Source organism: Streptomyces sp. NPDC008121 (assembly GCF_042957155.1).
GTDB lineage: Bacteria > Actinomycetota > Actinomycetes > Streptomycetales > Streptomycetaceae > Streptomyces.
Genome location: NZ_JBIBHT010000004.1, coordinates 143,335 through 199,661, shown reverse-complemented (window position 1 = coordinate 199,661; position 56,327 = coordinate 143,335). Strand labels below are relative to the sequence as shown.

Genomic DNA, 56,327 nt, shown 5'->3' with positions numbered 1-56,327 from the left:
CGGTGGCGGTGAACGCGGACCATCATCTGGCGCACCTCGCCCGGCACAGCTACGCGGGGCCCGATCTGCGGGAGGCCTACGCACTGGTGCGAAAGAGGGCAGCCTAACCGGAACCCGGGCGTGCCTGCCCGAGAATCGCACTCTCTGTCCGGATCGACGGTCGGCGCTGCCATGCTGCGGCGACACCAGCCGGATGCGTGAGGGCGAGGCACACGATGGACGCTGCGACCACCACCCGCTGCGCTGACGAGGAGATACGGCCCCACATACCGTCGGGGCCCTCTCCCGACGCCCGACTCGTCCGCCGCACGCTGGCCGAGATCGCGCCCGTCGCCGACAAGGTGACCTCGTACTTCTACGCGCTGCTCTTCGTCCGCCACCCCGAGTTGCGCGCGATGTTCCCCGCGGCCATGGACACCCAGCGCGACCGTCTGCTCAAGGCCCTGCTGACGGCGGCCGAGCACCTGGACAACGCCCCCGTGCTCACCGAGTACCTCCGGAATCTCGGGCGCGGCCACCGCAAGTACGGCACACAGGCCGCCCACTACCCGGCCGTCGGTGAGGCCCTCATCGGGGCGCTGGTGCAGTACGCGACCACGACCTGGGACGCCGAGACCGAAGCCGCCTGGATCCGCACCTACACCACGATCTCCCGGATCATGATCGACGCGGCGGCCGAGGACGAACGGCAGGCGCCGCCCTGCTGGCGCGCCGAGGTCGTCGCGCACGATCTGCGGACCCCCGACGTCGCGGTGATCACGCTGCGCCCCGACCAGCCGTACCCCTTCCGCGCGGGGCAGTACACGACTCTGGAGACGGCCTGGTGGCCGCGTGTCTGGCGGCACTACTCCTTCGCCTCGGCGCCTCGCCCCGATGGACTGCTCTCCTTGCACGTCAAGGCGGTCCCGGCCGGCTGGGTCTCCCAGGCGCTCGTGCACCACGCCCGCCCCGGCGATGTGCTGCGGCTCGGGCCGCCCGCCGGGTCGATGACGGTCGAAGGCGCTCGTGGAGGATGTCGCCGAGCACGGGGACCGGCGCCCCGTCGAGGTCTTCTACGGAGCACGCAGCGGCCACGACCTCTACGACATCGACACCATGATGCGACTCCAGCAGACCTTCCCCTGGCTGTCGGTGCGGCCGGTCACCGAGGACCAGGGGCGGCTGCCGGAGGCCATACGGGGCCACGGCCCGTGGAACGGCTACGACGCGTACCTCTCCGGCCCGCTCGGCATGATCCGCAGCGGGGTGCACGCCCTGAGGGGCGTGGGCATCCCCGCCGACCGGATCCGCCACGACTCGCTGGAGGACCTCGTCGCGGTGCCGTAGGCGGCCCTGTCCGACGGTCAAGGTGCCGGGAGGGCACGCCGCCGCCGGCGGTCAGCCCAGGTCAGGCGCGTGCATCGCGCGGACGCCCTCGATATTGCCGTCCAGATAGTGCCGCAGGGACAGCGGGACGAGGTGGACGGCCGCGATCCCGACCCGGGTGAACGGCACGCGGACGATCTCGTACTCGCCGCACGGCTCCTCGACCTCGGGGCCGTGGCGCAGCGCGGGGTTCATCGACTCGAGACGGCAGACGAAGAAGTGCTGGACCTTCACTCCGGAGACCCCGCCGTCGACGATGTGCTCGACGGTGTCGACGAAGCAGGGGACCACATCGGTGATCTTGGCGCCGAGCTCCTCGTCCACCTCGCGGTGGAGGGCCTCGACGACGGTGGTGTCCGACGGCTCGACCCCGCCACCAGGCGTCAGCCAATAGGGATCCACCCCGGGCTTCGTGCGCTTGATGAGAATGAGGTCGTTGCCGTCGAGCAGGATGGCGCGTGCGGTGCGCTTGACCACGGGACGTTCGGTCATGGGAAGAAAATGGCCCGCCAGGGCGGTCCTGAAACTCACCAGCCCCCGGCGGCTCGCAGGAGACACTCGTGGGCGCGCGCGATCGGGGGCAGGGCGAGGGTGCCGGTGCGGACGACCAGGAAGTAGGTCCGTAGCGGAGGCACCGGCGGATCGAGCAGTGCCACCAGCCGTCCGCTCTCCAGGGCGTCCTCGCACAGATAGCGGGGCAGTACCGCCAGTCCGGCACCGGCGGCCGCGGAGTCCAGGACGGCCCGCAGGTCGGGCGCGACGACAGTGGCGGCCTGCGCAGGTTTGCCCTCGAAGACGGCGGCCCAGTAGCGCGAGACGAACGGCAGCGACTCGTGGACCTCCACCACCGGCAGCTGTTCCAGGACCACCGCTCCCGTGCGTAAGAGCGTCTCCGGCGCGAGCCGGGCGGCCCAGCGCGGGGCGGCGACCAGGACGTGTTCCTCGTCGCAGAGCGGGGTCGAGGTGAGGAGCCCGCCCCGCGGGCGGGCGGTGGAGATCGCCAGATCGTGATGGCCGGCGGCGAGCCCGTCGAGCACGTCCTCGGCGCTGTCCAGGAAGGAGGCGCGCACGGCGAGACCCTGGGAGACGAGGGGCGTGAGCGCCGGCAGGGCTCGCGCCGCGGTGAACTCCGGCGGCCCTGCGAGGTGCAGGGTCCGGACCCCCTTCTCCTCGTCCAGGTCGCCCTCGGCGATCTCGACGAGGGCGTCCAGATGCGGCGCCGCCCGGTGGGCGAGCTCGTCCCCGATGGTGGTGGGGGTGACACCGCGGGCCTGACGAAGGAACAGCGGGCGGCCCAGCTGCCGCTCCAGCGTACGGATCTGGCTGGTGACGGCGGGCTGGGAGAGCCCGAGCAGGGCCGCGGCGCGGGTGAAGGAACCGGCCCGGTGCACCGTGACGAACGTGCGCAGCAGCGCCAGATCCATGTCAGCCCCCTCCCGGCCCGGTGGCCGTTCGACTCGCCGTCGTGATCAGGCGTCGGCTGATGGCGCCTCAGGACCGTCCAACTATAAATATGTCGATAGGTCTCTGTCGCTCCCGTGATTGGACACTGACGCAGAGTCAACTAGCCTTGTTCAGGCGGGTTCTCCGCGCGTGGAACAGGGGTGTTCCGAGCCACGAGGGGGGAGGCTCGGAGCACCTCGTTCCGTCCTTTCGGAGGTCAGACCGCGTCCTTGCCCACCAGGTCGAGGGCGCGGAGGACGTCCGCGATCAGATCCTCCGGGTCCTCGGCGCCGACGGAGAAGCGGATGAAGCCCTCCGGGACGGCGTCGCCGCCCCAGCGGCCGCGCCGCTCGGCGGTGGAGCGGACCCCGCCGAAGCTGGTGGCATCGTCCACCAGGCGCAGTTCGTCGAGGAAGCGGTCGGCGCGACTCCGGTCGGGCAGGACGAAGGAGACCACGGAGCCGAAGCGCCGCATCTGCGAGGCCGCCACCGCGTGCGAGGGATCGTCGGGCAGCCCGGGGTAGCGCAGCCCGCTCACGTCGCCGCGCGTGCGCAGCGCCTGCGCGAGAGCGAGGGCGGAGGAGCACTGCCGGTCCAGACGCAGCTGGAGGGTGGCCAGGGAACGGTGGGCGAGCCAGGCCTCCATCGGCCCGGGGATCGCGCCGACGATCTTGCGCCAGCGCCGTACCTCCGCGGCCCGGCGGGGATCGCGGCAGCTGACGTGGCCGAGCAGGATGTCCCCGTGCCCCGTCATGCCCTTGGTGTCGCTGGCGACGGAGAAGTCCGCGCCGAGCTCCAGGGGCCGCTGGCCGAGGGGGGTGGCCAGGGTGTTGTCGACGGCGACCAGCGCGCCGGCCTCGTGCGCGGCGCGCGTCAGCCGGCGGATGTCGCAGACGTCGAGCCCGGGGTTGGACGGCGTCTCGATCCACAGCAGCCGCGCCCCGTCCAGCACGGAAAGCTGGGCGTCGCCGCCGGTCGGGGCGGTGCGGACCTCGATGCCGTACGCCCTCAGCTGCTCGTGCAGGAGGGGCAGTGCCTGGTATCCGTCGTCCGGTACGACGACCGTGTCGCCGGCCTTGAGCTGGGAGAACAGGACGGCGGAGATCGCGGCCATGCCGGAGGCGAAGACGAGCGTCTCGACGTCCGGCTCCCCCGGAGCCTCCAGGTCGCCGAGGGCGCGCTCCAGATGGGTCCAGGTGGGGTTCTCGTCCCGCCCGTAGGTGTAGGGGCCGGTCGGGTCGCCGGGCAGGTGGAAGTGCGCTGCGAACACCGGCCCCGGCAGAGTCGGTTCGTACTTCACGGGCTCGGGAAGCCCGGCCCGGACCGCCCGGGTGCCGTCGCCCATTCCGTCGGCCCGGTCCCCGAAGGCGCCGATCCGGCCCGCCCCGCTCGAATCCTCGGCCCCGCCCACCCCATGGGTCCCGCTGTGCACGCCGCTGTCCGCGCCACCGTCGTTCGTTCCGCTGTGCATGCCGCCCGTTCCTCCGCCTTCTCGCGTACGGCGGAGAGCAGGCACCACGCCCGCCGCCGCCACCACCATGTTCCGGTACCGCTGCCCGCGCTCAGTCTCCGTCGGGCAGCACGACGTTCAGCGCCCACGAGACGACGGAGATGATCAGTCCGCCGAGGACGGCGGTCCAGAACCCTTCGACATGGAAGCTGAGGTCGAGCCGGTCGGCGAGCCAGGAGGTCAGCAGCAGCATGAGGGCGTTGACCACCAGGGTGATCAGGCCGAGCGTGAGGAGGAACAACGGAAGCGTCAGCAGCTTCACGACCGGCTTGACCAAGAAGTTCACCAAGCCGAAAACCAGCGCGACGAGGATGAGCGTCAGGGCCTTCCTGCCGGTGCTGTCTCCGGTCAGGGTGATGTCCTGGAGCAGCCAGATCGCCACCCCCAGGGCGCCCGCGTTGGCGATCGTCTTGACTACGAAATTCTTCATGTGTCTGATCGTGGCAGACACGATCGAGCCAATGGCAGGGGCGGACGCACGATGAAGGCATTCCGGCTGGACGAACTGGAGGCGGAGCGCGCCGCCAACGACGGCGCCTACCTCCAGTTCCTGCGCGAGCGGAACATGTCGGTCGGTCTGTACGCCTTGGACGCGGGCGCGCTCGACCCGCAGCAGCCGCACGCGCAGGACGAGGTGTACTTCGTCGTCAGCGGCCGGGCCGCGATCACCGTCGGGACAGAGACGACGCAGGTGGCCCGGGGCAGCGTGGTCTACGTCCCGGCCGGAGTGGCGCACAAGTTCCACCACATCACCGAGGACCTGCGGGTGATGGTGGTCTTCTCCCCGCCGGAGAGCTGACCCCGTAGCGCCGGGCCTTCGGAAGGCGTTCCCCTAGGGGGTGGATCAGGGGAGAGCGGGGGCTGTGAGGCCCCCGTGCACCCCCTCCCCGCCCCTAGCATCGGAAGCGTCCGGTGCAGAGTGCGCGGAACGGACTCTTTCGGAGATGAGGTAAGGACAATGGCCGTACGGGAGATTCTCGCGGGGATGCCCTGGTGGGTGAAGTGGGTGGCCATACCCGTCATCGCCCTGTTCGTCTTCGGCGGTCTGATCACCAGCATCGCGGCCTTCGTCATCGGCCTGCTCTTCAAGGTGCTGGTCTTCGTCGCCCTCGTCGCCGGACTGGTGTACGTGGTACGGAGGTTCATGTCCTCCTCGACGTCCCGTGAGGACTGGTAGCACCGGCTACCCGCCGGTATGAACGGGCGCCCGGGCGTTAGCCCGGGCGAGGGAACGCCCTGGTAGAAACCGCGTCGGTGCCCGAAGGCTGCCATTAGAGTGGAATTCTCTGCCGCCCCGGGGAATCAGGCGTAGGCCTCCAGTCGTGACCCGCGCGCTCTCTGTCCCGGGCGGGTCCGCCAGCGGGCCCCACCGAATCCCAGGCCGCGGCGGGCGCGCGGGGGCGGCCCCCGCGAGCGGGTGCAGGCCACCCGTCGACACGCCTGGGGGTGACCTTTGGCCACGGCTTCGCAGACCGCTGTTCCTACCCTGATCGGCTCGGTGCAGCGGGCGCTGAGACTCCTGGAGGCCGTGGGCTCCCACGAGGACGGGGCGCCCGCCAAACAACTCGCGCGCGAGGCGGGGCTCCCGCTTCCCACCGCGTACCACCTGCTCCGCACCCTGACGCACGAGGGCTATCTGCGCCGCGAGAAGGGCGTGTTCGTCCTGGGCGACGCCGCCGGCCGACTGGCCGGAGGCGGAGTTCTGCAGAATCGTCGCACCAAGATCGAAGACTCACTGGCGCACTGGCGCGACGAGATCGGCGTCCCCGTCTACTTCGCCGTCTACCGCGAAGGTGAGATCGAGCTGGTCGCCGTGGCCGATACTCCCACCGCCCCTGCCGTCGCCGAGTGGGCCGACTTCCGGGAGACCGGTCACGCCCATGCGATCGGCCAGTGTCTGCTCAGCCAACTCGATCTGAAGAGCCGTCAAGACCACCTTGAGCGCCATCCGGTGGAAACCATCACTCCGTATACGGTGCGTAACGATCGGGCGCTTTTGGAGCGTTTGGGCGGTATGGGTCGAATGGAACCCCTGGTGGAGCGTCAGGAATATGCGCTCGGCACGGTCTGCGCCGCGATCCCCATCACGGCGGGCTCCACGGCTGCCGCCATGGCCATTTCTCTCCCCCTCCACCAGGAAGAACGGTTGCTGCCCGCAGTCGATCGACTACGCAGTGAGATCGGAAGACTCTTCAGCTCCTTCGCGTTCTCTATCAGTATCTGAAAAATTACTCCTTGTGATCTGCTAGCGCTTGCAGCACGATTGCGTCAAGAGGGCCATGGGGATCATTCCTGGCCGTTTTGATCGCACCTTTCAGCAGCTGTCTCTACCCAACTGCTTCATCCACTGCGGGGTACATGATGCGAGAGTCGGTTCAGGCCGAAGTCCTGATGAGCTTCCTCGTCTCCGAGGAGCTCTCCTTCAGAATCCCGGTGGAGCTGCGCTATGAGACCCGGGATCCGTACGCGGTGCGCATGACCTTCCACCTCCCCGGGGACGCCCCCGTGACCTGGGCGTTCGGACGGGAGTTGCTGCTCGACGGCATCAACAGCCCCAGCGGTGACGGCGATGTCCGGATCGCGCCGACCGCCCCGGAGGCCCTGTCGGACGTCTCCATCCGGCTCCAGGTCGGCGGCGACCGCGCCCTGTTCCGCGCCAGCGCTCCCCCGCTGGTCGCCTTCCTCGACCGTACGGACAAGCTCGTCCCGCTCGGTCAGGAGCGGACCCTCGGTGACTTCGAGGACAACCTGGAGGCGGCCCTCGGCCGGATCCTCGCGGAGGAGAACGCCGGCTGAGGCGGGGTCGCCCCCGCTCCCGCCCCCGCCGTCGCGCCGCCCCCCGCTCCCGGTTTGCCGCCTGCGGTGGTCACGTACGGTCACTTCGCGCGGCGGCGGCGGCCGCCCTTGGCCGGCCGCCTCCGCGGGAAGCCCGACGCGCCACCCGCCGAACCGGCCGGGTCCGCCAGGCCGGCCGGGCCCGGCACACCCGGCCCGCTCGGCCGGTCGGCGGAGACCACCAGCGCCGCGAGGGCGGTCGTGACCGGCACCGAGGCGACCAGGCCGATCGACCCCACCAGCGTCCGGACGATCTCCTCCGCGACCAGCTCGCTGTTGGCCACCGCCCCCACGCTGCTCTGCGCGATGGAGAACAGCAGCAGCAGGGGCAAGGCCGCGCCCGCGTACGCGAGGACCAGCGTGTTCACCACCGACGCGATGTGGTCGCGGCCGATCCGGATCCCGGCCCGGTACAGCGCGCGCGGCCCCATGCGCGGATCCGCCTGGTGCAGCTCCCACACCGCCGACGTCTGGGTCACCGTCACATCGTCGAGCACGCCCAGCGAGCCGATGATGATGCCGGCGAGCAGCAGACCCGACATGTCGATGTCCGGGTACAGGCCGTGGATCAGGCCGGTGTTGTCGTCCGTGTTGCCGGACAGCGACGCCCAGCCGATGAAGAGCGAGCCCAACAGCCCGATCAGCAGCAGGGAGATCAGGGTGCCGAGCACCGCGACCGAGGTGCGGGCGGAGAGGCCGTGACACATGTAGAGCGCGATCAGCATGATCGCGCTCGACCCGACCACGGCCACCACCAGCGGATTCGAGCCCTGCAGGATCGCCGGCAGGATGAAGAACGTCAGGATCACGAAGCTCACCGCGAGCGAGATGAGCGCCATCAGACCGCGTAGGCGGCCCACGAGCACCACCGCGACCGCGAAGATCAGGGCGAGCACCGTCAAGGGGACCTTGCGGTTCACATCGGTGACCGAGTACTGCAGATCGCGCGGCGCGTCGGGGGCGTACGCCACGACGACGCCCTGCCCCTCGCGCAGTTGCCGGGGCGCGTCCGGCTGCACGACCTCGACGAACCTACGGCCCTGATCGTCCCCGCTGGTGACCTCGACCGTGGCCTTCGCGCACTGCCCCTGCTGGGCGTTGACCGCCTCGCGCCCCTGCGGCGTGGAGACGTCGCCGGTCGGCGGCACCTGCGCGGCGTTCACGTCCTTGCAGTCGACCCGCTCCACCGAGACGACCCTGCCCTGCTCGGTCTGCCGGTCGAAGCCGACCCCGGTGCGCTCGTGCGCCGGGGCGCCACCGGGCCACAGCACCGCGAGCCCGACGACGACGGCGGTGGCGAAGGGGATCAGGACCGCCGCGATGACCTTCCGCAGATGCCGGGAGACGGGCGCGGCGGGGCCATGGCTGTGCGTGTGCGCGGGGGCGTGTCCGTGGTGTCCGTGCCCGGCAGCGCCGCCGCCGTCTCCGTCGCCGTCGTCGGGGGGGCCGGGGGTCTGCTGCGAGGAAGTCACCGACCGATCATCGCAAGAACGGCGGGGGCCCACTGTTCAGCACGCCCGGGTTGCCGCTAGCGTGGTGGCACCTTTGCACACGCGGGAGCTCGGAGCACCGGGCTGAGAGGGCGCTGATCACCGTACGCACGCAGTGACGTGCGTACGGGAAGAGGCTGCGCCGACCGCCGAACCTGTTACCGGGTAATGCCGGCGTAGGGAGATCGGTCTCATGACCATTCAGGATGCACGCACGCCTGCCACCAGCCAGGACGAGCGCAAGCCGGGCTGGCACAAGGGGTACGTCGAGGGCTCGCGCCCCGACCTCCGCGTGCCGGTCCGCCAGGTGCACCTCACCAACGGCAAGGACGTGACGCTGTACGACACGTCCGGCCCGTACACCGACCCCACCATCGACACCGACGTACGGCGGGGCCTTCCGCCGCTGCGCGAGAACTGGATCATCGGCCGGGGCGACACCGAGGAGTACGCGGGCCGCCCGGTCCGCCCCGAGGACGACGGGATCAAGCACACCTCGCCGCGCGGCGGGCTGAAGAACCTCGACGCGGTCTTCCCGGGCCGTCCGCGCCAGCCCCGCCGGGGCCGTGCCGGCCAGGCGGTGACCCAGCTCGCGTACGCCCGCCGGGGCGAGATCACCCCGGAGATGGAGTACGTCGCCATCCGCGAGAACGTCTCCCCCGAGGTCGTCCGGGAGGAGATCGCGGCGGGGCGCGCCGTCCTGCCGGCCAACGTGAACCACCCGGAGATCGAGCCGATGATCATCGGCAAGAGGTTCCTGGTGAAGGTCAACGCCAACATCGGCAACTCCGCCGTCACCTCCTCGATCGAGGAGGAGGTGGAGAAGATGACGTGGGCGACCAAGTGGGGCGCCGATACGGTGATGGACCTGTCCACCGGCCGGAACATCCACACCACCCGCGAGTGGGTGCTGCGCAACTCCCCCGTGCCGATCGGCACCGTCCCGCTCTACCAGGCCCTGGAGAAGGTCGACGGCCGGGCCGAGGAGCTGACCTGGGAGGTCTACAAGGACACGGTCATCGAGCAGGCCGAGCAGGGCGTCGACTACATGACGGTCCACGCCGGCGTGCTGCTGCCGTACGTGCCGCTGACCGCCCGCCGCAAGACCGGCATCGTCTCGCGCGGCGGCTCGATCATGGCCGCCTGGTGCCTGGCGCACCACAAGGAGAACTTCCTCTACACCCACTTCGAGGAGCTCTGCGAGATCCTGGCGGCGTACGACGTCACCTACTCGCTGGGCGACGGGCTGCGGCCCGGCTCGATCGCGGACGCCAACGACGACGCGCAGTTCGCCGAGCTGCGCACGCTCGGCGAGCTGAACACGATCGCCAAGCGCCACCAGGTGCAGACGATGATCGAGGGCCCGGGGCACGTCCCGATGCACAAGATCAAGGAGAACATCGACCTCCAGCAGGAGATCTGCGAGGAGGCGCCGTTCTACACCCTCGGCCCGCTGACCACGGACGTCGCGCCCGCCTACGACCACATCACCTCCGGCATCGGTGCGGCGATGATCGCCTGGTGGGGGACGGCGATGCTCTGCTACGTCACCCCCAAGGAGCACCTGGGCCTGCCGAACCGCGACGACGTGAAGACCGGTGTCATCACGTACAAGATCGCGGCGCACGCGGCGGACCTCGCGAAGGGGCACCCGGGGGCGCAGGAGTGGGACGACGCGCTGTCGGACGCGCGGTTCGAGTTCCGTTGGGAGGACCAGTTCAACCTGGCGCTCGACCCGGACACGGCCCGGGAGTTCCACGACGAGACGCTGCCGGCCGAGCCGGCGAAGACCGCGCACTTCTGCTCGATGTGCGGTCCGAAGTTCTGCTCGATGAAGATCTCGCAGGACATCCGGCGGCAGCACGGCGGCGATCTGAAGCCGGACGAGATCGAGGCCGGGATGGCGGAGAAGTCCGCCGAATTCGCCGCTGCCGGCAACCGGGTGTACCTCCCGCTGGCGGAGTGACGCCGGGCCCCCGCCGCCCCCGAGCCGGGTAGGGGGCGGGGCGGGGGCGCCGTGGGGGTCAGTCCGGGATGGTCTCGGGCGGGCCGAAGTCGGGGCTGGAGAAGTCCGGGCTGCTGTACGTCGGGCGGGTGGCCGATCCGCCCTCGCCGGGGCTGGAGAAGTCCGGACCGCTGTAGCCGACCTTGGGGATCCTGGAGACCGGGCGCGGCCTGGCGGCCGGGGCCGGGCGGGTGGCACCGGGGTCGGCCAGCGCGGCGCGCAGGAACGGCAGGATGCCCCGTTCCAGCAGCGCGTGCCGCCAGGCCTCCCTGGCCCGGGACAGCTCGGTCCCTTCGGCGGTGCCCGGGTCCGCCGCGCCCACCTCGGTGGCTCTGTTGCGCAGCGCCGTGACGAGCAGTCCGGCGGCCGCGCAGAGCAGCCCGGCCGCGGCGACGGCGCCGAAGAACCAGCCCGCCGTCAGCAGGGTGTCGGCGAACTGCAGGGTGGGGGCGAGGACTTTCAGTACGGCCCCGACCAGTAGGAAGATCACCGCCGCGGTGCCCGCCAGCACGGGCGCGAGGACCGTGACGATCGCGACGACGCCCGCGCCGGGGCCGCCGCTCGCTCCGTCGCCGTCCGCCGCGAGGACGGCGCCCATGACGCTCGTACCGCCGGGTGACCGTCCCTGCTCACGTATCTTCACGAAGTGGTCGTATTCGGGTGCGGCCGCGGCCGTGATGAGCGCGGTCGCGCTCAGCGCCATGGCGCGCAACTGTGCGGTCGTGAGCCGCTTCCCGACCTCGGCGAGATCCGGGCGTTCGTGCGCGTGACGCAGTGCCTCGTCGAGGGTGCGCTCGTACTCGGCGCGGTCCTCGGTCAGCAGGTGCGGAGCCACGTTCATGTGCATCCCCCGATGCTCCGTAGGGCCGGACCGCCCGGGGAAGAACGCCGGGCAGTGGGGCGGAAACGGAGGAGAGCCTGCTACGGATGAGCCGATGGTATTCCGGTTCCGCGCCACCGTGACAGGGGGTTTCCCGAAATCGCCTGGCCCGGATGCGCAGGGTTATACCTCAGCCGTTCAGGGGGAGTTGGACGACCAGAAGCTTTCCGGCCATGGTCACACCGCCGTCCATGGCGATCGCCAGGCCGTCGGCGTAGACGTGGGGTCCGTCGACGGTCGGGTCCGAGCCGCCCTCGCCGTCCTCGGTGCCCACCTGGCCCAGGAGGTACGGGATGGGGCTGTGGCCGTGCACGACGCGGCGGCCGCCGTAGGTGCCGAGCAGCTCCCGCACCGCCTCCGGGCCGCCGTCGTCGCGGAAGGCGAAGCGCTTGGTGAACTTCCGGAACAGGTCCCAGACCTCGTCGGCGTCGTTGCGGTTGATGATCTCGTGGACGGTCTCGTTGACGTCCTCGATGGTGCTGCCGTAGTCGAGGTACGCGGTGGTGTCGGAGTGCAGGAGGAGGTGTCCGTCCTCCTCCACCACGGCGTCGAGCCGGGACATCCACTGGAGGTGGACGTCCTGGAGGCGGTCCATGTCGTACTTCTGGCCGCCGTTGAGCAGCCAGGCGGCCTGGAAGGTGGCGGTGCCGGCGCCGGAGTTGACGGGGGTGTCGGCGAAGCGCTTGGCGCCGATGAGCAGCAGCTCGTGATTGCCCATCAGGGCCTTGCAGTAGCCGCCGGCGGCGGCCGCCTCGGCGGAGAGCCGCATGACGAGGTCGATGACACCGATGCCGTCGGGTCCGCGGTCGGTGAAGTCTCCGAGGAACCAGAGGCGGGCGTTGCCCGCGGCCCAGCCGCCGTTCTCGTCGATGAGGCCCTTCTCGCGCAGCGCGGCGACGAGTTCGTCGAGATAGCCGTGGACGTCGCCGACGACGAAGAGCGGGCCCGGGCCCTCGCCCGCCGCCGGAGCCGGTGCGGGCGCCGGAGCCGGGTCGACCTGCACCTGGACGGTGTCGCCCCGGTTGATGACCGGGAGGTCGCGCTCGGTGGGGGTGTAGCCCTCGGGGAGGTCACCCTCCGGGAAGGCGTTTCCGGGGTGGCCCCCGGGCACGGCGGGCACCGGGGGGGACGCGGGGACGTCGGGAACGGAGGCGGCGGGGCCGTCCGCGCGGGACGCCACGACGGTGCCGAGGTGGAGCGTGCGCTCGAGCGGGACGTCGGACATGCCGGCGCCGCTTCTCGGCGCGCCCGGCGCGGGTGCCACCGCGATCTGCGCCACCGGGGCCTGTGCCACCGCTGTCGGTGCCACCGCGGCCGGCGCCGCGGGGAGCCCCGGAGCGTCGGCCGGAGGTTCCGTGGCATGGCCCTGCACGGGCACCCGGGCGTACGGCGGTACGCGGAAGTCACGCAATGTCGCCGTGCGCACCACGGGTTCCTGCCCGGCCCCCTGAGTCATCGACCCCTCCACCACCGTCGCGATGCCCTGCACATCGCGGACCGGCCTGGTCGGGGTGGTCCGCGGTGTCGTGCGCCCATCATAGGAATGAGGGTCCTCCTGTGTGACGCACCAGGGGTGGTGAATCCGGGTCCACTCCGGGTTCACCGGTTGTTTCGCCCGAATTGAGAAGGTCCAGGCCAGGGTTCGAGCCGGGCCGGTCCTCGGTTTGGGCCGGACATCGGCGCGTACGCGACGTTTCCCGGACCTCCGAGGACCGTCTCGGCGGCTCCCCCGGCTCTCTTCGCGGCCCTCCCGGCCCGCTTCCGGATCGCTTCCGGGCCTTCCCCGTCCCTCTCTCAGTCCTTCTCGTCCTGGGAGGGGGAGCGGGGCGGGCTGACGGTCGTCCGGGGGGAGCGCCGCTGGGAGGAGGTCCGGACGATGAGTTCGGTCGGTATCACCCGCTCGACCGGCCCGTCGGCATCGCTCCCCTCGATGGCGTCGATGAGCAGCTGGACGACCGCCGTACCGATCCGGCGCGGCTTGAGCGAGAGGGTCGTGATGGGCGGTTCGGTGGTGGCGTACACGGTCGATTCGCTGCAACAGACCAGCAGCAGGTCGTCCGGTACGCGCAGTCCGTAGCGGCGTGCGGCCGCCAGGAGGTCGGTTCCATTGGGGTCGAAGAGGCCGTACACGGCGTCGGGGCGGTCGGGGCGGGCGAGCAGCCGGTCGGCCGCGACGGCGCCCGCGCACGGATCGTGCGCCGGATAGGCCTCGTAGACGGGGTCCTGTCCGACCCGTTCGCACCAGTTGAGGTACGCGGTGGTGGAGAGGCGGGTGTACGTGTCGGTGGTGGTGCCGGTCAGCAGCCCGATCCGGCGGGCGCCGGCGGCGGCGAGGTGGTCGAGGAGGTCGAGGACGGCGGCTTCGTGGTCGTTGTCGACCCAGGCGGTGACCGGGAGGGTGCCGGCGGGGCGCCCGTCGGAGACGACGGGCAGGCCCTGGCGGACCAGCTCGGTGACGACCGGGTCGTGGTCGGAGGGGTCGATGACGACGGTGCCGTCGAGGGCGACGTTCGACCAGACGTCATGGCGGGAGGTGGCGGGGAGGATGACCAGGGCGTAGCCCCGGGCGAGCGCGGCCGAGGTCGCGGCTCTGGCCATCTCCGCGAAGTACGCGAATTCGGTGAAGGTGAAAGGTTCATCCCCGTAGGTCGTCACGGTCAGGCCGATGAGGCCCGACTTGCCGGTACGGAGCGTGCGGGCCGCTGCGGACGGGCGGTAGCCCAGCCGGTCTGCGACTTCGCGAACGTGGCGGCGGGTGGCGTCCGGTAGCCGGCCCTTGCCGTTGAGCGCGTCGGAGACAGTCGTGATGGAGACCCCGGCGGCGGCGGCCACATCCCGGATGCCCGCTCTGCCCTGCCGGCTTCCCCGGGTCTGTGCCCGGCTCACCTGGTGCTTCCCTGCTGCTGTCATGGCGAGCCGATAGTAGGGCGAGGGCGGGTGGGTGGGCCGGTCGCATATTCACTCGTTGACAGGCACGTTTCTGCAAGATCGAAAAAGGTCAATTGCCTTGGAAAGAAAGAGAGTTAGGGCGTCTGGCGGTGGATCTATGGTTGTCGACGGGCATGAGCCTGCCACCGGGGCGAGGTCTCGAAGAGGTCTCAACTCACCTCTACGGGGGATGCGCGCCACGGCGCTCGCCACCGGCGCGCGCCACCCGGCCCCGCGCTCCCTCTGTTTTCCACAGCTCAGGGATGAGGTTGTCCACAGCCCATTCGCAGCGGAGGCGAATCCTCATAAGGTGAGGAGCATTGGTGGTACGGACGGTCGAGGAGGACCACAGTGAGTGCAGTGAGCGAGACCGGCGGGGCCGGCGGGACGAGTGCGGGCGGCCCGAGGCTGCGCGCCGCGCTGGACGGCATTCCGACGTACAAGCCGGGCAAGCCGGCCGCCGCGGGCGGCCCGGTCGCCTTCAAGCTGTCCTCCAACGAGAACCCGTACCCGCCGCTGCCGGGTGTCATGGAGAGCGCGCTGTCCGCGGCCGCCTCCTTCAACCGCTACCCCGACATGGCCTGCACCGGCCTGATGCAGGAGCTCGCCGACCGTTTCGGCGTCCCCGTCTCGCACCTGGCCACCGGGACCGGCTCGGTGGGGATCGCGCAGTCGCTGATCCAGTCGACGGCCGGCCCCGGTGACGAGGTCATGTACGCCTGGCGGTCCTTCGAGGCGTACCCGATCATCACGCAGATCAGCGGGGCGACCCCGGTGCAGGTGCCGCTGACCGAGGGCGAGGTGCACGACCTCGACGCGATGGCCGAGGCGATCACCGACCGGACCCGGCTGATCTTCGTCTGCAATCCGAACAACCCCACGGGTACGGCCGTGCGCCGGGCCGAGCTGGAGCGGTTCCTGGACCGGGTGCCCTCCGACGTCCTGGTGGTGATCGACGAGGCGTACCGGGAGTTCGTCCGCGACGCCGACATCCCGGACGGCATCGAGCTCTACCGCGACCGTCCGAACGTGGCCGTGCTGCGCACGTTCTCCAAGGCGTACGGCCTCGCGGGGCTGCGGGTCGGTTTCGCGGTCGCCCATGAGCCGGTGGCGGCGGCGCTGCGCAAGACGGCGGTGCCGTTCGGGGTGAGTCAGGTGGCGCAGGACGCGGCGGTGGCCTCGCTGCGGGCCGAGGACGAGCTGCTCGGCCGGGTCGGCTCGCTGGTGGCGGAGCGCGAGCGGGTCCACGCCGGGCTCGTGGCCCAGGGCTGGACCGTGCCGGACACCCAGGCGAACTTCGTCTGGCTGCGGCTCGGTGAGCGGACGGTGGACTTCGCGGCGGAGTGCGAGCGGCACGGTGTGGTGGTGCGGCCGTTCGCGGGTGAGGGCGTGCGCGTCACGATCGGTGAGTGCGAGGCGAACGACCTGTTCCTGAAGGCGGCGGAGGGCTTCCGCAAGGAGAGCTAGCCGGCGGGCAGGGGTGACTCACCCGGCCGGGGCGGGGCGGGAGACCCTCAGTCGGTCACCAGCTCCACCCGGATCGGGTCGCCGTCCCTGACGGTGGCCAGGACGCGCGGGTCGCCGTCGAGCGAGCCGAGGACGTTGCACGGGGCGGCGAGCCGGCACTCGTCGCCCCGGGAGATCGGGGTCGGGCCGTAGGGGAGCGCGAGCGCGTCGCCCTCCGTCCAGAAGGCGACGGTCCCGGGCTCCACCACCTGTCGCGCGTCGGACTCGACCCCGGTGGAGACCGGTGTGTCGAAATACACTTCCTCGCCCCAGGTCCGGGCGGTGGAAGTGATCGGAAGAACCCCCACGAGCGCCTTGCTCGTGGGGGTTTCGTCGATGGTGGCCGTGGTGTGACCGGCGGGCCAGGAGAGACGGATACGAAGGGTCATACCCCAGATTCAACAATATGTTGAAGGCTGAGGGAAGGGGTGACCTTCGAGTAGGGCACCCCCCGTACTCATACGGATTTCGTATGAGTCATAATGCTTGTGAATGTGAACGCGTTCACAAGCGTGTCACGGTTCATCCCGGGATGGGTGGGATTAAAGGGGCAGGTCGCCTCCGTGACCACGGCGATGTAAGGAGAAGACGACGTGGACCTCGCTCTGGCGCCAGAGACTCTGGCGCGTTGGCAGTTCGGCATCACCACCGTCTACCACTTTCTCTTCGTCCCCCTGACGATCTCCCTCGCCGCGCTCACCGCCGGTCTTCAGACGGCCTGGGTACGTACGGAGAACGAGAAGTACCTCAGGGCCACGAAGTTCTGGGGCAAGCTCTTTCTGATCAACATCGCGATGGGTGTGGTCACCGGCATCGTGCAGGAGTTCCAGTTCGGCATGAACTGGTCCGACTACTCGCGCTTCGTCGGCGACGTCTTCGGTGCCCCCCTCGCCTTCGAGGCCCTGATCGCCTTCTTCTTCGAGTCGACCTTCATCGGTCTCTGGATCTTCGGCTGGGACAAGCTGCCGAAGAAGATCCACCTCGGCTGCATATGGATGGTGTCGATCGGCACGATCCTCTCCGCCTACTTCATCCTGGCGGCGAACTCCTGGATGCAGCACCCGGTCGGCTACCGCATCAACGAGGAGCGCGGCCGGGCCGAGCTCACCGACTTCTGGCTCGTGCTCACCCAGAACACCGCCCTCACCCAGTTCTTCCACACCATGACGGCCGCCTTCCTGGTCGGCGGCGCCTTCATGGTCGGCATCTCCGCCTTCCACCTGGCGCGGAAGAAGCACGTCCGGGTGATGCGCACCTCGCTGCGGGTCGGCCTGATCACCCTGATCATCGCCGGGCTCGGCACGGCCATCAGCGGCGACATGCTCGGCAAGGTGATGTACAAGCAGCAGCCGATGAAGATGGCCGCCGCCGAGGCGCTCTGGGACGGCGAGGCGCCCGCACCCTTCTCGATCTTCGCCTACGGCGATGTCGACGAGGGCCACAACAAGGTTGCCATCGAGGTCCCCGGCCTGCTGTCCTTCCTGGCCAACGGCGACTTCACCTCGCACGTCCCGGGCATCAACGACATCAACAAGGCCGAGCAGGAGAAGTTCGGCCCCGGCGACTACCGCCCGAACATCCCCGTGGCCTACTGGGGCTTCCGCTGGATGATCGGCTTCGGTATGGCCTCGCTCTCCCTCGGCATGCTCGGCCTCTGGCTGACCCGCAGGAAGTTCCTCCTCCCGCCGGGGCTGCGGACGGGTGAGGACGAGGTGCCCCATCTCGTCCTCTTCCGGAAGGCGCTCAGCCCGAAGCTCAGCCGGTGGTACTGGCTGGTCGCCCTCTGGACCATGGCCTTCCCGCTGATCGCCAACTCCTGGGGCTGGATCTTCACAGAGATGGGCCGTCAGCCGTGGGTGGTCTACGGCGTGCTGCGCACCAAGGACGCGGTCTCACCCGGCACCACGCAGGCCGAAGTGCTCACCTCGATGATCGTCTTCACCCTGCTGTACGCGGTGCTCGCCGTGATCGAGGTCAGGTTGCTCGTGAAGTACGTCAAGGCCGGACCGCCCGAGCTCACCGAGTCCGACCTCAATCCGCCCACCAAGATCGGCGGGGATCAGCGCGACCCCGACCGGCCCATGGCCTTCTCGTACTGAGGCTGAGGAGATCGAGGCATGGAACTCCACAACGTCTGGTTCGTACTCATCGCCGTCCTGTGGATCGGCTACTTCTTCCTCGAAGGCTTCGACTTCGGCGTCGGCGTCCTCACCAAGCTGCTCGCCCGGGACCGCACCGAGAAGCGGGTGCTGATCAACACCATCGGCCCCGTCTGGGACGGCAACGAGGTGTGGCTGCTGACCGCCGGCGGTGCGACCTTCGCCGCGTTCCCCGAGTGGTACGCGACGCTCTTCTCCGGCTTCTACCTGCCGCTGCTGCTCATCCTGGTCTGCCTCATCGTGCGCGGTGTCGCCTTCGAGTACCGGGCGAAGCGGCCGGAGGAGACGTGGCAGCGCAACTGGGAGCAGGCCATCTTCTGGACCTCCCTGATCCCCGCCGTGCTGTGGGGCGTCGCCTTCGGCAACATCGTGCGCGGAGTGAAGATCGACGCGCGGATGGAGTACGTCGGTACGGTCACCGACCTGCTCAACCCCTACGCCCTCCTCGGCGGACTCGTCACGCTGACCCTCTTCACCTTCCACGGCGCGGTCTTCGCGGCGCTCAAGACGGTCGGGGACATCCGCCTCCGGGCGCGGGCACTGGCCCTCAAGCTGGGGCTCGTCACCGCCGTCCTCGCCCTCGGCTTCCTCTCCTGGACCCAGGCCGACAAGGGGGACACCGGGAGCCTCATCGCCATGGTCGTCGCGGTGGTGGCACTGGTCGGAGCCGTCGTTGCCATCAAGGCCGGGCGCGAGGGCTGGTCGTTCGCCCTGTCGGGCGTCACGATCGCGGCGGCGGTCGCGATGCTCTTCCTGACGCTCTTCCCGAACGTCATGCCGTCGTCGCTCGACCCGGCGTGGAGCCTTACGGTGACGAACGCGTCGTCGAGCCCGTACACGCTGAAGATCATGACGTGGTGCGCGGCCGTGGCGACACCGCTGGTGATGCTCTACCAGGGCTGGACCTACTGGGTGTTCCGCAAGCGGATCGGCACGCAGCACATCGCCGACGCTGCGCACTGACACCGCTCATGAGTGGGAGATGTTTCACGTGAAACCGATCGATCCGCGTCTGCTCCGCTACGCCCGGGCCACTCGCCGCTTCCTGGCGGCGGTGGTGGTGCTCGGCCTGTTCGGAGCGGCGCTGGTCGTCGCCCAGGCGATGCTCATCGCCGACGTGGTGGTGGGGGCCTTCCAGCAGGGCCGGTCGGTCTCCGATCTCACCACCCCGCTGCTGCTGCTCGCCGGTGTCGCCGGGGGGCGGGCGTTGGTCTCCTGGCTCACGGAGCTGGCCGCTCACCGGGCCGGCGCGGCGGTCAAGTCCGAGCTGCGGGGCCGGCTGCTCGCGCGCGCGGCCGAGCTGGGGCCCGGGTGGCTGAGCGGTCAGCGGGCGGGTTCGCTCGCCGCTTTGGCCACGCGGGGAGTGGACGCGCTCGACGACTACTTCGCGCGCTATCTGCCGCAGCTAGGGCTCGCGGTGGTGGTTCCCGTGGCGGTGCTGGCGCGGATCGTCACCGAGGACTGGGTCTCGGCGGCCGTCATCGTCGTCACCCTGCCCCTCATCCCCCTCTTCATGATCCTGATCGGCTGGTACACCCAGGCCCGGATGGACCGGCAGTGGAAGCTGCTGTCCCGGCTCTCGGGGCACTTCCTGGACGTGGTGGCGGGGCTGCCGACGCTCAAGGTCTTCGGACGCGCCAAGGCGCAGGCCGAGTCGATCCGCGCCATCACCTCGGAGTACCGCCGGGCCACGATGAGGACGCTGCGGATCGCCTTTCTGTCCTCCTTCGCGCTGGAACTGCTGTCGACCCTCTCGGTGGCGCTGGTCGCCGTCGGGATCGGGATGCGGCTGGTCCACGGCGATCTCGATCTCTACACCGGCCTGGTGATCCTGATCCTCGCCCCCGAGGCGTATCTGCCGATCCGGCAGGTCGGGGCGCAGTACCACGCGGCGGCGGAGGGGCTGGCGGCCGCCGAGGAGATCTTCGAGGTCCTGGAGACACCGGTCCGCACGAGCGGTACCGCCGCCGTGCCCGCGGGGTCCCCGCGCTTCGAGCTGTCGAGCGTGACCGTCCGGCACGATGGGCGCACCGAGCCGTCATTGGACCGCGCGTCGCTGATCGTGGCGCCGGGCGAGACCGTGGCCCTGGTGGGGCCGAGCGGGATCGGCAAGTCCACCCTGCTCGATGTCGTACTGGGGTTCGCGGAGCCCGAGCCGGGCGGAGCGGTGTGGGTCGGGGACGCCGAACTCGGTTCGCTGGACCTGGAGGAGTGGCGGTCGCGGATCGCCTGGGTGCCCCAGCGGCCGTACCTCTTCGCGGGGACGATCGCGGAGAACGTCCGACTGGCCCGCCCCGACGCCTCCGACCAGGCGGTACGGGAGGCCCTGCGGGACGCGGGAGCGGACGGGTTCGTCGACGGACTCCCGGCCGGGATGGACAGCGTGCTCGGCGAGGACGGGGCAGGCCTCTCGGCCGGTCAACGGCAGCGCCTCGCCCTGGCCCGGGCGTTCCTGGCCGACCGGCCGCTGCTGCTCCTGGACGAGCCCACGGCCGCGCTGGACGGGGAGACCGAGGCGGCCGTGGTCGACGCGGTACGGCGCCTCGCGGCCGGCCGGACGGTGCTCCTGGTGGTACACCGCCCCGCTCTCCTCGCGATCGCGGACCGCGTGGTGTCGCTGGCCCCGACCGCTCCCGAGCGGGCGGCTGAGGCGCTGACCGACCGGAGCGAACCCGGTACCCAGGGCGGAGACCAGGGCGCTGGTCGGACCCCCGATGACCTCCATGCCCTCAACGCGCGCGACGGCAGCGTCCGCGCTCCGGGCGACGGCTCGGGCGATGCCGCCCGTACGGAGAGCCCGGGCCGTGGGCCGGTCGGCGCCCGGGACCACGGTCAGGAGGGAGGCACCGGCGGCGATCGGGTCCGTCTCCTGCGACGGGTGCGCGCCATGGCAGGGGAGCTCAGGGGCCGGATGGGGCTCGCGCTGCTGCTCGCCGGCCTGGCCCTGGGATCGGCCGTGGGCCTCATGGCCGTGTCCGGCTGGCTCATATCCCGTGCCTCCGAACAGCCGCCCGTGCTCTATCTGATGGTGGCCGTCACCGCTACGCGCGCCTTCGGCATCGGCCGGGCCGTGTTCCGGTACGCCGAACGGCTCGTCTCCCACGACGCCGTGCTGCGGATGCTCGCGGAGCTGCGGGTCTCCGTCTACCGGCGCCTGGAGCGCATCACCCCGGCCGGCCTGCGCCGCACCCGGCGCGGCGATCTGCTCTCCCGGCTGGTCCAGGACGTCGACGCCCTCCAGGATTACTGGCTGCGCTGGCTGCTCCCGGTGGGAGCGGCCCTCCTCGTCGGGGCCGGCTCCGTCGGCTTCACCGCCTGGCTGCTGCCCGAGGCCGGGGCCGTCCTCGCCGTCGGACTGCTGACCGCGGGGCTGGCGGTCCCGCTGCTGAGCGGCGCCCTCGCCCGCCGGGCCGAGCGGCAGCTCGCCCCCGCGCGCGGCACGCTCGCCACCGGCGTCGTCGACCTGCTGCGCGGCTGCGCTGAACTCACCGTCGCCGGGGCGCTGCCCGACCGTGTCGGCCGGGCCAGGGACGCCGACCGTACGCTCACCTCCATCGCCTCCCGGCAGTCCGCCGCCACCGCTCTGGGCGCCGGGCTCTCCGCGCTCGCCTGCGGTCTCACGGTCGCCGCGGCCGCCGTCGTCGGGATCCAGGCCCTCCGCGACGGACGCCTGGACGGCGTCAACCTCGCGGTGGTCGTCCTCACCCCGCTCGCCGCCTTCGAGGCCGTCACCGGCCTCCCGCTGGCCGTCCAGTACCGCCAGCGCGTCAAGCGGAGTGCCGAGCGGGTGTACGACGTGCTCGACGCCCCCCTCCCCGTACACGAGCCGGAGCACCCCGCCGAACCGCCGCGGAGCGCGTTCCCCCTCGAACTCACCGGCCTCCGCGCCCGGTACGCCGGGCAGGAACGGGACGCGCTCACCGGCTTCGGGCTGACCCTGGAGGCCGGCCGCCGGGTGGCCGTGGTCGGCGCGTCGGGCAGTGGGAAGACCACCCTGGCCCAGGTGCTGCTGCGGTTCCTGGACGCCGACGACGGCACGTACTGCCTCGGCGGGGTGGACGCCGCTTCGCTCGACGGTGACGACGTCCGCCGCTTCGTCGGGCTCTGCGCCCAGGACGCCCACACCTTCGACAGCTCCCTGCGCGAGAATTTGCGGCTGGCCCGCCCCGACGCGACCGACGACGAGCTGCGGGCCGCGCTCCGCAGGGCCAGGCTCCTGGCCTGGGTGGACGGGCTGCCCGACGGCCTCGACACCATGGTCGGCGAGCACGGCTCGAAGCTCTCCGGCGGTCAGCGGCAGCGCCTCGCCCTGGCCCGGGCGCTCCTCGCCGACTTCCCGGTGCTCGTCCTCGACGAGCCGGCCGAACACCTCGACCTCGCCACGGCCGACGCGCTCACCGACGATCTGCTGCTGGCCACCGAGGGCCGTACCACCGTCCTGATCACCCATCGCCTGCGCGGCCTCGACGCCGTCGACGAGGTGCTGGTCCTGGACGAGGGGCGTACCGTGCAGCGCGGCCCGTACGCGGAGCTGGTGGGCGTCGAGGGGCCCCTGCGGCGGATGCTGGAGCGGGAGCGCGAGAGCGAGCTGTCGCTCAGCGGAGGCGCCGGCTGACCGAAGCCCTCCTCGTATCCGAGCGGCCGACTTTTCTCGCCAAATCGGACTTACTAGGCTCAAGGTCATGACCGCCGCCGTGCCCGATCCCCCGGATCCTCAGGCTCCTCCCGTCCCGTCGGTGCCCGCGCGCCCGGCGGACCCCGGGGAAGCCGATTCCCTGGAGGCCGCGAACCGGGCCACCCGCAGTCTGCAGGGCCTGTCGACGGAGCTCACGGCCCGGGTACCGCAGCTGCTCGAGGCGATGCGCTCGGTCGGCACCGGCCTGGAACTCCGCTCCACCCTCGACCGGATCTGCGAGACGGCGGCCGAACTCGCCGACGCCCGCTACGCCGCCATCGGGGTCGTCGACGAGGAGAACGACGGCCTCTCCGAATTCGTCACCCACGGCGTCGACGAGGACACGGCCCACCGCATCGGCCGCCGGCCCGACGGCCACGCCGGGCTCCTCGGCGCACTGATCCAAGAGCCCCGGACGATCCGGCTCGGCGATCTCTCCGTCGACCCGCGCTCGGCCGGTTTCCCGCCCGGCCACCCGCCGATGAAGAGCTTCCTCGGCGTCCCGATCCGGGTCCAAGGAGAGATCTTCGGCAATCTGTACCTCTCCGAGAAGACCCACGGCGGCGAGTTCGACGAAGCCGACGTCCACATGGTCCGGGTCCTCGCCACCGAGGCGGGGATCGCCATCGGCAACGCCCGCCTCTACGAAGCCGCCCGGCAGCGGGAGCGCTGGATCGACGGTTCGGTCGCCGTCACCACCGCCCTGCTCTCCGGCGGCGACGCCGACGAGGCCCTGACCGTGGTGGCCGAGCAGGCCCGCAGACTCGCCGACGCGGCGGCCGGGATCATGCTGCTGCCCGCCGGGGACGGCGGCCTCGAGATCGTCGCCGTCTCCTCCGACACGCCGTCGACGTCCCTGGGCGTGGTGATCCCGGCGGAGAGCCCGGTGGTGGAGAGCCTGCTCACCGGAGATGCGGTGTTCCTGGACGATGCCGCCACCGACCCCCGGGTGATCAGCCGGCTGGCGGCCCGGTTCGGGCCCAGCATGCTGCTGCCGCTGCACAGCGGGGGCCGCGTGCTCGGCGCGCTCGCGATGCCCCGGGCGCGGGGCGCCCGGCCGTTCACCGAGGCGGAACGGACGCTGGCGACCCAGTTCGCCTCCCAGGCGGCGCTCGCCCTGATGATGGCCGACGCCCAGCGCGACCGGGAGCGGCTCGCCGTCTACGAGGACCGCGACCGGATCGCCCGGGATCTGCACGACCTGGTCATCCAGCGCCTCTTCGCCACCGGGATGATGCTGGAGGGCGCCCAGCGCAGGTCGGTGGTGCCGGCGGTGCGGGACGGGGTCGGCAAGGCCGTGGACGAGCTGGACGTGACCATCCAGGAGATCCGTACCGCCGTCTTCGCGCTCCAGCAGGGCCCGGCCGAGGCTCCCTCGGGCCTGCGGACCCGGGTGCTGCGCGAGATCAACATGGCCGCCGTGCCCCTCGGTTTCACTCCCGGTCACCGCTTCCTCGGTCCGCTCGACTCGGCGGTCGGCGACCTCACCGGCAAGAACCTCATCGCGGCCCTCAGGGAAGCCCTGTCCAACGCGTTCCGGCACGCCGGGGCCGCGCGGATCGAGGTCGTCGTCGACGCGGGCGCCGAGCTATCCGACGGGAGCGCCGGGGTGCGGCTGACGGTGGCGGACGACGGCATCGGCCTCCCGGAGGGCGGGCGGCGCAGCGGTCTGCGCAATCTGGCGCGGCGCGCCGAGTCACTGGGCGGATCGAGCTGGTGCGAGCCGGGCATCGGCGCGTCGGGGGGCGGTACGACGGTGGTGTGGCAGGCCCCGCTGTAGAGGGGCCATGGCCGTACCCGGGGCGCGGTCTCGTCCTGCGGCCGACCCCGGGGCCGTGGTGCCGGCGCCCGTCGCGGACGGGTGTCAGTCGTCGAGGGTGCCCGCGAGGATCCGTTCGATGATGACGGCGACTCCGTCCTCGTTGTTGGCGACGGTACGGCCGGAGGCGGCGGCGATCACGTCGGCGTGGGCGTTGCCCATCGCGTACGAACGGCCGGCCCAGCCGAGCATCTCGATGTCGTTGGGCATGTCGCCGAAGGCGACGACCTCGTCGGCGGAGATCCCGCGTTCGGCGCAGCACAGGGCCAGGGTGGAGGCCTTGGAGACGCCGAGGCCGCTGATCTCGAGGAGGGCGGTGGGGCTGGACCGGGTGATCGAGGCCAGGTCCCCGGCCGCCACCCGGGCCACGGTGAGGAACCCGTCCGGTTCGAGCTCGGGGTGCTGGGCGAGCAACTTCAGGACGGGGGCGGCGGCGCCGGGCTCCTCTTCGTAGAGGAGCTTCTCGGCGGTGGCGATGGTCGCGCCCGGGTCGAGGAAGAAGGGCGGGTAGTCCGGCTCGTAGTGGATGCCGGTGGTGAGCTCGACCGCGAAGGTGGTGCCGGGGGCGGCGTCGCGCAGGGTCCGTACGACCTCCAGCGCGACCGGCCGGTCCAGGGGCCGCACCTCGATGAACGTGCCGCCGGAGTGCAGATCGACGACGGCCGCGCCGTTGGCGCAGATCGCGAGGCCGTGACCGTGGACGTGGTCGCTGACGACGTCCATCCAGCGGGCCGGACGGCCGGTGACGAAGAAGACCTCGATACCGGCCCGCTCGGCGGCGGCCAGGGCCGCGACCGTACGCTCCGATACGGATTTGTCGTCGCGCAGCAGCGTGCCGTCGAGGTCGGTGGCGATGAGCCGGGGGGCCGGGGCGGCGGGGCGCGGAGCGTGGGGTGAGGTCACCGATCCATTCTTCCGTACGGCGTGCACGGGCGTGCGGGAGGGCGCACATCTGAGTGGCCCGCCCGCGCGCCCGGTCCGCCCGCGCGCCCCGGCCGTCTGCTGGGTGGCGGCCGGGGCTGGCGGCCGTGGGGCTGGGCGGCCGTACCCCGGCGTCTTCGGCCGTCGCCCGCCGGCGGTCAGCCGAGCTGAGCGACGGCTTCCGTGGCGATGCGCTCGAAGACCTGCTGGTCGGCGGCGAAGTCCGAGTCGGGGATCGGCCAGTGGATCACCAGCTCGGTGAAGCCCAGCTCCTGGTGGCGGCCGGCGAAGTCGACGAAGGCGTCCAGCGAGGCGAGCGGACGCCCACGGTCCGGGGTGAAGCCGGTGAGCAGGACCTTCTCCACCTCGGCCGTGTTCCGGCCGATCTCCGCGCAGGCCTTGCCGAGCTTCTCGATCTGGCCGCGCAGGGCGTCCACCGACTGCTCGGGGGTCCCCTCCTCGTAGAGCTTCGGGTCGCCGGTCGTCACCCATGCCTGTCCGTGCCGGGCGGCGAGCTTCAGACCGCGCGGGCCGGTCGCCGCCACCGCGAAGGGGAGCCGGGGGCGCTGGACGCAGCCCGGGAGGTTCCGGGCCTCGACGGCGGAGTAGTGGGTGCCGTGCTGGGTGACCGCGCCTTCGGTGAGGAGGCGGTCGAGGAGGGGGAGGAACTCGCCGAACCGGTCGGCCCGCTCGCGCGGTGTCCAGGCCTCCTGGCCGAGCGCGGTGGCGTCGAAGCCGTTGCCGCCGGCTCCGATGCCCAGGGTGATGCGGCCGGCCGAGATGTCGTCCAGGGAGATCAGTTCCTTGGCGAGGGTCACGGGGTGGCGGAAGTTCGGTGACGTGACGAGTGTGCCCAGGCGCAGCCGTGTGGTGGCGGTCGCGGCGGCCGTGAGGGTCGGCAGGGCGCCGAACCAGGGGCCGTCGCGGAAGGTCCGCCAGGACAGGTGGTCGTAGGTGTACGCGGCGTGGAAGCCCAGCTCCTCGGCGCGCAGCCAGCGGTCGCGGCCGCCGTCGTGCCAGCGGTGGACGGGCAGGATCACGGTGCTCAGGCGCAAGGTCATACCCACGAGCCTACGGCCGTCGGGGCGGCCGGCCGGTGGGGGCCGCCCGCCTTCCGTCACCCCTCGGGCGGGGGACTCCCGGCGCAGCGACTTCCGGCTCAGCGACTTCCGGGCGAACCGGACTCTGGCGCTCAGCGTTGTGGGGGGCCTGCGGAGTCCCGGGCTCAGCGGTGTCCGGGGCTCAGCGGACTCTCGCACTCAGCCATGGGCTGAGCGTTCCGGTGGGGACGAGCTCCTTGTACGTCTCGTCGCCGGGCAGGGGGACGATCAGCCACCATCCCGGCGGGAAGAACCGGCCCTTCACGGAGGCGAGGCCGCCGTGGACGGAGCGCAGGAAGGCGGGGACGGAGTCGCGGGGGACGTCCTCGAACTCGATGCCCTCGACGGTGATCTTCGCGTCGTCCTCGGGGTAGAGCCGCACGGTCACGGCGGGGGCGCCGCCGAGCTCGACGAACGCCTCGTGGGGCAGGGAGCCGTCCGGGTCGAGGACGGTGAAGGCGCCGGCGGAGGTCCGGCGGGAGGTCTGGTCGGCGCCGATGTCGTCGGTGACACGTATGTCGAGGCCGTGGGTGCGGGCGATCTCGCGGATCGCGGCGACGGCGGCCTCGGTGGTCGGCAGATGCGGGTGTCCCATACGACGATCATGCCGCAGTCGCCTCGAACAGCCGAGGGTTCCCGGTGTCCGGGGTGCCGGTACGCCTCACTCCGGCAGGCGCAGGAACTCCGGCGGCACCGCGTCCGTCAACCAGACGCCGTTGGCGCTGACGTGGAACACGTGGCCGGCCCGGTGCATCGCGCCCGCGTCCACGCTCAGGACGAGGGGCCGGCCGCGCCGGGCGCCGACGCGGGTCGCCGTCTCGCGGTCGGGGGAGAGGTGGACGTGGTGGCGGGCCATCGGCCGCAGGCCCTCCGCCCGAATCGCGTCCAGCCGGGCGGCGACCGTACCGTGGTAGAGGTGCGCGGGCGGTTCGGCGGCCGGGAGGTCGAGGTCCACCTCGACCGTGTGGCCCTGGCTGGCGCGGATCCGCGTTCCGTCGACCGCGAAGCGCTTCTTGTCGTTACTGGCGACGACATGGTCCAGCTCGGCGCGGGTGATCGGGAAGCCGTGCTCGGTGGCCGCCCGCAGCAAGGCGTCGATCTCGGTCCAGCCGTGCGCGTCGAGGACCAGGCCGATCCGTTCCGGTTGATGGCGGAGGTGCTTGGAGAGGTACTTGGACACCTTCACGGTGCGTCTCTCGTCGAGGGGTGCGTTCATGGCGTCAGGATGCCGGAGAGTGGCCCACGTCACCATCGAATTGTGGTGTCGAGGTTTGCTCCACAGCCAACACGGTTTATCCACAGCGGAATTGACGATTCTGTGGACAACTCCTCGTGGAATCCCAGGCACTTGCCCGACTCAGGGCTTATGTGAGGGATTTACCGAAAGGGCGTCCAATGCCCGCGTCTGCACCTCGCGTTCGGTGGCGGCCGTGATGAAGGCGGCGACGTTCTCCGGACCAACCAGGCGTTGTACGGCCCGTATCGTCCCGGACGGCAGAGCCACCTGCCGGGGCTCTTCGTCCCGTACCGGCGCCGGGTCCGCCGACAGGTGGTGCTGGAGGTGCCGGGTGGCGAACAGGCGCATCGCGCGCGCGAGTTCGGCGTCGACCGTCTGTTGCGCGAGGGGCCGCAACCGTCGGACCATCGTCGCCGCCTCCGCCGCGTCCGCGTCCGTCGGAGGCCGGTGCTCCAGATAGCGGGCGAAGACGTGCTCCGTGGTGAACTCCAGGAAACGAGAGGCGATGTGCTCGACCTGGACCCGAAGTTCCCTCAGATGCCCGGAGATAGCGGTGAGCGGAACCCCGGCGGCGTGCAACTCGGCGGCCACGGCCAGCTCTTGAGGGCTCGGGACGAGGAACTCGTCGTCCCGGCCGGGGATCCGCTCCAGGACACCCAGCTCGATCGCCTCGCGGACCGCGTCCTCGTCGGGCTCCCCGCCGAACGTGGCGTCCAGCTCGGCGCGGGAGATCCGGTCCGCCTCCTCGTCCGTCCACGGCCCGTCGACCTCCGCGACCAGGCCGAGGACGCCGCCGAGCCCCCGCCCCGCGTCCCAGGCCTCCAGCAGCTCCTTGATGGAGGCCAGGGTGTAGCCACGGTCCAGTAGGTCGGCGATCTGTCGCAGCCGGGCGAGATGGGTGTCGCCGTAGACGTTCGACCGGCCGCGACGCTCGGGGCGGGGCAGCAGACCGCGATCCTGATAGGCGCGGATCGTGCGGACCGTGGCCCCGCTGTGGTGCGCCAGGTCCTCGATCCGGTACTCGGCCGGGGACGGCTGCCCGCCCCCGCTCCCCGACTGCGCTGATCGCTCCGACACGCCCGCTCCCGCCGCTCGCTTTACCGCCTGCCGCCCACCCCTCGGAGGCCCTCCTGCGAGGGATGGTACGGTCCGCCGCCCCTCGCTCAGGCCGGCGGCTCCAGCCGGGCTATCGCCCGCAGGGCCCCGGGCGCGAAACGGGACAGGAAGTGCGCCCCCCGCGCCTCGGGAGTGACCGGGACGACGGCCTGGTCGCGCACCACAGCGCGCAGAATCGCGTCCGCCACCTTCTCCGGCGGATAGTTGCGCAGGTCGTACAGCCGCTGCGCCTTCTTCTGTCGGCGCTTCTGCTCCTCCTCGCCGGCGCCGGCGAACCGCGCCGTCGCGGTGATGTTGGTGTTGACGATGCCGGGGCAGATCGCCGAGACCCCGATGCCCCGGTCCGCCAACTCGGCCCGCAGGCACTCGCTCAGCATGAGCACCGCCGCCTTCGACGTGCTGTACGCGGGCAGGGCGCGAGACGGCTGGAACGCGGCGGCGGAGGCGGTGTTGACGATGTGGCCGCCCTGGCTCCGCTCGGCCATCTGCCCGCCGAAGATCCGGCAGCCGTGGATGACGCCCCACAGATTGACGTCGAGGACCTTCTTCCACTCCTCCGCGGTGGTCTCGAAGAACGAGCCGGTCAGACCGATGCCGGCGTTGTTCACCAGGACGTCGACGACGCCGTGGTCGCTCGCCACCCTGGCGGCGAGCTTCTCCATGGCCTGCTCGTCGCTGACGTCCACGGTCTCGCCCCAGGCCCCCGGCGCGCCGATCAGGCGGGCCATCTCCGCCGTCCGGGCGGCGCCCTCCCCGTCCCGGTCGACGGCGATCACCCGTGCCCCCGCCTCGGCGAACGCGAAGGCGGTGGCCCGGCCGATGCCGCTGGCCGCGCCGGTCACCAGGACCAGCTGTCCGCCGAACCGCTCCGCGTACTCCGGCCGCACCCCGCTCGCCGCCGCGCTCTTCGGCGCCTTGGCGGCCGGGTCCTCGTTCGCCTCGACGAACTCGCGGATCCAGGAGGCCAATTGGTCGGGCCGGGTGCGCGGCACCCAGTGCTTGGCCGGCAACGAGCGCCGGGTCAGGTCCGGCACCCAGGCTCCCAGGTCGTCGTAGAGCCGCTCGGAGAGGAACGCGTCCCCGGTCGGGGTGATCAGCTGCACGGGTGCGTGCGCGTACGCGTCGGCGCGCGGCCGGCGCAACCGCGCACGGACGTTGTCGCGGTAGAGCCAGGCGCCGTGGGCCGCGTCGGTGGGCAGGGACGGGGTCGGATAGTCCCCCGTGGGGACCTTCTCGACGCGCCGCAGGATTGCCGGCCACCGCTTGCCGAGCGGCCCGCGCCAGGCCAGCTCGGGCAGCACGGGCGTGTGGAGCAGATAGACGTACCAGGACTTGGCGCCCTGGCCGAGGAGTTGGCCGACCCGGCGCGGGGTGGGCCGGGCGACACGCTGCTTGATCCAGTGCCCGAAGTGGTCGAGGGACGGGCCGGACATCGAGGTGAAGGAGGCGATCCGGCCCTCGGTGCGCGGCACGGTCACGAACTCCCAGGACTGCACCGAACCCCAGTCGTGGCCGACCAGGTGGACGGGCCGGTCCGGGCTCACCGCGTCGGCGACGGCCAGGAAGTCGTCCGTCAGCTTCTCCAGCGTGAACCCGCCGCGCAGCGGTGCCGGGGCGGTGGACCGGCCGTGGCCCCGGACGTCGTACAGGACCACATGGAAGCGCTCGGCGAGGCGCCGCGCCACCTCCGACCAGACCTCCTTGGAGTCGGGGTAGCCGTGCACCAGCAGGACGGTCGGCCGGCTCGTGTCGCCCAGTTCGGCCACACACAGCTCGATCCCGCCCGTACGGACCCAGCGCTCGCGCGCCCCTTCGAGACTCACCTTCACGCCGCCCCCTCCTCAGCCCAGCGCCGCACGTGCGGCAGGTCGTCGTCCAGCCAGAACGCGCTCTGCTCGGGATCCCTGGAGTCGGTGACCACCAGGATCTCCTCGAACTTCGCGCCCGTCCCCCGGAATCCGAGGTGCGGCTCGACCGCCCACAGCCCCGGCCGGGGCGGGTGGTCGGAGAACGTGTACGGCGACCAGAGCGGCGACCAGCCGTCCCGGTGACCGTGGATCGCGTCGCTCGCGAGGCCCTTGAGCGACTGGGTGCCGAAGCCGAAGAGCGTGGGGGACCAGCGGCGCTCCCGCACCCGGTCTATCTTGTGGGCGATCACGCCGAAGGGATACGCCCGGTGCCGGTTGGCATACCCCTGGCGGACCATGAGCCGGTCCACGTCCTCGTAGATCTCCCGCAGGGTGCGGCGCTCGCGCACCTCGCGCAGGATCAGCTCGCGGTGCGCCCTCAGATCGCTCAGCAGCTTGTCGTGCAGCGGGTTGAGGCCCAGGCAGCCGGAATAGCCGATGTCGGCGGTGTACCCCTTGTACACCGGGGCCATGTCGAGGATGAAGGGCATCCCCGCCTCCAGCCGCCGGTCGGTGGGGAAGAACTGGAGCGGGATCCTGAAGTCGACGAAGGCCGTCCGGTCCCCGAACCAGGCGAACGGCCGGTGGAACCAGTCCCGCACCCCCCGCTCGCCCAGCCACTCCCGCTGCATCCGGGCGGCCTCCCGCTCGGTCACCCCCGGCCTGAGCTGGGCCGCGACCGCTTCCGCGCAGGCGTAGGAGAGGCGCTGCACCTCCCGGAACCCCCGCAGGTCCGCGGTCGCTCCGACTGTCACTGCTGAGGTCATGCCATGCGTCCGTCCCGTGTGAGCGTATGCGTGCGCTACGCGGCCGTAACTTGACACTGATGAATGTGACAATGCCCGGAGGCTGCGTCAAGGGCCCTGCGCAAGCCTGTGGAAAACCGGCCGTCCCGGGACGGACGAACGACTTTGGTCTCGGCTCCCCTACGGGCACGTACGACTGGAGTCGGATACGGACCGAGCCGTTGGGCTGACGACCGGCTGTGGTGTGCACCACTACCGTCGAAGCGTGACTGTGATCGCTACCGAAAGCCTCAGCAAGCGGTTCCCCCGGGTGACCGCTCTCGACCGGCTCTCCCTGGACATCGGGCCCGGTGTGACCGGACTGGTGGGTGCCAACGGAGCCGGCAAGTCCACGATGATCAAAATCCTGCTCGGCCTCTCCCCCGCCACCGAGGGAACCGCCGCCGTGCTCGGCATGGACGTCGCCACCGACGGCGCCCGGATCCGCGAGCGCGTCGGATACATGCCCGAGCACGACTGCCTCCCGCCCGACGTCTCGGCCACCGAGTTCGTCGTCCACATGGCGCGCATGTCGGGGCTGCCCCCCACCGCCGCCCGTGAACGGACGGCCGACACCCTGCGCCACGTCGGCCTGTACGAAGAGCGGTACCGCCCCATCGGCGGCTACTCCACCGGCATGAAGCAGCGGGTGAAGCTCGCCCAGGCGCTGGTCCACGACCCGCAGCTGGTCCTCCTCGACGAGCCCACCAACGGCCTCGACCCCGTCGGCCGCGACGAGATGCTCGGCCTGATCCGACGGGTCTGGACCGACTTCGGCATCTCCGTCCTCGTCACCTCCCACCTCCTGGGCGAGCTGGAGCGCACCTGCGACCACGTCGTCGTCATCGACGGCGGACGGCTGCTGCGCTCCAGCTCCACCAGCGACTTCACCCAGACCACCACGACCCTCGCGGTCGAGGTCACCGACTCCGACACCCACCCCGACGGCACGCACGCCCTGCGCGCGGCCCTCGCCGCCGCGGGCGTCACCCTCCACGAGGGAGTGGAGGACGGGCTGCCCGGCGCCGGACACATCCTCCTCGTGGAGGCCGCCGGCGAGGAGACCTACGACCTGGTCCGCGACACCGTCGCCGACCTGGGCCTCGGTCTCGTCCGCATGGAGCAGCGCCGGCACCACATCGCCGAGGTCTTCCGTCCGCAAGGCTCCCCGGAACAGCAGCAGGAGGTGCCGGCGCGATGAGCATCCAGGCCCAGTCCCCCGAGACCACCCAGATCCACAACATCGGCTACCGCTCCTACGACGGACCGCGCCTCGGCCGGGCGTACGCCCGCCGGGCGCTCTTCTCGCAGTCGCTGCGCGGAGCGTACGGACTCGGCCGCAGCGCCAAGTCCAAGGTGCTGCCGATGATCCTCTTCGCGGTGATGTGCGTGCCCGCGCTGATCATCGTCGCCGTGGCCGTCGCCACCAAGATGAAGGACCTGCCGCTCGACTACACGCGGTATGCGATCTTCACCCAGGCCGTGATCGGTCTCTACCTCGCCGCCCAGGCACCGCAGTCCGTCTCCCGCGACCTGCGGTTCAGGACCGTCCCGCTGTACTTCTCGCGCCCCATCGAGCGGGCCGACTACGTCCTCGCCAAGTACGGCGCGATGGCCTCGGCGCTCTTCGTCCTCACCGCCTCCCCGCTGGTGATCCTCTACGTCGGCTCGCTGCTGGCCAAGATGGACTTCGCCGACCAGACGCAAGGGTTCGGCCAGGGCCTGGTGTCGGTGGCACTGCTGTCCCTGCTCTTCGGCGGCATCGGCCTGGTCATGGCCGCGCTCACCCCGCGCCGCGGCTTCGGTGTGGCCGCCGTCATCGCCACCCTGGTGATCTCGTACGGCGCCGTCTCCACCCTCCAGGGCATCGCCTACGGCACGGACAACCTCGGCGCCATCAAGTGGCTGGGCCTCTTCTCCCCGGTCACCCTGATCGACGGCGTGCAGACCGCCTTCCTCGGGGCCACCACCTCCTTCCCCGGAGGGGAAGGCGTGGGACCGACCGCCGGTGCCGGCGTGGTCTATCTGCTGGTCGTCCTCGCGCTGATCGCCGGCTCGTACGCCGTCCTGATGCGCCGCTACCGAAAGGTCGGGCTGTGACCACGCCCCGCCGCCTCCCCTCACCACCCTTCCAAGGAAACGGGCCGCGCCCATGACCACTCTCTCCATCGACCACACCTCGCGGTGGTTCGGCAACGTGGTGGCCGTCAACGACGTCACCATGACGATCGGCCCGGGTGTCACCGGCCTCCTCGGCCCCAACGGCGCCGGCAAGTCCACCCTCATCAACATGATGGGCGGCTTCCTCGCCCCCTCGACCGGCACCGTCACCCTCGACGGAGAGCCGATCTGGCGCAACGAGTCCGTCTACCGGCAGATCGGCGTCGTCCCCGAGCGGGAGGCGATGTACGACTTCCTCACCGGACGCGAGTTCGTCGTCGCCAACGCCGAACTGCACGGCCTCGGCGACGCGGAGGCCCGGCGGGCGCTCGCCACGGTCGAGATGGAATACGCGCAGGACCGCAAGATCGCCACGTACAGCAAGGGCATGCGGCAGCGCGTGAAGATGGCCTCGGCCCTCGTCCACGAGCCGTCGGTGCTCCTGCTCGACGAGCCGTTCAACGGCATGGACCCGCGCCAGCGCATGCAGCTCATGGACCTGCTGCGCCGGATGGGGGCCGAGGGCCGCACCGTGCTCTTCTCCTCCCACATCCTGGAGGAGGTCGAGCAGCTCGCCTCCCACATCGAGGTGATCGTCGCCGGACGGCACGCCGCCTCGGGCGACTTCCGCAAGATCCGCCGCCTGATGACCGACCGGCCGCACCGCTATCTCGTACGGTCCAGCGACGACCGGGCGCTCGCCGCCGCACTGATCGCCGACCCGTCCACGGCCGGCATCGAGGTCGACCTGGCGGAGGGCGCGCTGCGCATCCAGGCGGTGGACTTCGGGCGCTTCACGGAGCTGCTGCCCCGGGTCGCCCGCGGCCAGGGGATCCGGCTGCTGACGGTCTCGCCGTCGGACGAGTCCCTCGAATCCGTCTTCTCGTACCTCGTAGCGGCCTGAAAGGAGCCTGACCGATGTACAACCCCACAGTCGCCCGGCTCACCTACCGGGCCCTGCTCGGCCGCCGGCGGGCGCTGATCCTCTTCGCGCTGCCCGCGATGCTGCTCGTGATCGCCGGCGCGGTCCGCGCCTTCAACGGCGCCGACGACCAGATCGCCGCCGATGTCCTGGGCGGGTTCGCGCTCGCCACGATGGTCCCGCTGATCGGCGTGATCGCCGGAACGGGCGCGATCGGCCCGGAGATCGACGACGGTTCGATCGTCTATCTGCTGTCCAAGCCGGTGAAGCGGCCCACGATCATCTTCACCAAGCTGATCGTGGCCATCGCCGTCACGATGGCCTTCTCGGCCGTTCCCACCTTCATCGCGGGCATGATCCTCAACGGAAACGGCCAGCAGGTCGCGGTGGCGTACACCGTCGCCGCCCTGGTCGCCTCCATCGCCTACAGCGCGCTCTTCCTGCTGCTCGGCACGGTCAGCCGGCACGCGGTCGTCATCGGCCTGGTCTACGCCCTGGTCTGGGAGGCCCTGTTCGGCTCCCTGATCGCGGGGGCGAAGACGCTCAGCGTCCAGCAGTGGGCGCTGGCGGTGGCCCAGAAGGTCAGCGGCGAGGGCCTGGTCTCCTCCGAGGTCGGCCTGCCGGCCGCGGTGGCCCTCCTGGTCGGCGTAACGGTCCTCGCGACCTGGTACGCGGGCCAGAAGCTGAGGACGCTGAAGCTGGCGGGCGAGGAGTAGGCGAGCAGCCCGCCAGGAGCGGGGAGCGGGCGCCGGCCGGTTCAGACCGTCCGGTCCCGCGCGGCCAGCAGCCCGACCCCCAGGGCCGCCGCGCAGACGCCCAGCACCAGTGCGATCGGCACCGTCCAGGAGCCGGTCGCCTGGTGCACCGCCCCCGCGGCCAACGGCCCGGCGGCGGCGAGGAGATAGCCGACGGTCTGGGCCATCCCGGAGAGCCGGGAGGCGGTCACCGCGTCCCCCGACCGCAGCACGATCAGCGTGAGGGCCAGGCCCACCGCCCCGCCCTGTCCGACCCCGAGCGCGGCGGACCACAGCCACGCGCCCTGCACCGGGGCGACCAGTAGCCCGGTGTAGCCGGCCGCGACCAGGGTGGTGACGAGGACGACCAGCGGACGCTGACCGCGCATCCGCCCCGCGAGGAGCGGCACGGCGAAGGCGCCCGCGACCTGGATCAGGTTGTTGAAGGCGAAGACGACGCCCGCCGTCCCCCGGCTCATGCCGTGGTCCGTGAAGATGGTCGGCATCCAGGCGATCAGGACGTACGACCACAGCGACTGCAGGCCCATGAAGAGGGTCACCTGCCAGGCCAGCGGAGAACGCCACACGCTCCGGGACGGCGCCCCGGCGCGAACCGCCCCCTCGACCGGCCCGGCACCCGCCCGTGCCGGTACGCCCGCCCCCGCTCGTACGCCCGCCCCGGCCCGGACCTCGCGGCCCGTACGGCCCCGGGCGATCAGGACCTGCGGCAGCCACGCCAGCGCCGCGACGGCCGCGAGGAGCGACCAGAAGGCGAGCGAGGCCTCCCAACTCCCGCCGAAGGCCCGCTCCAGCGGCACCGAGGCGGCCGCGACCAGGGTGGCGCCCGCGATCATCGCGCCCGTGTAGACCGAGGTCATGGCCGCGGCCCGGTCCGGGAAGTCCCGCTTGATCAGGCCCGGCATCAGGACGTTGAGCAGGGCGATGGCCGTGCCGACCAGGACACCGCCGCCGTACAGCGCGTACACGGACGGCAGGACGCGCACGAGGATGCCGGCGCCGAGCAGCAGCAGCGCGGCGAGGAGCACCGGTTCGGCGCCGAAGCGCCGGCCGAGCCAGGGGGTGACGAGCGCCCCGGCCCCCAGGAAGAGCACCGGCACGGAGGTGACCAGCGAACTCGCCGTGGAGGAGAGCCCGAAGGCCGCCGATATCTCGCCCACCAGCGGCGACACGCTCGCCAGGGCCGCCCGCATGTTGAGCGAGGCGAGCACGATCCCGGCCATCAGCAGCGCGGGGTGGGCGAGCAGCGCCCGCCGCGCCGCCGCCGCCGGGGGCGAGGGCCGGACGTCTGCCTCGGCGTCGACGAGCAGGGGGGCTTCGGGGCCTGACAAGAGCGTTCCTTCTTCGTACGTACGGCAGTTCAGCGGGCGCCGGGCCGCCGGGCGGCCCCCGCCCCGGACACGACGGACCTCCGGACACGACCTAGGGCCTTCGGCGTACCCCGGGCTACCGGGGGTGTGTCAGCGCGGTGACGGTCTCCATCGGCACGCGCAGCAGTTCGCGCGCCCCGGCCTCGGCCGCCGTCGGATCGCCCGACTCGATCGCCCGGACCACGGCCTCGTGGGCGTCGATGTCGACCGGCGGCATCGCGCGGTCGCCCAGCGCCTCCACCAGCACCTCGTGCACCTGGGTGGAGAAGAAGCGGTACACCTCGACGAAGGCGGGGTTGTGGGTGGCCTCCACGACGGCCAGGTGGAAGGCCATGTCCGCGTCGGCGTCGCGGTCGCCCTCCTCGCGCAGGGTGGTCAGGGCCGCCCGCAGCCGCAGCAGATCGTGGGTGTCCCGCCGGGCCGCCGCGAGCCGGGCGGCCTCCGCCTCCAGGGCGACCCGCAGTTCCAGGACGTCCCGCGCACCGGCATGGCGCATTCCGTGCAGCACGGCGGCCGGGTCGGCGGCCGACCTGACAAACGTGCCGTTGCCCTGACGCGATTCCAGGAGGCCCGCGTGGACGAGTACGCGTACCGCTTCGCGGACGGTGTTGCGGCCCACGCCCAGCTGTCCGGCCAGCTCGTGTTCGGTGGGAATGCGGTCGCCGACGGCCCACTCGCCCTCTGCGAGCTGGGCACGGAGCTGCTCGACCACGGAGTCCACCAGCGAGGTCCGGCCCGCCGTTCTCAACGCCATCACTACCCCTATTCGCCCGGTTGCCCAGTCATCCTACAACTCACTCGGTGCAGCGCCCGGGATTACTGTGGGCTCGTACGCGGACACGAACACCCTCACCTCTCCGGGAGTCAGTCATGTCAGACCGCTTCGACGTCGTCGTACTCGGAGCCGGCCCCGGCGGCTACGTCGCGGCCATCCGCGCCGCTCAGCTCGGCAAGCGGGTCGCGGTCGTCGAAGAGAAGTACTGGGGCGGTGTCTGCCTGAACGTCGGCTGCATCCCCACGAAGGCCCTGCTGCGCAACGCCGAGCTGGCCCACATCTTCACCCACGAGGCCAAGACCTTCGGGATCAAGGTCGACGGCTCGGTCTCCTTCGACTACGGCGAGGCGTTCCGCCGCAGCCGCACGGTCGCGGACGGCCGGGTCAAGGGCGTCCACTTCCTGATGAAGAAGAACAAGATCACCGAGTTCGACGGCCGGGGCACCTTCCTCGACGCGAACACCCTCCAGGTCGCCGCCTCGGACGGCACCACGCAGACGATCACCTTCGACAACTGCATCATCGCCACCGGCGCCACCCCCCGCCTGCTGCCCGGGACCTCACGCAGCGAGCGCGTGGTCACGTACGAGGAGCAGATCGTCGCCGACGACCTGCCGCAGTCGATCGTCATCGCCGGCGCCGGCGCGATCGGCATCGAGTTCGCGTACGTCCTGCACAACTACGGCGTGAAGGTCACCATCGTCGAGTTCCTCGACCGGATCGCCCCGCTGGAGGACGAGGACGTCTCCAAGGAGCTGGCCAAGCAGTACCGCAAGCTCGGCATCGACGTCCTGACCTCGACCCGCGTCGAGACGATCGACGAGTCCGGGCCGCAGGTCCGCGTCACCGTCACCGGCAAGGACGGCGCCCAGAAGGTCCTGGAGGCCGACAAGGTGCTGCAGGCCATCGGCTTCGCCCCGAACGTCACGGGCTACGGCCTGGAGAACACCGGCGTGGCGCTCACCGAACGCGGTGCGATCGAGGTCGACGGCCGCTGCCGCACCAACGTCCCGCACATCTACGCCATCGGCGACGTCACCGCGAAGCTGATGCTCGCGCACACCGCCGAGGCCATGGGCGTCGTCGCCTCGGAGACCCTCGCGGACGCCGAGACCATGGAGCTCGACTACCCCATGATCCCGCGCGCCACCTACTGCCAGCCGCAGATCGCCAGCTTCGGCTGGACCGAGGCGCAGGCGCGGGAGAAGGGCTTCGACGTCAAGGTCGCCAAGTTCCCCTTCACGGCGAACGGCAAGGCGCACGGCCTCGGCGACTTCACCGGCTTCGTGAAGATCATCAGTGACGCGAAGTACGGCGAGATCATCGGCGCCCACCTGATCGGGCCGGACGTGACCGAGCTGCTGCCCGAGCTCACCCTGGCGCAGCAGTGGGACCTGACCGTCCACGAGGTGGCGCGCAACGTGCACGCGCACCCGACGCTGGGCGAGGCCGTCAAGGAAGCGATCCACGGCCTGGCCGGCCACATGATCAACTTCTGAGGCGTTCACAGAGGAGAAATCCACCCCAGGGTGGTAGGTACGGATACGTGCCGAGCGAGACCTCCCCGGGTGGCGAACCGTCCCGACCGATCAGGTCGTGGGTGCGTTCGTCACCCGGCACGCACCTCTGGCTGCTGATCATCGCGGTCACCGGCATCGTCATCGCGCTGTCCTCCGACGGCCTGGAGCACTATCTGCTCCACCGCAACAGCAGCAACCTCCACCAACTCGCCCACCACCCGCTCCAGGCACTGCTCGGCAGCGCGTTCTGGATCGAGAACCCCGCGGCGCTGCCGCTGTACGCACTGCTCTTCGAGGTCTTCCACGCGCCCGTCGAACGGTGGCTCGGCACCGGGCGGTGGCTGTTCATCGTCGCCACCGCGCACATCGCGGCCACCCTCATCAGCCAGAAGATCGTCCTGGAAGCGATCCGCGACCACGACGTGCCGCGCAGCATGGCGCACGTGGTGGACATCGGGGTGAGTTACGGGATCGCGGCCTCGGCGGGAGTCCTGACCTACCGGCTGGCCCGCCCGTGGCGGTGGCTCTACCTCGCCGCGGTGGTGGCGTTCTTCGCCGTGCCGCTGGCCACGCAGCACACGTACACCGATCTCGGCCACGCGATCTCGCTGGTCATCGGCCTCGCCTGTCTGCCGCTGACACGCGGAAAACCGGTGGCCGCCGCGCGCAGACCTCCCGCACACTGAGGGCGCGGGGGACGCTCCGCCGGGGCGGTCGCTTCGAGCGCGCGGTTCCTCCGCGCGGACCGCCCCCTCCGCACGTCCGTCTCCGGAACCGCCTCGTCGCCCGGGTCCGTCTCCGGAACCGCCTCGTCGGGGGCCGGAGCCTCGTGGGCGACCGGAGACGGCTCGCTCCTCGGCGGCCGCCGTCTTCGGGGCCGCCGGGGAGCGTTCCTGCGTATCCGGGCCCTAGCTCGCCAGCAGGCGCTCCAGGACGACCGCGATGCCGTCGTCCTCGTTCGACGACGTCACCTCGTCCGCCACCGCCTTGAGCTCCTCGTGCGCGTTCGCCATCGCCACGCCCCGGGCCGCCCACCCGAACATCGGGATGTCGTTCGGCATGTCGCCGAACGCGATGGTCTCCGCCGCCTTCACGCCCAGCCGTCGGGCCGCCAGCGACAGCCCGGTCGCCTTGCTCAGGCCGAGCGGAAGGATCTCCACGATCCCGGCGCCGGCCATGACGACGTCCACCAGGCTGCCGACGGTCTCGCGCGTGACCCGCGCCAGCTCGTCGTCCGACAGCGTCGGATGCTGGATGTACACCTTGTTCAGCGGGGCCGCCCACAGCTCCGAGGGGTCCTCGTACGGGACCGACGGCAGCGCGCCTTCCAGGAGGCGGTAGCCGGGGCCCACGAGCACCTGGCCGTCCAGGCCGTCGCGGCTGGCGGCGAGCGCCAGCGGGCCGACCTCGGCCTCGACCTTCGACAGCGCGAGGCCGGCGAGCTGCCGGTCCAGCGTCAGCGAGGTCAGCAGCCGGTGTTCGCCCGCGTGGTAGACCTGCGCGCCCTGACCGCACACGGCGAGACCGTCGTAGCCGAGGTCGTCGAGGATGTGCCGGGTCCAGGGCACCGACCGGCCCGTGACCACGATGTGCGCCGCCCCCGCCGCCACCACGGCGGCGAGAGCGTCACGCGTACGTTCCGAGACGGAGTCGTCGCCGCGCAGCAGCGTGCCGTCCAGGTCCGTCGCGACGAGCCGGTAGGGGAAGGCACTCACTGGGAGATCGGCTCCAGGACCTCACGGCCACCGAGGTACGGACGCAGGGCTTCCGGTACGCGCACCGAGCCGTCGGCGAGCTGGTGGTTCTCCAGGATCGCCACGATCGTGCGCGGGACGGCGCACAGCGTGCCGTTCAGCGTCGCCAGCGGCTGGACGACCTTCTTGCCGGCGCGCTCGTCACGCATCCGGACGGAGAGCCGCCGGGCCTGGAAGCCGTCGCAGTTGGAGGCCGAGGTCAGCTCGCGGTACTTGCCCTGGGTGGGGATCCACGCCTCGCAGTCGTACTTGCGCGAGGCGGAGGAGCCCAGGTCGCCGGTGGCCACGTCGATGACCTGGAAGGGCAGCTCGAGGCTGGTCAGCCACTGCTTCTCCCACTCCAGGAGCCGCTTGTGCTCGTTCTCGGCGTCCTCCGGGGCGACGTACGAGAACATCTCGACCTTGTCGAACTGGTGGACGCGGAAGATGCCCCGGGTGTCCTTGCCGTACGTGCCCGCCTCGCGGCGGAAGCAGGGGGAGAAGCCGGCGTAGCGCAGCGGCAGCTTGTCCGCGTCGATGATCTCGTCCATGTGGTACGCGGCGAGGGGTACTTCGGACGTGCCGACGAGGTAGTAGTCGTCCTTCTCCAGGTGGTACACGTTCTCCGCGGCCTGGCCGAGGAAGCCGGTGCCCTCCATGGCGCGCGGGCGGACCAGCGCCGGCGTCAGCATCGGGATGAAACCGGCCTCGGTGGCCTGCGCGATCGCGGCGTTGACGAGCGCGAGCTCCAGCAGCGCGCCGACGCCGGTGAGGTAGTAGAAACGCGAGCCGGAGACCTTGGCGCCCCGCTCGACGTCGATGGCGCCCAGCGCCTCGCCCAGCTCCAGGTGGTCCTTGGGCTCGAAGCCCTCGGCCGCGAAGTCGCGGACGGTGCCGTGCGTCTCGAGGACGACGAAGTCCTCCTCGCCGCCGACCGGGACGTCCTCGTGGACGATGTTGCCGAGCCGGAGCAGCAGGGCGCGTGCGGTCTCGTCGGCCTCGTTCTGCTCGGCCTCGGCGGCCTTGACGTCGCTCTTGAGCTGCTCGGCCTTCTGGAGGAGCTCGGTGCGCTCCTCAGGGGTGGCCTTGGGGATCAGCTTGCCGAGCGCCTTCTGCTCGGAACGGAGCTCGTCGAAGCGGACGCCGGACGACCTGCGCCGTTCATCGGCGGAGAGCAGGGCGTCGACGAGTTCGACGTCCTCTCCACGGGCGCGCTGGGAGGCGCGAACACGGTCGGGGTCCTCACGGAGCAGGCGAAGGTCAATCACCCCACCAGGCTACCGGTGCGGGCTCGCGGCACCCCACCCGATATCCACGAGCGTGTCGCTTTGCCCTTATTGCGAAGATTGGGAAATGCTCGCCCTATTCGTCAATAAACGGGGTCCGAGCCCCCGAAAAGGGGCGGATCGCCGGGTCGTGCTTGACCGAACGGCACTGTCCGCCGCCGCACTTCTCCACAGGAATCATGGCCTCACGCAAGTTATCCACAGGCTGTGCGGGAGATCTGTGGATCGTCAAGGAGATCATCCGGAAACGGGCATCTGGGATCCGGAATTCCTCGATCAAACCCCACTCACACACTCATTCGGGTGGGAATTCCTCGCCCTAAAGAGTTGATCAAGAGAATAGGGGTGACACGGGCCGACATCGCGGTCTGTGGACGGATCTGGAATGGCTAGGGCGATTTGTCGACCATGTCCACCGGTCATGTCGACTTGTCCCCAGGTCGAGAACGACCCCTGTGGATAACTTCTGTGGGTAAGTAAAAAGTATGCAGGTAGGACTAGTGGTCCGTGCCTGTGGATGAGCGCCTCCGGCCCGAGAGACGTCAGGCCATCATCGACTCAGGCCCGACCGTCCTGGGCCCTCGCCAGCCAATCGGAGGCCGCCATGAAGTCCGCATCCGACGTCCCGGGCCGCAACCCCCGCACGTCCCCCACCGCGACACCCGCCCTCGGGTACGAACCGAGGAACCGCACCTTCGGGCACATCCGCTTCAACCCCATGAGCGCCTCGCCGACGCGCCGGTCCGAGATATGGCCCTCGGCGTCCACGGCGAAGCAGTAGTTGCCGATACCGGCACCCGTCGGGCGGGACTGGATCAGCATCAGGTTGACCCCGCGGACCGCGAACTCCTGAAGCAGTTCGAGCAGCGCACCGGGATGGTCGTCGCCCAACCACAGCACGACCGACGTCTTGTCCGCACCCGTCGGCGCCGCCGGCCGGGCCGGCCGGCCCACCAGGACGAACCGGGTCTCCGCGTTCTCCGCGTCGTGGATCTCGGTGACCAGCGGCTCCAGGCCGTAGGTCGCCGCCGCGAACTCGCCGGCGAACGCCGCGTCGAACCGGCCCTCCTGCACGAGCCGGGCCCCGTCCGCGTTGGAGGCCGCGGACTCCCACCGGGCATCGGGCAGATGGGCGCCCAGCCAGTTCCGCACCTGCGGCTGGGCGACCGGATGGCCGGTGACCGTCTTGATCTCGGAGAGCAGGGTGCCCGGCCGCACCAGCAGCGCGAAAGCGATGGGAAGGAGAACCTCGCGGTAGATCATCAGCGGCCCGCCGGAAGCAAGCTCGTCCAGGGTGGCGGTGACCCCGCCCTCCACCGAGTTCTCGATCGGTACGAGAGCGGCCGCGGCCTCCCCGTTGCGCACGGCGTCCAGCGCGGCCGGGACCGACACCATCGGGACGAGCTCCCGGGTCGCGGCCTCGGGCAGCGTACGCAGCGCGGCCTCCGTGAAAGTGCCTTCGGGACCGAGATACGTATACCGGGTGGCTGACATACGGTCACCCTAATGGGCGGGCGCGGCCGCCGCCGCGCCCACACGGAGGGGGCAGGGAGGCGGGACGGGGGGCGGGGCGGGACCGGGCGGAGGGGGAGGGAGGGGGTGGGGGGCGGGGCCCCCACCCCCCTGTGCGGGTGACGACTACAGAACCTGTGCGGGTTACGACTCCAGGAGCCGCTGGCCCACGTACTCCCCCTCGCCCGCCCCGCCCGGTACCGCGAACAGCCCGCTCGCCTCGTGCCTGAGGAAAGGGGACAGCGCGTCGCCCCGGTCGAGCTTGCGCTGCACCGGCACGAAGCCCCGTAGCGGATCGGCCTGCCAGCAGATGAAGAGCAGCCCGGCGTCGGGCGTCCCGTCCGGGCCGATGCCGTCGTGGAAGGAGAAGGGCCGGCGCAGCATCGCTGCTCCGCCGTTCTGTTCGGGGGCGGAGATCCGGGCGTGGGCGTTGTCCGGGATGACGAGTGTGCCGTCCGGGCCGACGGCGTTCAGGTCCAATTCGGTGGTCTCGCTGCCGCCGGTCAGCGGGGCGCCGTCCGACTTCCGCCGTCCGATGACCTTCTCCTGCTTGTCCAGGGTCAGCTTCTCCCAGTCGTCGAGCAGCATCCGGATGCGCCGGAAGACGGCGTACGAGCCGCCCGCCATCCACTCCTGCGCCGCGCCGGAACCGCCGGAACTTCCGGAACCGCCCGTCGCGCCTGCCCCGTTCCCGGTGGCCGCACCCTTCTCCGGGACGAAGATCCGGCGGTCGAAGTCGGGCTCGGAGGGCTTGGGGTTGCCGGTGCCGTCCACCTGGCCCATGAGGTTGCGGGCGGTCATCGGCCGCGGGGTGGCGCCCGCCGAGCGGTTGAAGCCGTTCATCTGCCAGCGGATCTTCGCCGCTGCGCCCGCGTCCTTCTGCAGCGCGCGCAGGGCGTGGAAGGCGACCAGTGCGTCGTCGGCGCCGATCTGGACCCACAGGTCGCCCTCCGAACGCTTCGGATCGAGGGCGTCGGCGGAGAAGGGCGGCAGCGGGTCGAGCTGCGTGGGGCGGCGCGCGGTGAGTCCCGTACGGCCGAAGAAGGAGTGGCCGAAGCCGAAGGTGACGGTGAGGGAGGAGGGGCCGGCGTCCAGGGCGACACCGGTGTCGTCGGTGGGGGCCTTGCCTTCCATCAGTGTCTTGGCCGTTGCCGACCAGCGGCGCAGCAGGGCGGCGGCCTCCTTGCGGCCCGCTCCGGGAGCGAGGTCGAAGGCGACCAGGTGGCCCCGTGACTGAAGCGGAGTGGTGATCCCCGCTTGATGTTTCCCGTGAAACATCACCTTCGTCGCTCCGACGCTGGTCAGCGCCCGGGAGCCGTCCGGGCCCGAACCCGAGGCGCCCGAACCCGAACCGTCGCCCGAGGCGGCCGCGTACACCCCGGCGCCGCCGGCGGCGCCGAGCACGAGCCCGGCGGCCCCGGCCGCGCCGACCGTGCCGAGCATCCGGCGCCGGGAAATCTCCAGCTTGTCTTCGTCGGTCACGTGGCTCAGCCGATCTTCACGTTCTTGTCGATGGTGGTCTGGTCGATGTCGGAGGTACGGACCGTCACCTGGATCTGCCATTCGCCGGGCATCGGGATCTGGACGCCGTTGGCGCTCCAGTGTCCGGTCTGGATGCGGTCGGGCAGGACGGGCAGCGGGCCGACGTTCTTCTCCTTGAGGGTGAAGGCGACCTTCACCTCGGGGACGTCGAGCGGGCGGCCGTTGGGCCGGTCGACGTAGATGTGGAGCGCGTTGGCGCCGGTGCGGCCGGGGTTGAGGCTGAGTCGTACCGTGCCCTTGCCGTCCACGCCGCCGGTGTCGAAGGGCAGCCGGATGTCGACGGGCCGGTCGGGGACAGCCGGGGAGCCCGCTGCCGTGGAGGAACGGCCGGCCTCTTCCTCGGTGCGGCCCGGCTCGGTCGAGGTCAGCACGGTGGTGACGGCCAGGAGTACGACGGCGACGGCGGCCTCGGTGAGCACCGAGCGGCGCAGGCCGGCGCGCTCGGGGTCGGCGTCCCGGTCCCGCTTGCGTCGGGCGGTGGCGACGGCGGCCTGCTGCCGGGCGAGCTGGGCGGCGCGCGCGGGGTCGACGGCCTCGGTCCCCGCCTCGGTCGTCGTACCGCCCTCGGTCGTCGTATCGCCCTCGTCCTCGCCCTCGCCCTCGGCCCGGTTGCCCTCTCCTTCTTCGTCCTCGGTCATACGGTCGGTCGTGGGGCCGTCGGTCGTCGCGGGGGCGCCGAGGCGTTGGGTCCAACGGCGGGAGACCCAGGCGATGCCCAGGAGGACGGCGATGAGTCCGATTTTGACCAGGAGCAGGCGGCCGTACGAGGTGCCGGTGAGGGCGGTCCAGGAGCCGACCTGGCGCCAGGACTGGTAGAGGCCGGTCGCCGCCAGGGCGATCACCGAGCCGAAGGCGACCTTGGAGAAGCGCTCCACGGCGGCCCGTTCGATGTCGGGGGTCCGGTAGAGCGCGACGAGCAGCGCCACGAGTCCGCCCAGCCAGGCGGCGACGGCCAGCAGGTGCAGGATGTCGACGGGCATGGCGATCCCCGGCTGGAGGCCGGTGGAGGCGTGTTCGGCGAGCGCCCAGGTGGCGGCGATGCCGGCCGCGACGACGGTGCCGCCGATGGCGAGGCCGAAGGTGAGGTCCTTCTTCTCCTTCTCGTCCGTCCGCTTGGTGTACGCCCCGAAGAGCACGGCGACGAAGAGCGCGGCCGCTCCCAGCAGCATCAGCCGGGAGATCAGGGCGGCGCCGGTCTTGGTCTCCAGGACGTTCTTGAGGCCGGCGAGGTCGAAGGCGTCGGCGAACTCTCCCGACCCGGTGTACGGGTTGCGCAGGAGCAGCATGGCGAGGGTGGCGGCGGTCAGGGTCAGCCAGCCCCGGACCACGAGTTTCTGCACCGGTCGGATGCCGGCGCCGCGCGGCCAGCAGGCGAGGACGAAGGCGCCGCCGCCGACGAGGACGATGAATCCGCCGTACGAGAGGTAGCGGGCGATGCCGTAGAGGGCGCCGACGAGGCCGCCGCCGGCCTGTTGGTCGGGGAGGGCGACGGAGGTCTGGGAGGGGGCGCCGACGGAGAAGGTGAAGGCGCCCGCGATGGGGTGGCTGTCGGCGGAGACGGTCTGCCAGGCGACGGTGTAGGTGCCTTCGGGCAGGCCGGAGCGGAGGCCGACGCCGTACCGGACGATCGAGGCGCTGCACAGGTCGCGGATCTCGCCGGTGTCGACGCGTTTGCCGGTGGGGTCGAGGACCCGGATCGAGTCGTCGCTCATGGCGACCTGTTCGGAGAAGGTGAGGTTGACCTCCTTGGGGGCGGTGGCGACCACCGCCCCGTCCTGCGGGTCGCTGCCGGTGAGCGCGGCATGCGCGGACGCGGGCGCGGCGGCGGCGAGCAGCGTGCCCAGGAGCGCGGCCGCGATGAGCAGCAGCCGGGTCAGGGCGGTTCCGAGGCGCGGGGCGGTGGCTGGCATGGGTGTCAGTCCCTCGACTGGCTCAGTGCTGCTGGGGGTTGTGGGTGGCGGCCTCGACGGGGAGGTCGACCTTGATGGGGTCGGCCTTCTCGAAGTGCAGCTCGATGCTGACCTTGTCGCCCTTCTTCGGCTTTTCCTTGATGCCCATGAACATGATGTGGCTGCCGCCGCGTTCGAGGTTCAGCTCACCGTTGGCGGGGATGTCGAAGGACGTCACCTGCCGCATCTTCTGGTTCTTCGTCTCGTGGATCTGGACGTCGTCGGAGAGGGGGCTGGTGACGGAGGTGAGCTTGTCCGCCGTGGCGCTTTCGTTGGTGATGGTGAGGAAGCCGCCGGCCATGTCCATCACGGGCTGCGGCATGAAGGCGCCGCTGACCTTTAGTGCGGGCTTTCCGTCGGTGCCGGCGGAGCCGCCGGCGCTGGCGGAGTCGCCGGTGGAGCATCCGGTGAGCGCCAGCCCGGCGGACAGCGTCAGGGCGGCGACCAGGGCGGTGGTACGGGTGGTGCGGGTGAAGCAGGCATTACGGGTGGTACGGGTGGTGCGGCGGGTCACGGGTTCTCCCCCTTGATGATCTTCGGCAGGTCCTTGGCGTAGTCGTCCACCGTGGTGTCCTCGCCGTAGAGGACGTATCCCTGGTCGGTGGTGGGCGAGAACGCGATCACCTGGGCTCCGTGCATGGAGACGACGGAGCCGTTCTCCTTCTTCGGCGGGTCGATGCCGATGCCGATCTGGCGGGCGCCCGCCTGGATCGTGGAGAACTCGCCGGTGAGGCCGATGAAGGAGGGGTCGCCGGCGGCGGGCAGCCACTTGCCGAGTTCGGCGGGGGTGTCCCGTTCGGGGTCGGTGGTGATGAGGACGACCTGGAGCTTGTCCTGGTCCGCCTTGGGGAGCTGCTTCTTGGCGACGGCGATGTTGCTCATCGTCAGCGGGCAGACGTCGGGGCAGTGGGTGTAGCCGAAGTAGATGAGGGTCGGCTTGCCCTTGGTCCGTTCGCGCAGGTCGAACGGCCGGCCCTTGGTGTCCGTGAGGACGAGGTCCGGTTTGGCGAACGGGCGGTCGAGGACCGTCGCCGCCTTGTTGGTGTCGACGTCGGAGGAGACCTCGGCGACCGGCGCGGTGCCGGCGCCGGTCGTCTTGTCGTCGCCGCCGGCGAGGCCGACGGCGGCCGTCACGCCGAGGGCGGCGACGATGGCGACGGCGGCGGCGATCAGCGGAGCCCGCTTGCCGGGCCGCGCCGGCTCGTCGTTCCGTCCGGCGTCATTCCCTCCGGCGTCGTTCCGGCCGGTGCCGTTCCGTTCGGCGTCGTCCCGCGCGTTGTTCTTCTGGGCAGACATCGTTTCTCTCTCGGGAAGAGGATCGGGCCCTGGCGTCAGGCGGAGCGGCGGCGTCCGGCGAGCACGCCGAAGGCGACGCCCGCGATGCCGACGAGGATGCCGACGATGCCGAGCACACGGGCGGTGGTGTCGCTGGAGGCGGAGTCCGCGGCCTCGGCGTGGGCGGTGTCGCCCGCCTTCTCGTCGTGCCCGGCCTTGTCCTCGGCGGCGCCGTCCTTCTTGTCCTCGGCCTTGCCGTCGGCGGCGGACCCGCCGCCGTGGTGGTCGTCGGAGGCGGCGGACAGCTTCAGGACGGGAGCCGGGTTCTGCGGCTCGGCCGCGCCCTCCTTCGGCTCCTCGATCCAGCGGACGACCTCGTTGTTGTCGTACGTCTGGATGGCCTTGATGACGAGCTGGTCGGTGTCCTCGGGCAGCCGTCCGAGCGAGAGCGGGAACTGCTGGAACTGGCCGGGGCCGATCTTCGAGCCGCTGGCGGTCCAGGTGACCTTGGTGACGGCCTCGGTGATCTTCTTGCCGTGCAGCTCCAGCGGCTTGGCGAGCTTGGCCTTGGTGACGACCGGCGTCCAGCCCGGCACCGGCTGCGGCATCACGGACGCGAGCGGGTGGTCGGCGGGGAAGTTGACCTCGACCTTGATGGTGGAGGCGTTGTCGCGCTCGTTGGGGACCTTGACGTTGACGGTGGCGTAGCCGCCCTTCTGGGCCTCGCCCTGCGGCTGGACGCCGACGTGCGCGGAGGCGGTGCCGGAGAGCAGCACGACGGAGGAGAGGGCGATGCCGCCGGCGAGGGCGACGCGCGCGGCGCTGCCGGGGGCGAGGCGCGAGAGGAGAGAGGTACGGGAAACGCTCATGGTGAGGACACTCCAGCTGAGGAGGAAGGGTGGGGACCCGGCGCCGAGAAGTACGGAGAGCCGGGCCTGCGCGTTCGACGGACGACCCGCCCAGAGCCCGCTCCAGGCCCGCTCGGGACCCGCTCCGGGAGAGCGGGCGGTCGAGCGGGTGACCGAGCGGGTGACCGAGAGAATGATCGCGCGCGTCGACGGGCGAGCGGTCGGGCGAGCGGTCTGCGTCAAGCCAGGTCAAGCCGGGTCAAGCCGGTTCAAACCGGGTCAGGCCGCGTCGGGCTGCGTCAGGCAGCGAGGACGAGGGCGAGGACGCCGGCACGGGCGCCGGCCGGCGGGCCGCGTCGGATCACCGTGTGCTGGAGGGCCTCCGCCACCGGCGGCGGATCGTCGGCCGCGGTACGGACGGGGCGGCGCGGCGCGGCCGCCGGGGCGCCGGGAAGACCGGCGAGCAGCGCCCGTACGAGAGTGAGCGCGGCGCGCAGGGAGGTGACGAGGGCGGCCTGGGCCAGCGCCGTCGCTCCCTCCGCGGAGAGCTGCCCGAGCCGGCGCAGGGCCAGGTCGCCGCGGCGCAGCAGCCAGCCCATGGCGAGCGCGGCGAGGAGGTGACCGAGGGCCATGGGGAGGGTCGGCAGGAGTCCGGTGGTCTGCGGGGCGCCGGCCGCGAGGTGGGCGGCGGCGTGCGTACGGCCGGAGGCGGCGGCCGGGTCGAGTCCGGCGTCGGTGACGATGCGGGTCGCGTCGGCGGGGCTGAGCGAGGCGGCGCCGGCGCCGCAGACCAGCTTGGCCGCCATCCGGATCAGGGCGTCGTTCGCCTCGGGGCCGAGGCCCCTGCCCGGTACGGCGCCCGCGCCGAAGGGGCGCTGTCCGAGGGCGAAGAGAGTGTGCAGGCCGAGCTGCCCGAGGGTCAGTGACCCGACGATCGCGGGGAGGGAGCGTTCGCGGCCGGTGAAGAGGACGACGAACGCGAACACGCACAGGAACCCGACGGCCACGCTCCACAGGGCGATCCCCGCGCAGGCGGCGAGGGCGTGGCCCAGGCCGGACAGCACGACACAGACCGCGGCGAACACCGCGGCCCGCAGCAGCTGGGGGGCGAGCGTGGGGGCAGACATGGCGGGCCCATCATCGCACCAGGCACCCCACCGCCATGCGGCAGGTCCGGAAGATCACCCTTGGGCGTCTTGGGGCGACATACACCGGGCCGCGGCGTGCGTGCATCCGCCGAACGAGCGCTGTTGTGGTCCCGAGGGGCTTACGGAGGGTTGGCGGAGGCAATAGGTAACGGTATGTCGAGCCGCGGCCGGGAGGCTGGAGCATGAGCATCTGGTGGTCTCTGCATCTGCGGCGCGAGGCTGCGAGCGTTCCGCTCGCCAGGCGGCTGCTGTTGGGGACGATGGAGACGGCGGGGGTCGATCCGGACATCTCCTTCGAGCTGTCCGTGGCCCTGACCGAGGCGTGTGCCAACGCCGTCGAGCACGGCGGGGACCGGGGGGCGGGGGACGCTTCGGAGGAGTACCGGGTCACCGCGTATCTGGACGGGGAGACCTGTCGTATCGAAGTGGCGGATTCGGGGCCCGGTTTTCCGGCGGGGCAGCCGGTGATGGTCCGGCGGGCGGCGCAGGACGCGGAGAACGGCCGGGGGCTGCGGCTGATCGAGGAGCTGGCCGATCACGTCCACTTCGGCAACCGCACGACCCGGGGCGGGGCCGTCGTCAGCTTCGACAAGATCGTGAAGTGGCGGGCGGACGCTCCCCTGGCACTCACCTGACCCGCGGAGGCCGCCCGAGCGGCCTCCGGATACCGCCGCCCGGACGCCGAGCCCCGGACGCCGAGCCCCGGACGCCGAGCCCCGTACACCGAAGCCGCCGCCAGGACAGCGCAAAGCGCCGTACACCTCAGCCCCGTACACCGAAGCCCAGGACAGCGGAAAGCCCCCGCCGGTGATCATCGGCGGGGGCTTTCCGGTGTCGGGCGCGGGTGTCAGCCCTTGAGGCCGGCCATCCACGCCTCGACCTCGTCGGAGCGGCGCGGCAGCGAGTCCGAGAGGTTCGCGTTGCCGTCCTCGGTGACGAGGATGTCGTCCTCGATGCGGACGCCGATGCCGCGGTACTCCTCCGGCACGGTCAGGTCGTCGGCCTGGAAGTACAGTCCGGGCTCGACGGTCAGGCACATGCCGGGCTCCAGCGTCGTGTCGACGTAGGCCTCGGTGCGCGCGGCGGCGCAGTCGTGGACGTCCATGCCGAGCATGTGGCCGGTGCCGTGCAGGGTCCAGCGGCGCTGGAGGCCGAGCTCCAGGACGCGGTCGACCGGGCCCTCGACGAGGCCCCACTCGACGAGCTTCTCGGCGAGTACGCGCTGGGCGGCGTCGTGGAAGTCGCGGTAGGCGGCGCCGGGCTTCACCGCGGCGATGCCGGCTTCCTGCGCTTCGTACACGGCGTCGTAGATCTTGCGCTGCAGCTCGGTGTACCGGCCGTTGATGGGCAGCGTGCGGGTGACGTCGGCGGTGTAGAGCTCGGTGGTCTCCACGCCGGCGTCGAGCAGCAGCAGGTCGCCGGAGCGGACCGGGCCGTCGTTGCGGACCCAGTGCAGGGTCGTGGCGTGCGGGCCCGCGGCGCAGATGGAGCCGTAGCCGATGTCGTTGCCCTCGACGCGGGCGCGCAGGAAGAAGGTGCCTTCGATGTAGCGCTCGCTGGTCGCCTCGGCCTTGTCGAGGACCTTGACGACGTCCTCGAAGCCGCGGGCGGTGGCGTCGCAGGCCTTGCGGAGCTCGGCGATCTCGAAGGCGTCCTTGACGAGTCGCGCCTCGGAGAGGTGGACGCGCAGCTCCTCGTCGCGCTCGGCGGTGACCTTGTCGGTCAGCGCGGTCTCGATCGCGGCGTCGTGGCCGCGGACGACGCGGACCGGGCCGGTGGCCTCGGCGAGGGCGGCGGGCAGCTCGCGCACGTCCTTGGCGGGAACGCCGAGGAGCTGCTCGGCCTCGGTGAGGGAGTGGCGGCGGCCGACCCACAGCTCGCCCTGGCCGTCGAGCCAGAACTCGCCGTTCTCGCGGTCCGAGCGCGGCAGGAGGTAGATCGTCGCGGTGTGACCGCCGGCCTTGGCCGGCTCCAGGACGAGGACGCCGTCCTGGGACTGGTCGCCCGTGAGGTAGGCGTACTCGGTGGAGGCGCGGAAGCTGTACTCGGTGTCGTTCGAGCGGGTCTTCAGATTGCCCGCCGGGACGACCAGGCGCTCGCCGGGGAAGCGCGCGGAGAGCGCGGCGCGGCGGGCGGCGGTCTGCTCGGCCTGGGGGATCGGCCGCAGGTCGTGCAGCTCGGTGTCGGCCCAGCCCGACTTCATGTTCTCGGCGAGCTCGTCGGAGACGCCCTGGTACAGGCCGTTCTTGCGCTGCTTGATCGGCTCCTCGGTCTCTTCCGGGGTTTCCGGGGTGAGCTCCTCGGCCACGGGTCTGCCTCCTCTTGGTACGACACTGAACCCCCACCATCGTACGGTCGTACGGAAGGGGGCCCAGGGTCGAAGGACCCGTTACCGGAGACTTCCGCCGGTTACCGGCCGGTCGGCGTCCACGGCGGCACGCACCCCCGTTCGCCGACCCGGGCGGTCCGGGGGCCCGGGGGGCCCGGGCTGTCTGGGGGCCTGGGGCTGGTCGACCCGGTCGGCCCGGGCGGTCCGGCGGCCGGGGGCTAGTCGAACCGGGCCGCGAGGAGGACGACGTCCTCGCCTGCCGGGCCGGTCGGGGGCGTCGTGTGCGGGGAGGACGGGCCGGTCGCGGGCGTTCCGTGCGGGGCGTCGTCGGGCAGCATGCTCCGCAGGATGTGGTCGGCGATGGCGCCGGGGTCGGCGCGGTCCGCCTTCGGTACGCCGGCGGCGGCGGCGTGCAGCCGGGCGAAGGCGCGGTCCATGGGGTCGCCGGTGCGGCGGAGCAGCCCGTCGGTGTAGAGGAGCACCGTTTCTCCGGGCGCGGGGGAGAGTTCCACGCTCGGGGCCTCCCAGCAGGCGAGCATCCCGAGCGGCGCGGAGAGCGAGGTCTCGACGAACTCGGTGCGGTGCTCGCCGATGATCAGCGGCGGGGTGTGTCCGGCGCCCGCGAGGACGATCCTGCGCTGCGCCGGTTCGGCGTAGGCGAAGAGGGCGGTCGCGGAGCGGGCCGGTTCGGTCAGCCGGAGCAGGAGTTCCAGATCGGAGAGGACGGCGACGGGGTCCTCGCCCTCCATCACCGCGTACGCCCGCAGGGAGGCGCGCAGCCGTCCCATCGCGGCGAGGGCGCTCGGGCCGGTCCCGGAGACGGAGCCGACGGCGAGTCCGAGGGCGCCCTCGGGCAGCGGGAGCGCGTCGTACCAGTCGCCGCCGCCCTGGGGGCCGGTGCGGTGGCGGGCGGCGAGCCGGACGCCGGGGACGCGGGGGAGACGGCTCGGCAGGAGCTCCTCGGCGACGGTGGCGACCTGGACGCGGGCGCGCTCCAGCTCCAGGAGGCGGGCGAGGTGCTCGGTGGCGTACCGGCCGTAGAGGCCCACGAGATGGCGCTGGCGTTCGACGGGTTCGGCGGGTTCGTCGTACAGCCAGACGACGGCGCCGAGCTTTCCGGCGGCCTCGGTGGCCAGCGGCAGGGCGTAGCTGGCGGCGTAGCCGAGGCGGGCGGCGACCTCGCGGTGGCGGGGATCGAGCTCCGCCTCGCCGAGCAGGTCGGGGACGGCGATCGGGCCGGGGGCGGCGACCGGGTCGGGGAGGCCTTCGAGGATGCGGCCGTAGGAGGTGGCGCTGCGCGGCACGGTCTCGATGGTGCCGAGGTCGGCGTGGGCGAGGCCGAGTCCGACGGTGGAGGCCGGGCCGAGTCCGTCGGCGGGTTCGAGGACCGCCATGCCGCGGCGGGCGCCGACGAGGGTGGCGCCGGCGCGGAGCAGTTCGTTCAGGGCCTCGTCGAGGGAACCGGTCCTGACCAGGCGCTCGGTGAGTTCGTGGAGGGTGGTGAGGTCGGAGACCCAGGAGGCCAGCCGGTCCTGGATCAGCGCACCGGGCGGAAGGGGCGCGGCGGGCGGAGGGGGCACGACAGGGGCACCCGGCAGGGGCGCAGTGTGCGTGGGGGACGGAACCGTGGAATCGATTCCAGCCACTTTCGGCAGGTGAGGGGCGCTCATAGCAGTCGGCTTCCCGACCGGTGCGTTTCGCGCAATAGCATCGCAAACCCCCATGTCATTCTGCGCCGCTATCCATGCATCCACATGTACACGCACAAGAGGAGCGATGTCCAGCATTGTCCCCACGGGACTTGTGGTGTCTGTGGGGTCGTGCAGAAGGGTTGAACTGCGGGGGAAGTTGGCCGAAAATAACCCACGGCGTGCACCTTTCGCGGTCGACTGGCGTCGTTTGAAAGCGCGTCATTCCGATCGTGACGGGTACGTAAACGGTGACAGTCAGGGGCAGTTGGACCTGCCCTGGAACCTGACGCGGAGCCCGGGCGTCTTCATCGCCGCAGGCCGCACCCCTCCCCGTATGGCGGGGAACGTGTTTCGAGTGGCCCGAGTGGATGGCGAGCTGCGGCTCGGTCCGTCCCGCCCCGCCGACGCGGGGCGGTGAACCGCCGACCTTGTACGCACTGATACGCACTTATACGCACAGTGAAGTGATCTGCACATGGTGTGATGTGGATTCGGCGTTCAACGGAAAGGAACGAGCGCTCATGCGCGAGATCCTCGGAAGGCGACGCAGGCTCCGGTTCCGGCGCAAGGAGAGGACCGCCCAGCTCGACGCGGCGCTCACCTGCGCGCTCGCATGGGACTGGCCCGTCCTGCCCGGCGTGGGACTGAAGGCGACGACGCGGACAACGACGCGAACGACGACACGAACGACGACACGAGCAGCGAAGCGAACGGCGACATGGACGACGGCGGCCGACGCGGCCGCCTCCGAAGGCAGTGCCGCCTCCGCAGGCGATGCCTCCTCCGACGGCACCGCCGCCGACGGGTCGAGAGAGGTGACGGGCTGCGCGTGCCCGGATCCCGACTGCGTGGTGCCCGGCGCGCACCCCTTCGACCCGGGGCTCCTCGCGGCCACCACCGACGAACGCATGATCCGCTGGTGGTGGACACGGCGGCCGGACGCCCCGGTGCTCCTGGCCACCGGCGGCGGCGCGCCGTGTGCGGTGAGCCTGCCGGCCGTGGCGGGAGCGCGGGCGCTGACCGCCCTCGACGCGATGGGCATGCGGCTCGGCCCCGTGGTGGCGACGCCGACCCGATGGTCGCTGCTGGTCGCCCCGTACAGCCTCGAACGGCTCGGTGAACTCCTCTACGCGAAGGACAGCGTGCCCAGCTCGCTCCGCTTCCACAGCGAAGGCGGCTACCTCCTGCTGCCGCCGTCGGTCGCGGGCACGGGCCAGGTCCGCTGGGAACGCGCACCCCTGGCCGGGTCGGCCCGGCCGTGGCTCCCGGACGTGGAAGCGGTGGTGGACGCCCTGGTCGAGGCCAGCACGGGCGCGCCGGGGGGCGGCAGCAGGCTCGCGTACTGACACGGGGGCGGCGGGCGGCGAGGCCGGGGGCCGACCGGGCGGGTCGGCCCCGGCCACCCCCGCCCACCACCCCCGTCCACTACCTCCGGGCCTCACCCCCGTCCACTACCTCCGGGCCTCGCCCCCGCCACCCCTCTCCCCTGTCACCCGTACGGGTGTGAGGCGGCCCGACTTGTACGGAAACGGGCGCGGGGCGGGTCGTGCGCTCGCGATACGCCGATATCTTCGGCCCACCGTTCACGAGTCGCAGTCAGCCGGGCAGGTGGGTCCCATGAATCTCCGCATGATCGGGCTCGGGGCCGTCGTGGTGTGCGCCGCGCTGCTGCCGCTGGCCGCCCTGGCGGGACCGGCGGCCGGCCCAGGACCCGCCGAGGACGCCAAGCCGAAGGCCGACGGCGGCCTCCTCGGGGGCGTCCGCACCGGCGAGGGCCGCGAAGCTCGGGACGCCCGCGAGGCGCCCGGCGGCCGCGACGCCGAAGGCGGCGTCA

The 56,327-nt window shown here is 71.5% G+C and carries 49 protein-coding genes, 1 pseudogene and 1 riboswitch (2 of these 51 only partly in view); of the genes and pseudogenes, 21 read left to right on the top strand and 29 right to left on the bottom strand.

Features of this window, described 5'->3' with window-relative positions; genetic code table 11:
- Together ACFZBD_RS15240 and ACFZBD_RS15235 are read left to right on the top strand one after the other, a co-directional pair.
- A protein-coding gene (locus ACFZBD_RS15240; RefSeq protein WP_391139945.1) for an HAD-IB family phosphatase crosses the window boundary here: on the top strand, positions 1-107 show its final stretch. It extends 550 nt beyond the left edge of the window; 107 of the gene's 657 nt are visible here — the last part of the coding sequence; its start codon lies off the left edge, out of view; it ends in the stop codon at positions 105-107.
- Between the two features lie 108 nt (positions 108-215).
- Positions 216-1,326 (top strand): annotated as a pseudogene (locus tag ACFZBD_RS15235) (globin domain-containing protein).
- 51 nt (positions 1,327-1,377) lie between these two features.
- Here the strand turns inward: ACFZBD_RS15235 and ACFZBD_RS15230 are convergent.
- From ACFZBD_RS15230 to ACFZBD_RS15215, 4 genes are all read right to left on the bottom strand, one after another.
- The gene (locus ACFZBD_RS15230) at positions 1,378-1,857 is read right to left on the bottom strand and encodes an NUDIX domain-containing protein (RefSeq protein ID WP_391139943.1); all 480 of its coding nucleotides are present in this window, start codon (positions 1,855-1,857) and stop codon (positions 1,378-1,380) included.
- 35 nt (positions 1,858-1,892) lie between these two features.
- Positions 1,893-2,789, bottom strand: coding sequence for a LysR substrate-binding domain-containing protein (locus ACFZBD_RS15225; RefSeq protein WP_391139941.1), 897 nt, complete (start codon positions 2,787-2,789; stop codon positions 1,893-1,895).
- Positions 2,790-3,025: 236 nt separating this feature from the next.
- Positions 3,026-4,153, bottom strand: a complete 1,128-nt coding sequence (locus ACFZBD_RS15220; RefSeq protein ID WP_391140448.1) for a cystathionine gamma-lyase — start codon at positions 4,151-4,153, stop codon at positions 3,026-3,028.
- Positions 4,154-4,370: 217 nt separating this feature from the next.
- On the bottom strand, positions 4,371-4,748 hold the full coding sequence (locus ACFZBD_RS15215; protein WP_391139939.1) for a phage holin family protein: 378 nt from the start codon (positions 4,746-4,748) through the stop codon (positions 4,371-4,373).
- Between the two features lie 51 nt (positions 4,749-4,799).
- On the opposite strand from ACFZBD_RS15215, the gene ACFZBD_RS15210 reads away from it, so the two are divergent.
- From ACFZBD_RS15210 to ACFZBD_RS15195, 4 genes are all read left to right on the top strand, one after another.
- On the top strand, positions 4,800-5,117 hold the full coding sequence (locus ACFZBD_RS15210; RefSeq protein ID WP_391139937.1) for a cupin domain-containing protein: 318 nt from the start codon (positions 4,800-4,802) through the stop codon (positions 5,115-5,117).
- 159 nt (positions 5,118-5,276) lie between these two features.
- Complete coding sequence (locus tag ACFZBD_RS15205; protein WP_391139935.1) at positions 5,277-5,495, top strand: DUF5326 family protein; 219 nt, start codon at positions 5,277-5,279, stop codon at positions 5,493-5,495.
- Positions 5,496-5,771: 276 nt separating this feature from the next.
- Positions 5,772-6,542, top strand: coding sequence for a helix-turn-helix domain-containing protein (locus tag ACFZBD_RS15200; protein ID WP_391139933.1), 771 nt, complete (start codon positions 5,772-5,774; stop codon positions 6,540-6,542).
- Between the two features lie 137 nt (positions 6,543-6,679).
- A complete protein-coding gene (locus tag ACFZBD_RS15195; protein ID WP_391140447.1) occupies positions 6,680-7,114 on the top strand; it encodes an SsgA family sporulation/cell division regulator in 435 nt (144 codons plus the stop codon).
- 80 nt (positions 7,115-7,194) lie between these two features.
- Here ACFZBD_RS15195 and ACFZBD_RS15190 read toward each other — a convergent pair whose 3' ends face one another.
- Positions 7,195-8,625 carry a YibE/F family protein gene (locus ACFZBD_RS15190; protein ID WP_391139931.1) on the bottom strand — a complete coding sequence of 477 codons (1,431 nt, stop codon included), beginning with the start codon at positions 8,623-8,625 and terminating at the stop codon, positions 7,195-7,197.
- Between the two features lie 71 nt (positions 8,626-8,696).
- Positions 8,697-8,843, top strand: a riboswitch (TPP riboswitch).
- On the opposite strand from ACFZBD_RS15190, the gene thiC reads away from it, so the two are divergent.
- Entirely contained in the window at positions 8,837-10,609 is a 1,773-nt protein-coding gene (gene thiC, locus ACFZBD_RS15185) for a phosphomethylpyrimidine synthase ThiC (RefSeq protein WP_391139930.1), read from the top strand. (Overlaps the previous riboswitch by 7 nt.)
- 58 nt (positions 10,610-10,667) lie before the next feature.
- On the opposite strand, the gene ACFZBD_RS15180 is transcribed toward thiC, so the two are convergent.
- From ACFZBD_RS15180 to ACFZBD_RS15170, 3 genes are all read right to left on the bottom strand, one after another.
- A complete protein-coding gene (locus ACFZBD_RS15180) occupies positions 10,668-11,495 on the bottom strand; it encodes a hypothetical protein (RefSeq protein ID WP_391139929.1) in 828 nt (275 codons plus the stop codon).
- 163 nt (positions 11,496-11,658) lie between these two features.
- Positions 11,659-12,984 carry a metallophosphoesterase gene (locus ACFZBD_RS15175; RefSeq protein WP_391139928.1) on the bottom strand — a complete coding sequence of 442 codons (1,326 nt, stop codon included), beginning with the start codon at positions 12,982-12,984 and terminating at the stop codon, positions 11,659-11,661.
- Positions 12,985-13,322: 338 nt separating this feature from the next.
- Positions 13,323-14,438 (bottom strand): substrate-binding domain-containing protein, encoded by a 1,116-nt coding sequence (locus ACFZBD_RS15170; protein ID WP_391139926.1) that lies wholly within the window; start codon positions 14,436-14,438, stop codon positions 13,323-13,325.
- 378 nt (positions 14,439-14,816) lie between these two features.
- Here ACFZBD_RS15170 and hisC point away from each other — a divergent pair, with 378 nt between their 5' ends.
- Complete coding sequence (gene hisC / locus ACFZBD_RS15165) at positions 14,817-15,923, top strand: histidinol-phosphate transaminase (protein ID WP_391140446.1); 1,107 nt, start codon at positions 14,817-14,819, stop codon at positions 15,921-15,923.
- Positions 15,924-15,970: 47 nt separating this feature from the next.
- Here the strand turns inward: hisC and ACFZBD_RS15160 are convergent, their stop codons facing one another.
- On the bottom strand, positions 15,971-16,351 hold the full coding sequence (locus tag ACFZBD_RS15160) for a cyclophilin-like fold protein (RefSeq protein WP_391139924.1): 381 nt from the start codon (positions 16,349-16,351) through the stop codon (positions 15,971-15,973).
- A 204-nt stretch (positions 16,352-16,555) separates the two neighbouring features.
- Here ACFZBD_RS15160 and ACFZBD_RS15155 point away from each other — a divergent pair, with 204 nt between their 5' ends.
- The 4 genes from ACFZBD_RS15155 (at position 16,556) to ACFZBD_RS15140 (ending at position 24,576) form a co-directional block, all read left to right on the top strand.
- Positions 16,556-18,061, top strand: coding sequence for a cytochrome ubiquinol oxidase subunit I (locus ACFZBD_RS15155; RefSeq protein ID WP_391139923.1), 1,506 nt, complete (start codon positions 16,556-16,558; stop codon positions 18,059-18,061).
- 18 nt (positions 18,062-18,079) lie between these two features.
- Positions 18,080-19,084 carry a cytochrome d ubiquinol oxidase subunit II gene (gene cydB / locus ACFZBD_RS15150; RefSeq protein WP_391139921.1) on the top strand — a complete coding sequence of 335 codons (1,005 nt, stop codon included), beginning with the start codon at positions 18,080-18,082 and terminating at the stop codon, positions 19,082-19,084.
- 19 nt (positions 19,085-19,103) lie between these two features.
- On the top strand, positions 19,104-22,736 hold the full coding sequence (gene cydD, locus ACFZBD_RS15145) for a thiol reductant ABC exporter subunit CydD (protein ID WP_391139919.1): 3,633 nt from the start codon (positions 19,104-19,106) through the stop codon (positions 22,734-22,736).
- 67 nt (positions 22,737-22,803) lie between these two features.
- Positions 22,804-24,576, top strand: a complete 1,773-nt coding sequence (locus tag ACFZBD_RS15140; RefSeq protein WP_391139917.1) for a GAF domain-containing protein — start codon at positions 22,804-22,806, stop codon at positions 24,574-24,576.
- An 84-nt stretch (positions 24,577-24,660) separates the two neighbouring features.
- Here the strand turns inward: ACFZBD_RS15140 and ACFZBD_RS15135 are convergent, their stop codons facing one another.
- The 7 genes from ACFZBD_RS15135 to ACFZBD_RS15105 form a co-directional block, all read right to left on the bottom strand.
- A complete protein-coding gene (locus ACFZBD_RS15135) occupies positions 24,661-25,518 on the bottom strand; it encodes an HAD hydrolase family protein (RefSeq protein WP_391139915.1) in 858 nt (285 codons plus the stop codon).
- 176 nt (positions 25,519-25,694) lie between these two features.
- Entirely contained in the window at positions 25,695-26,597 is a 903-nt protein-coding gene (locus ACFZBD_RS15130) for an LLM class flavin-dependent oxidoreductase (protein ID WP_391139914.1), read from the bottom strand.
- Between the two features lie 181 nt (positions 26,598-26,778).
- The gene (locus ACFZBD_RS15125; RefSeq protein WP_391139913.1) at positions 26,779-27,231 is read right to left on the bottom strand and encodes a hypothetical protein; all 453 of its coding nucleotides are present in this window, start codon (positions 27,229-27,231) and stop codon (positions 26,779-26,781) included.
- Positions 27,232-27,297: 66 nt separating this feature from the next.
- Entirely contained in the window at positions 27,298-27,852 is a 555-nt protein-coding gene (locus ACFZBD_RS15120; protein WP_391139911.1) for an RNA 2'-phosphotransferase, read from the bottom strand.
- A 141-nt stretch (positions 27,853-27,993) separates the two neighbouring features.
- Positions 27,994-28,950: a MerR family transcriptional regulator gene (locus ACFZBD_RS15115; protein WP_391139909.1), complete on the bottom strand. Its 957-nt coding sequence runs from the start codon at positions 28,948-28,950 to the stop codon at positions 27,994-27,996.
- Between the two features lie 86 nt (positions 28,951-29,036).
- Positions 29,037-30,812: an SDR family oxidoreductase gene (locus ACFZBD_RS15110; protein ID WP_391140445.1), complete on the bottom strand. Its 1,776-nt coding sequence runs from the start codon at positions 30,810-30,812 to the stop codon at positions 29,037-29,039.
- A 2-nt stretch (positions 30,813-30,814) separates the two neighbouring features.
- Positions 30,815-31,663, bottom strand: coding sequence for a M24 family metallopeptidase (locus tag ACFZBD_RS15105; protein WP_391139907.1), 849 nt, complete (start codon positions 31,661-31,663; stop codon positions 30,815-30,817).
- A gap of 250 nt (positions 31,664-31,913) precedes the next feature.
- Between ACFZBD_RS15105 and ACFZBD_RS15100 the strand changes: the two genes are divergently transcribed.
- From ACFZBD_RS15100 to ACFZBD_RS15085, 4 genes are read left to right on the top strand one after another with little or no spacing between them, the layout of a single operon-like run.
- Positions 31,914-32,882 carry an ATP-binding cassette domain-containing protein gene (locus ACFZBD_RS15100; RefSeq protein ID WP_391140444.1) on the top strand — a complete coding sequence of 323 codons (969 nt, stop codon included), beginning with the start codon at positions 31,914-31,916 and terminating at the stop codon, positions 32,880-32,882.
- Positions 32,879-33,781: an ABC transporter permease gene (locus tag ACFZBD_RS15095; protein ID WP_391139905.1), complete on the top strand. Its 903-nt coding sequence runs from the start codon at positions 32,879-32,881 to the stop codon at positions 33,779-33,781. The genes ACFZBD_RS15100 and ACFZBD_RS15095 overlap by 4 nt, the downstream gene beginning before the upstream one ends.
- 52 nt (positions 33,782-33,833) lie before the next feature.
- Positions 33,834-34,745: an ATP-binding cassette domain-containing protein gene (locus tag ACFZBD_RS15090; protein WP_391139903.1), complete on the top strand. Its 912-nt coding sequence runs from the start codon at positions 33,834-33,836 to the stop codon at positions 34,743-34,745.
- A 14-nt stretch (positions 34,746-34,759) separates the two neighbouring features.
- On the top strand, positions 34,760-35,479 hold the full coding sequence (locus ACFZBD_RS15085; protein ID WP_391139901.1) for an ABC transporter permease subunit: 720 nt from the start codon (positions 34,760-34,762) through the stop codon (positions 35,477-35,479).
- Positions 35,480-35,520: 41 nt separating this feature from the next.
- On the opposite strand, the gene ACFZBD_RS15080 is transcribed toward ACFZBD_RS15085, so the two are convergent.
- Together ACFZBD_RS15080 and ACFZBD_RS15075 are read right to left on the bottom strand one after the other, a co-directional pair.
- Positions 35,521-36,846, bottom strand: coding sequence for an MFS transporter (locus ACFZBD_RS15080; RefSeq protein WP_391139899.1), 1,326 nt, complete (start codon positions 36,844-36,846; stop codon positions 35,521-35,523).
- A 115-nt stretch (positions 36,847-36,961) separates the two neighbouring features.
- The gene (locus ACFZBD_RS15075; RefSeq protein WP_391139897.1) at positions 36,962-37,639 is read right to left on the bottom strand and encodes an FCD domain-containing protein; all 678 of its coding nucleotides are present in this window, start codon (positions 37,637-37,639) and stop codon (positions 36,962-36,964) included.
- 116 nt (positions 37,640-37,755) lie between these two features.
- Between ACFZBD_RS15075 and lpdA the strand changes: the two genes are divergently transcribed.
- Both lpdA and ACFZBD_RS15065 read left to right on the top strand, forming a co-directional pair.
- Positions 37,756-39,159: a dihydrolipoyl dehydrogenase gene (lpdA, locus tag ACFZBD_RS15070; protein ID WP_391139895.1), complete on the top strand. Its 1,404-nt coding sequence runs from the start codon at positions 37,756-37,758 to the stop codon at positions 39,157-39,159.
- 47 nt (positions 39,160-39,206) lie between these two features.
- A complete protein-coding gene (locus ACFZBD_RS15065) occupies positions 39,207-39,866 on the top strand; it encodes a rhomboid-like protein (protein ID WP_391139893.1) in 660 nt (219 codons plus the stop codon).
- 222 nt (positions 39,867-40,088) lie between these two features.
- On the opposite strand, the gene ACFZBD_RS15060 is transcribed toward ACFZBD_RS15065, so the two are convergent.
- The 9 genes from ACFZBD_RS15060 to ACFZBD_RS15020 all read right to left on the bottom strand — a co-directional run bounded on the left by ACFZBD_RS15060 (position 40,089) and on the right by ACFZBD_RS15020 (position 50,452).
- Complete coding sequence (locus tag ACFZBD_RS15060) at positions 40,089-40,895, bottom strand: HAD-IIB family hydrolase (RefSeq protein ID WP_391139891.1); 807 nt, start codon at positions 40,893-40,895, stop codon at positions 40,089-40,091.
- Positions 40,892-42,181, bottom strand: a complete 1,290-nt coding sequence (serS, locus tag ACFZBD_RS15055) for a serine--tRNA ligase (protein ID WP_391139889.1) — start codon at positions 42,179-42,181, stop codon at positions 40,892-40,894. Before serS ends, ACFZBD_RS15060 begins: the two co-directional genes overlap by 4 nt.
- A 576-nt stretch (positions 42,182-42,757) precedes the next feature.
- The gene (gene pheA / locus ACFZBD_RS15050) at positions 42,758-43,693 is read right to left on the bottom strand and encodes a prephenate dehydratase (protein WP_391139887.1); all 936 of its coding nucleotides are present in this window, start codon (positions 43,691-43,693) and stop codon (positions 42,758-42,760) included.
- A 162-nt stretch (positions 43,694-43,855) separates the two neighbouring features.
- Complete coding sequence (gene efeB, locus ACFZBD_RS15045) at positions 43,856-45,154, bottom strand: iron uptake transporter deferrochelatase/peroxidase subunit (RefSeq protein ID WP_391140443.1); 1,299 nt, start codon at positions 45,152-45,154, stop codon at positions 43,856-43,858.
- Between the two features lie 44 nt (positions 45,155-45,198).
- The gene (locus ACFZBD_RS15040; protein WP_391139885.1) at positions 45,199-47,163 is read right to left on the bottom strand and encodes a copper resistance protein CopC; all 1,965 of its coding nucleotides are present in this window, start codon (positions 47,161-47,163) and stop codon (positions 45,199-45,201) included.
- 22 nt (positions 47,164-47,185) lie between these two features.
- A complete protein-coding gene (locus ACFZBD_RS15035) occupies positions 47,186-47,716 on the bottom strand; it encodes a copper chaperone PCu(A)C (RefSeq protein ID WP_391139883.1) in 531 nt (176 codons plus the stop codon).
- Positions 47,713-48,372 carry an SCO family protein gene (locus ACFZBD_RS15030; protein WP_391140442.1) on the bottom strand — a complete coding sequence of 220 codons (660 nt, stop codon included), beginning with the start codon at positions 48,370-48,372 and terminating at the stop codon, positions 47,713-47,715. The genes ACFZBD_RS15035 and ACFZBD_RS15030 overlap by 4 nt, the downstream gene beginning before the upstream one ends.
- Before the next feature lie 161 nt (positions 48,373-48,533).
- Positions 48,534-49,346, bottom strand: coding sequence for a DUF1775 domain-containing protein (locus ACFZBD_RS15025; protein ID WP_391139881.1), 813 nt, complete (start codon positions 49,344-49,346; stop codon positions 48,534-48,536).
- Positions 49,347-49,624: 278 nt separating this feature from the next.
- A complete protein-coding gene (locus ACFZBD_RS15020; RefSeq protein WP_391139879.1) occupies positions 49,625-50,452 on the bottom strand; it encodes a hypothetical protein in 828 nt (275 codons plus the stop codon).
- Positions 50,453-50,655: 203 nt separating this feature from the next.
- Here ACFZBD_RS15020 and ACFZBD_RS15015 point away from each other — a divergent pair, with 203 nt between their 5' ends.
- Positions 50,656-51,108 carry an ATP-binding protein gene (locus ACFZBD_RS15015; RefSeq protein WP_391139877.1) on the top strand — a complete coding sequence of 151 codons (453 nt, stop codon included), beginning with the start codon at positions 50,656-50,658 and terminating at the stop codon, positions 51,106-51,108.
- 212 nt (positions 51,109-51,320) lie between these two features.
- Here the strand turns inward: ACFZBD_RS15015 and ACFZBD_RS15010 are convergent, their stop codons facing one another.
- Both ACFZBD_RS15010 and ACFZBD_RS15005 read right to left on the bottom strand, forming a co-directional pair.
- Positions 51,321-52,781, bottom strand: coding sequence for an aminopeptidase P N-terminal domain-containing protein (locus ACFZBD_RS15010; protein ID WP_391139875.1), 1,461 nt, complete (start codon positions 52,779-52,781; stop codon positions 51,321-51,323).
- A gap of 239 nt (positions 52,782-53,020) precedes the next feature.
- The gene (locus ACFZBD_RS15005; RefSeq protein ID WP_391139873.1) at positions 53,021-54,589 is read right to left on the bottom strand and encodes a SpoIIE family protein phosphatase; all 1,569 of its coding nucleotides are present in this window, start codon (positions 54,587-54,589) and stop codon (positions 53,021-53,023) included.
- A gap of 425 nt (positions 54,590-55,014) precedes the next feature.
- On the opposite strand from ACFZBD_RS15005, the gene ACFZBD_RS15000 reads away from it, so the two are divergent.
- Both ACFZBD_RS15000 and ACFZBD_RS14995 read left to right on the top strand, forming a co-directional pair.
- Positions 55,015-55,839: a bifunctional DNA primase/polymerase gene (locus ACFZBD_RS15000; RefSeq protein ID WP_391139872.1), complete on the top strand. Its 825-nt coding sequence runs from the start codon at positions 55,015-55,017 to the stop codon at positions 55,837-55,839.
- A gap of 271 nt (positions 55,840-56,110) precedes the next feature.
- A protein-coding gene (locus ACFZBD_RS14995) for a hypothetical protein (protein ID WP_391139870.1) crosses the window boundary here: on the top strand, positions 56,111-56,327 show its beginning. The gene runs 521 nt beyond the window's last position; the window shows 217 of its 738 coding nt (coding positions 1-217); it begins with the start codon at positions 56,111-56,113; its stop codon lies off the right edge, out of view.

Bases quoted from the DNA above. Each gene is read 5' to 3' on its own strand.
- cydD (WP_391139919.1), top strand. From the start codon at position 19,104: ATGTTTCACGTGAAACCGATCGATCCGCGTCTGCTCCGCTACGCCCGG.
- ACFZBD_RS15095 (WP_391139905.1), top strand. From the start codon at position 32,879: ATGAGCATCCAGGCCCAGTCCCCCGAGACCACCCAGATCCACAACATC.
- ACFZBD_RS15225 (WP_391139941.1), bottom strand. From the start codon at position 2,789: ATGGATCTGGCGCTGCTGCGCACGTTCGTCACGGTGCACCGGGCCGGT.
- ACFZBD_RS15090 (WP_391139903.1), top strand. From the start codon at position 33,834: ATGACCACTCTCTCCATCGACCACACCTCGCGGTGGTTCGGCAACGTG.
- ACFZBD_RS15000 (WP_391139872.1), top strand. From the start codon at position 55,015: ATGCGCGAGATCCTCGGAAGGCGACGCAGGCTCCGGTTCCGGCGCAAG.
- ACFZBD_RS15075 (WP_391139897.1), bottom strand. From the start codon at position 37,639: ATGGCGTTGAGAACGGCGGGCCGGACCTCGCTGGTGGACTCCGTGGTC.
- ACFZBD_RS15125 (WP_391139913.1), bottom strand. From the start codon at position 27,231: ATGGGACACCCGCATCTGCCGACCACCGAGGCCGCCGTCGCCGCGATC.
- thiC (WP_391139930.1), top strand. From the start codon at position 8,837: ATGACCATTCAGGATGCACGCACGCCTGCCACCAGCCAGGACGAGCGC.
- lpdA (WP_391139895.1), top strand. From the start codon at position 37,756: ATGTCAGACCGCTTCGACGTCGTCGTACTCGGAGCCGGCCCCGGCGGC.
- ACFZBD_RS15015 (WP_391139877.1), top strand. From the start codon at position 50,656: ATGAGCATCTGGTGGTCTCTGCATCTGCGGCGCGAGGCTGCGAGCGTT.
- ACFZBD_RS15215 (WP_391139939.1), bottom strand. From the start codon at position 4,748: ATGAAGAATTTCGTAGTCAAGACGATCGCCAACGCGGGCGCCCTGGGG.
- pheA (WP_391139887.1), bottom strand. From the start codon at position 43,693: ATGTCAGCCACCCGGTATACGTATCTCGGTCCCGAAGGCACTTTCACG.
- ACFZBD_RS15170 (WP_391139926.1), bottom strand. From the start codon at position 14,438: ATGACAGCAGCAGGGAAGCACCAGGTGAGCCGGGCACAGACCCGGGGA.
- ACFZBD_RS15020 (WP_391139879.1), bottom strand. From the start codon at position 50,452: ATGTCTGCCCCCACGCTCGCCCCCCAGCTGCTGCGGGCCGCGGTGTTC.
- ACFZBD_RS15040 (WP_391139885.1), bottom strand. From the start codon at position 47,163: ATGCCAGCCACCGCCCCGCGCCTCGGAACCGCCCTGACCCGGCTGCTG.
- ACFZBD_RS15130 (WP_391139914.1), bottom strand. From the start codon at position 26,597: ATGACCTTGCGCCTGAGCACCGTGATCCTGCCCGTCCACCGCTGGCAC.
- ACFZBD_RS15120 (WP_391139911.1), bottom strand. From the start codon at position 27,852: ATGAACGCACCCCTCGACGAGAGACGCACCGTGAAGGTGTCCAAGTAC.
- ACFZBD_RS15230 (WP_391139943.1), bottom strand. From the start codon at position 1,857: ATGACCGAACGTCCCGTGGTCAAGCGCACCGCACGCGCCATCCTGCTC.
- ACFZBD_RS15160 (WP_391139924.1), bottom strand. From the start codon at position 16,351: ATGACCCTTCGTATCCGTCTCTCCTGGCCCGCCGGTCACACCACGGCC.
- efeB (WP_391140443.1), bottom strand. From the start codon at position 45,154: ATGCTCGGCACGGTCGGCGCGGCCGGGGCCGCCGGGCTCGTGCTCGGC.
- ACFZBD_RS15025 (WP_391139881.1), bottom strand. From the start codon at position 49,346: ATGAGCGTTTCCCGTACCTCTCTCCTCTCGCGCCTCGCCCCCGGCAGC.
- cydB (WP_391139921.1), top strand. From the start codon at position 18,080: ATGGAACTCCACAACGTCTGGTTCGTACTCATCGCCGTCCTGTGGATC.
- ACFZBD_RS15205 (WP_391139935.1), top strand. From the start codon at position 5,277: ATGGCCGTACGGGAGATTCTCGCGGGGATGCCCTGGTGGGTGAAGTGG.
- ACFZBD_RS15005 (WP_391139873.1), bottom strand. From the start codon at position 54,589: ATGCTGGACATCGCTCCTCTTGTGCGTGTACATGTGGATGCATGGATA.
- ACFZBD_RS15175 (WP_391139928.1), bottom strand. From the start codon at position 12,984: ATGACTCAGGGGGCCGGGCAGGAACCCGTGGTGCGCACGGCGACATTG.
- ACFZBD_RS15140 (WP_391139917.1), top strand. From the start codon at position 22,804: ATGACCGCCGCCGTGCCCGATCCCCCGGATCCTCAGGCTCCTCCCGTC.
- ACFZBD_RS15105 (WP_391139907.1), bottom strand. From the start codon at position 31,663: ATGACCTCAGCAGTGACAGTCGGAGCGACCGCGGACCTGCGGGGGTTC.
- ACFZBD_RS15195 (WP_391140447.1), top strand. From the start codon at position 6,680: ATGCGAGAGTCGGTTCAGGCCGAAGTCCTGATGAGCTTCCTCGTCTCC.
- ACFZBD_RS15220 (WP_391140448.1), bottom strand. From the start codon at position 4,153: ATGGGCGACGGCACCCGGGCGGTCCGGGCCGGGCTTCCCGAGCCCGTG.
- ACFZBD_RS15180 (WP_391139929.1), bottom strand. From the start codon at position 11,495: ATGCACATGAACGTGGCTCCGCACCTGCTGACCGAGGACCGCGCCGAG.
- ACFZBD_RS15210 (WP_391139937.1), top strand. From the start codon at position 4,800: ATGAAGGCATTCCGGCTGGACGAACTGGAGGCGGAGCGCGCCGCCAAC.
- ACFZBD_RS15085 (WP_391139901.1), top strand. From the start codon at position 34,760: ATGTACAACCCCACAGTCGCCCGGCTCACCTACCGGGCCCTGCTCGGC.